Origin of the sequence: Ktedonospora formicarum, from assembly GCF_016587355.1 — a bacterium.
In the GTDB taxonomy this organism is placed as follows: Bacteria; Chloroflexota; Ktedonobacteria; order Ktedonobacterales; family Ktedonobacteraceae; genus Ktedonobacter; species Ktedonobacter formicarum.
This window is the reverse complement of record NZ_BNJF01000001.1, coordinates 1-57,671: the sequence shown is the minus strand read 5'-3', so window position 1 is coordinate 57,671 and position 57,671 is coordinate 1. Positions and strand designations below refer to the sequence as shown.

The window sequence follows — 57,671 nt, the reverse complement described above, 5'->3', positions numbered from 1 at the left end:
TTTAGTCGCACACTGTAAGGGGCGCGTTCGTTACTGGCAAAGTGAGAATGAGCCAACCAACCCCTTGCTCTGGCAAGGTACCGCTGAAGAGTACGCGAGCCATCTGAAAGTGTTTTCTCGCGCTGTCAAGGGTGCTGATCCTGATGCTACTGTGGTTCTGGCAGGGGCAGTCGATACCTTTTATGTGTCCCCAGATGCCCAGTCGGCTGATACCCAGGCTGAACGCGATTTTTTTCTCTATCTATTACAGGAATGTGCCTATGATTTCGATGCCTTTGACATCCATCTCTATGGCGACCTCTATGCCATCCCGGAAAATATCAATGCTATCCGACAGTATATGAGTGCACATGGATACGAGAAACCCATCTTCTGCGGTGAGTACAATGGCCCTAGTTTCTTCAATTTCGCGGAGAATCTTCCCATTCTGCAAGCTATCTTCATGAAGATGATGGAAGCCCCACAGGAAAATTCTCTGTCACTTGCGACGCAACGGGATGCTATCACTGAGTTATATGAAAAGAGGGAGACGCTACCGCCGCAGACCCAAATGTTTATGGATGGGTGTGCTCCCGAACTAGAGCAAAAACGTCATCGCATCAATTGTCGAGAAGTTGTTACGCGTTGTGTGCTTGCGCTTTCAGCAGGTGTTCAGAAAATGCTCTGCTGGAATCTCGCGAATCCTATGGTTGACCGTGCCAACTTAATGCATATGCTCTTTGATAAGTATAAGTTGATCGCCTATGAAGACGGTATGTTTAAGGATCTTTATCCTGCTGCTGAGACATTTCGCCTCTTTATGAATATGCTTGGTGGCTTTGAGCATGTTCGCAAGGTTTATGTTCCTGAACGCCCAACCCTCTACCTCTTTGAAGTCGAGAGGCTGGAGCGAGGCCCCTTGTATATTGTCTGGGAGCGTCGTGATACCTTTTCTGGCGAAGATGAACCCGCCATTGCATGGTCATGGAAGTGGCCCTCATCACAGGCTCATGCTATTGATGTGTTTGGTAATGAAATTCCAATACAGATCTCTCATGGTCATGTCCACCTTTCAGTCTCACTCACGCCAGTATTCCTGGAAGAGAACGCATTGCTGCATGCATAACGCTTGCTCATAAGAGATCGTAATTCCTAATGAGAATTGAGGGGCGCTCGCTTTCCAGCATTACTTAATCTGTTGTCACGGAAGTTCATCCGGGCTTGATACCTTTGGATGAACTTTTCCGTGACATTTTTTCTGCTTTGCCACACATCTGAAATACTCTCCTGCAAAGGCTCTGAGTATATTCCATTCTGCTTGCATATCTGTGTGCTTGCATCTATTATTGTCATCATCACGTTTGGGGATCACAAGTTCATACAGAGTCGTTCCATAGAATGGAAAGCATAAGGAGTACAACGCGTGAGAGTTGGTGGAGTACGTATCCTTGCATTAGGCATTGTCGCTATCATTGTCGGATTATATTTTCTCATAAGCCCAAACACAGTAAGCTATGCGCCTGCGTTTTACATCCTCGGGGGCGGGATTCTTTTTATCATTATTGGATGGCTACTCCGTTAAACCCATGCACTGTATCAATTATTGTAGGTCCAGGGCATGGGTTGCCCTGTTGTTAATTGGCTTTAAAGAGGAGCAGGCATTGCTCTAACTGATAGTGATTATTTAGAGCAATGCCAACGCTTTTTAAAGAATGTTTGTGGAAAGGTAGTGCTGTAGACCTTCAAGCGCTATTTTTCTCATGCTGTACTGACTCTTTTCGGCTAGCGCCATCTCTGCAAACGTTTTTTCAGAGCCTTCTGGCTGAAATACCGCATCCCAACCAAAGCCATCCGTACCCCGTGGCGGGACTATTGTTCCTTTTATAGTTCCTTCGAAGAAATGGACACTTCCATCCACCTCCGCATAGCCAATGAGCGTTTGTGCGGTCGCTGCGGCACTCTTGAATGTTTCAGTCAGGGCATATATGCCCTCAATCCCGATGGATTTGACAAACCACTTGGCTAATGGGCCTGGGAGTCCATTCATGGCATCGATATAGAGTGATGTATCCTCTACAATAATGGCGTCCGCTGGTAGGTGTTTTTGAGCCTCAGTAAGTTTGGCGAGTATGACCGCGTGTGCATCAGTCTCTTGAATTTCTGGAAGATCTATGTCAAATCCTTGAATAGCAGGTATCAGGGTAGTGATTTCACGAAGTTTATATTTATTGCTCGTTATAACGAATATATTGTTCATTGCTTTCCTCTTGCTCATTGAGATGGATAGGGGACAAGATCAGGTTAAGATGATACTACATTGTGCTCAAATGGGGCAACTCCGGGCTCGATTTGGTGGCTTTACCTCTTTGCTCATGCAAGAAGGACATGCTCGAACATTCAAATGCCAGGGTTGTCTTTTGACCTCCATTGATGTCCTTTACTTTTGCAGGCTTTTGTGATATTGTGGACGAAGTAGTCCACAATAAAAAGAGTGCAAATGGGAGGGCCGCCATGGGGCGATCAAGCGATGCAAGAGAACGGCTGATTGAGGCGGCGCGAAATGTTATCTTTGCCCATAGCTATAAAGGGGTGAGTGTGGATGAGTTATGTGCCGCCGCTGGCGTGACGAAGAGTAGCTTCTACCATTTTTTCTCCTCAAAGCAAGAGTTGGTTCTGGTTGCTATTGAGAGCCAGTGGCAATGGTTTGAGCAAGATGTGTTGAAACCAGCCTTTTTCAATAACCTTCCTCCGCATGAGCGGCTGCTACGCTTCTTCGATCTCACATTAGAGCGGCAGCAGGCTCAGAAGCAGGCAGATGGTTTTATGCGCGGGTGTCCGGCTGGCAATTTGACACTAGAGATGAGCACGCAAGATGAGTTAATTCGTGCGCGTGTTGAGGGCTTCTTTCGAGCGTGGCTCACTTATTTTGAACGTATGCTCACAGATGCGAAGGCGCAAGGAGAAGTGCCTGCATTCCTGGATACGGTTACCACCGCACAGGCACTCCTGGCCTATTTCGAGGGTGTAGTCCTTTTATCCAAAGGGCGCAATGATCCTTCGTTGATTTCCACCCTGCGTACGGGTGTGCTTTCTCTCATGCGCTACCAGGAAGTCTCTATCAGGTAGACGCATTTTTTTATCCTTATTGTGGACCAACTAGTACACAATAGTCTGATAAATCTCCCTGTAGGCAAGGCTTACGGGGAGTTTGTGGAAAGGAATGTTAAGCAATGAGACGTGTGGTGATTACTGGTATGGGCTTAATAACAGCTCTGGGGCACACGGTTGAGGAGACCTGGGGAGCACTCCTTGCGGGACGTTCTGGCATTACCCCTATTGAGAGCTTCGATACGAGTGGGTATCTAGTGCGGTTCGGTGGGGAGGTTCGAGATTTTGACCCAAGTCAATACATGGAGCACAAAGAGATACGTCGTAACGATCCTTTCACCCATCTCGCGGTAGGGGCAACTCGACAGGCATTACAACAAGCACAATTGACGATTACCGAGCAGCTTGCCCAGGAGGTGGGTGTCTGTATTGGCAGTGGTGTTGGAGGGCTACAGACCCTGCACAATCAGTTTGCTGTGCTCCATGAGAAGGGACCAACTCGTATCAGCCCTTTCCTCATTCCTATGATGATGATTAATGCGGCTCCTGGTATGGTATCATTACTAACTGGGGCGCAAGGGCCAGTATGGGCAGCGGTCTCTGCCTGTGCTACCAGTGGCAATGCCCTTGGCGAGGCGTGGGAAACGATTCGTCGTGGGACTGCCAAAGTCATGCTCGCTGGGGGCGCAGAAAAAGCAATTACGCCACTGGCTATGGCTGCCTTCGCGAATATGCATGCGCTCTCCCGCCGCAATGAGCACCCACAGGAAGCTAGCCGCCCCTTTGATGCTGAGCGTGATGGCTTTGTTATGGGGGAGGGGCGGGTATGCTTGTTCTGGAAGATCTGGAATTCGCGCTGGAACGTGGCGCGCCCATTCTAGCGGAATTAGTGGGTTATGGATCGACTGCGGACGCTTATCATATTACCGAGCCCGCGCCAGGAGGGAGGGGCCTCGTACTTGCTATGCAGCATGCCCTTCGAAGCGCGAACTTGCGTCCTGAAGAGGTTGACTACATCAACGCTCATGGTACATCCACTCGTTTCAATGACGCGATGGAAACTCAAGCTGTGAAGACCTGTTTTGGAGAACACGCATACAAACTCGCTATAAGTTCGAGCAAATCAATGTTGGGTCATACTTTTGGCGCTGCTGGTGCTGTTGAGGCTGCCATCTCGGTGCTTAGTATTGTTCACGGCGTTATTCCTCCAACGATTAACTTGCAACATCCCGATCCAGAGTGCGACCTTGATTATGTTCCCAATCAGGCGCGAGAGACTGCAGTCAATGTTGCTCTTTCGAACTCTATGGGCTTTGGAGGCCATAATACTAGTCTTCTTTTCAAGAGATATGAAGCATAGTGCACGCCCATATTGGTTCTTGACAAAAGACAAGAGGTCAGGGTATTCAGACCTCTTATCTTTTAGTGTTTATTACCTCTTTATGTTATCGAAATTGTTCCTAATCTTGAACATTACCCAGCCATTGTGTCTTTAATTCAAACGGTGTCGGGTAGCGCTTCGGGCGTATTGTTGCGGCATATCCGAGCTGTAAAAAAGCTACAAGGTGGTCCTCTGATGTCAGATTCAACCAGGCTTTGACATACTCATCATAACAGGCGTTCCCTGGGCGCCAGAGGCTCGCTAACCCTAGTGCTGTGTTCCTTAAATCGTGTAACAAAAGAGACTGCGACGATGTCGAGGCGACATGGGAGGCCGTCCCCAGATCCAGGGCTTGGCACGAGCATTGAGTTGCGCCGTAGCCACGCTCCTGGCTTGGTCGATCTCGGCAGGATTGGCAAAACTCTGTCCAGCCAACGCATCGCGGCGAAAGAGCCTGATCCCAAAGAAAGTTTGAGCGAGGTGGAATTACGGAATGCAGAGCGAAGCCGTACACAAATGAATACATGCGCCAACTCAGCGCGACGCGACGCGCCTATCCACAAAATGATTTGCTCTCTGCCCTGGTTGCTGGGAACGACCCAGATGGTTGCCTGCTTGAGCTGGATCTACTGACCACGATGGGATTACTGCTCAACGCTGGTCACGAGACGACTGTTAATCTGATCACGAACGGTATGCTGGTGCTGCTGCGTAATCCAGAGGTGTTCGATCGACTGCGACACAACTTGTATCTGGCGATCCCAATGGTGGAAGAGATCCAGCGCTATGATCCGCCAGTGCAATTTGTGAAGCGTACGACACTTACCGATGTGCCAATTGCCGGTGTGACCATTCCGCAAGGAGCCTCGGTCATACTATTGCTGGCATCAGGCAGCCCATGACCCCGCTCGCTTCACCGATCCCGATTGTTTTTGGCTTGAGAGGGAAGACAACGAGCATTTGGGCTTTGGTGGTGGGGACCATTACTGCGTTGGTGCGCCGCTTGCTCGGCTTGAGGTGGTGGCGACCTTGAAGGCGTTCGCACGCCGACTCGAGGCCCCGCGACTGGTCTCCGACCCGCCATCTTATCGCAAGAATGCTGCCCTGAGTGGTCCAGAGCACCTGCTGGTTGCTTTTGAGCGTTTGAACGACTGAGATGAGAATAACAGAGACGTTCCATACATACAAGCGCTTGGGAAGCGGGAGGACCGCGTACGATGGAGAGGCCAAAAAGAGGAGAGACCCCGGAAATGGCCGATCCGTCGTATGCCCTTCTTGAATCCTTCTATTGAGGTGGAGAACGCCTTCACAGGCGGCTTGAGCGCAAAGGCATTAACCGCCTACGTCCGTGTTTTTTCGCCAGAATTCGGCACAACTACCGTCAGAACTACCGTCAATAAAAATGGTTCTCAAACCGCCTCATATCAGGGACGAGATGGATACCTATTTTTGGCAAAAGCAATAATGTTATAAGGGAAAGGTGGTGTGGGTTGTAATATTGAAGGTCAATCAAGGCTTTAAATATTTAGTTAAAGCCCTTTTCAGGAGCTCATAGATAGCATTAAATAGTGGTGTGTCTGAAAATAGTGAAGAGAGGCCCGTAGATATGCTAACAAGCTCGAATTCTTCGGGGCATGCTCTAAAACTGGCATCTGTATTGCCATAGCAGGTGAGCCATGTGCTCGTCTATCGTGCATGGAATATCACTGGTATATGAGGTGATACTGCGAGGCCAGTTGCCAGATCTTCCCGTGAACTGGCCCCCAAAGAACAATCCAACGCCTTTTCCGTCTCAGGAGGCTGTATCCTGGGAAGGTGATGAAGAAGGTGGGACGTTGTTTTGTTGTATGAGTGGTGCCACGGGCGCCCGCTCTTGAGAGGAGAACTGGGGCGTCGTATGGTCGAGTGAGAGCGATGCTGGCGATATGCTCCCATTCTTATTGGAAGTGTCCTTTTGTGAAAGGGTTGCTTCTGGTGTTGCCTCTTGGGCAGTAGTTGAGGGTGCTGCTTGGCCCTCTGTGAGCGAGGACTGTGGTGAAGTTTCCTGGGAAGAGGTGGCAGCACTTTGTTGTGATGGAGGGACCATATCATTAGTCCCTCCATCAACGATAGCGCCACTGGCTTTGCAGTGAGCAAGCTGTTCCGGCGTAAGCCCTTTGACCTCACGCAAAATGGTTTTGTTGAATTGCACTGGTTCAAGATACCGGGCATCACTAAGATCCGCACCAACAAATTTGGTATTGCTGAGATCGACCATGTGGAGATCAGCACCACTGAGATCGGTACCGCTAAGATCAGCACCACTGAGAGTGGCCATGCGGAGATCGGCACCGCTGAGACCGGTACTGCGGAGATCGGCACCACCGCGATCAGCACCACTGAGACGGGCCATGCGAAGATCAGCACCTTGGAGACTAGCCACGAAGAAATTGGCCTCGAAGAGATAGGCCAAGAACAGATTGCATTTGTTAAGATCAGCACCACTGAGATCGGCCATGCTGAGGTCAGCACCACTGAGATCGGCCATGTTGAGGTCAGCACCGACGAGAGTGGCGCCTCTGAGATTAAATCCATTAAGATTGGCTTCACTCCATTTCGCATTGCTGAGGTCAGCGTCCTCAAGAACAAGAGTAGGGTTATCATCCTCTGTCAACTGAGCTTCCTTGAGAAACACAAAAATGGTACGGGCCCTTTTCCCATCTAATTGGATTAGAGTGCTGACGGTGCGAGTTCGGGCGACTTTGCGTACTTCATCGTCGCCTTCTGAGTCACGAAGTCCTTTTTCCAGCAACAATTCGGCCATGCGATCCAGGTACGCCTGAAGAAGATCTTCCCGTTGCTTCTCTAAAGCAAGTTCCTGGTCCTGCTTATAGCGTTGATCGGCAATCTTCTGTTCCTGCTCATAGCGCTGTTGTGCAATTTGCCGCTCTGTGTGTGTGTTCAACCAGGTAAAGAACGCTGCGCCAGCGGCCAGGATTGCAGGAACAATCAGGAGTTGAAACCAATCCCACAACGTCTTGGCTTGGGGCAACTCTTGGTCTTGAGAGGCTCCATGAATGATGATTTTGTGGTATCCTCCATTGAAGCCGGTCCAATCCCACCCAAATTGAGAGACGCCCCAGATGAACAGACCCACACAGGCCAGGAGTAAAAATGCCAAGCCGCCGAAAAACCAGGGGCGCCAGGAACGCAGTTTCATGCGTGTTCTCCTTTTATTGAGCTGGCAGTAAAACGTTTTTACTTCTTTACTGTTTAACCGTCAGCTCCGTTTGCGAAATACCCACTCCCACAAGGACCATTCTTTCGGATGAAAAACGGCATACATCACGCACGGGATGGTAGTTAGCATAAAGCCCATAATCAATCCAAATGTTCCCCCAAGCAAAGGTAGTATCAGGCATAACACAGGAGCAGAGATACATGCCATAAACCAATTCTATGCCCTCAATCGATAACAAGAAATGCAAGCCCCTAACCAACTAAGTATTACACATCCGCTCCCAAGTATTCCGAGAACTGCTTCCACAAATTTGCCAAAGGGGCTGAGATCTGACACAGAAATGTTCAACCACATAGCAATAATCAGGATTGTGGCTCCCACGAGCGAAAAGAATAACAGTCCCCCATCGATTCCAGTGTCTTTCTCTCTGGGAAGTGGCGGAGAATCTCTTGGCTCAGAATAATAATCTGCTACTCTCATCCGCTGGGGAGACTTTCTTAGCACAGAATAACGATCTGCTGCTTTACCTTGCCGGGGTCGTGAAAGTAACCTACCCGGCGAACGATATCGACGTACTGACTGCGAAAGCAGCCTACCTGGTGAACGATACCGGCGTATGACTTTAGAAAGCTCTTCTGGCGGCATTCGCAGATCGGCTTCCTGCTCACTTTTAAAAAACGCATAATCTTCGGCGCGGCTTCTCGGGGACTTTCCTCGACGCGGCAGCTTAACGAAGAGACCATTCATCCATTCTTTGGCTACAAAGCCAAGTACAGGCGCTGCATAGAACTTCAAGCACGTTTGCTTGCGAAGTTTCTTACAGGAGAGATTGAGCACTACCCGCCATTTCTCGTGCGATAGAAAGTGGTACTGAGGCAAATGGAGCGTGTAAAATGCTATATCATCTCGTATGACATAAGTAATGACAAGAGGAGAACAAAGATACATAAAGTGCTTTCTGGCTTTGGCAAATGGACCCAGTATTCATTGTTTGAATGCTTTTTGTCTAAAAAGGAGATGGTTTTGCTCAAATCGAAACTCGCCAAACACATTAACGACACTCAGGATAGCATTCGCTTCTACCCGCTCCGTAAAGAGTGCGTCGAACGGACGGAGACAGTTGGTGGTGATTTACCAAAAGAAGAGATACTCTTTGTTGTATAACCCAACAAACCATTCCCGCGAGAGGGTGGTGCGTTACAAATCGTGAGCTGAACCTCTCGCGCTGCCTTACAAGCGATGTTATGCTGAGATAGCATATCAGGGAAGGTAAAAGGACCTCTATAATTGAGGTTAAAAAAATACCTCTCGCAAAACCACCTTTGAGACTGCTTCATCAGCCTGTTCGCGAGAGGGTCTGCGAGAAGGCAGGGAAGTCCGTTTGAGGAATTGCAAAATAGCTGTCTACTCACGTCCACCAATGTCTACTGCGTGCGCATCCCAGGCGGCTTCAGCCCTACCACGTTATCTGGAAATCTTTTGTTGTCCACCGCCTTGGCTGTCAACTTAGCTGTCACCCACAAAAAGCCTCATTTTCTGACAACATCCTCCCAATATTCCCCACAGGAAGCCCGTAGAAATGTACCTTATAGCATAGAAATTCCAAATCACTGATTTCCATGAAACAAAGTTTAAATGGCATTATTTGGTCCACAGCATCTTATACATTCATAATGAAAGAAGGGGCAATATCCCGATGGTCACCATCTTCCCACTCATCTCTTTCAGCTCAACAAGATCAAATAGAAGAGAAAAAGAGGAAGGTATGAGAGAGGAGCAAGTGGAGTTGAATTGCCGATAGAGCGGGGGCAATACAGGTGACGGTCGAGGCATTTGAGCGACAATATAGCATAGCATGCGATATCTATTGCCAAGGTCATATGATGATTGAGAGGGGAAAACTGTGCGATATCCAACAGTGAGTACGTGTTGGATATCTTGGCGACGAACTGAATGAATGTAGGTTTGGGGTTGAAGAAGATGAGGAGGCCCTCGATGGGTTGCAGGAATACATTCTTCGGGCTTGCCAATGAGCAGAAGGGCTTCACCGGCGTTCTCGCGAGCCAGTGCCACACGTGCTTGCTGCTAGAGGGTGAGCATAAGCAAGGCTCTCCTTTGGCCCTTGGTCGGCATTGAGTGCCGCATTGCTGAAGGCATGCTCGGCTGCTTCCAGTTCCTGACGCACGAATGCGATCTTCCCCTCATAGAGGGTGACCCACCCCTCACCATGGCTGCGGCTCAGTGAGCAGAAGCGCTCGTGGGGCAACTCATCGCTCGGCATCTCTGAGTGAGCCACTGTGTGCTTGAGGTCTGCCAGGGTCGCTTGAGCCTCCTGTATCTGCCCTGTCGCAAGCAAGAGATCCAGGCGGCCCTGAGAGCATTGTTGCACAAGCCAGGACAACCCAACCTGTGTGGCAAGGTCGAGGGCTTGACGCAGATCTTGTTCGCTTGCATGGTAGTCGAGACCATATAACCGCGCTCTTGCACGCATGATGAGCAAGAGGCTCCATGCCTCGATGCTCTGGAAGTGCTCGCACCAGTGCTGCATCAACGGGGCTGTTTAGTACTTATCAATTTGACGTAGCATTCAACTACATAATAGAGGAGTAAAATTGGTCTATGTTTCTTTCCCCTCTTACCTAACATCTCTTTATTATGCTACACTATCCTTAGGGAAGAGGCGTTAGGTAAGGATCTTCTACAACAAGGAGGCGAGGACTGATGGCTGGAGGCCCACTCCCTCTGCTTCGCTGGTCGTCACAAGAGCAATGCTATACTATCACGCTTGGTTCACTTATACTTTCACCAGAGATTACTCACGCCAACAGCGCCTGGAAGGAGTGGCTCAATGGGATCACATCATTTGCTTTTGAAAACCAGTCGGGAGTCCATTGTACTATTCGCAAAGAACGGCTCCAGCGCGGAGATACCTATTGGTATGCCTATCGTTCCATTGAGGGACGGACGAAAAAGCGCTACCTTGGCCGAACGGCTGATCTCTCCTTTGAGCGTCTCGAAAAGATCAGTAGCCTCTTCTCGGCAGACCAACGAAAAGCCTCCAGATCAGTTTCCACAACTCTTCAGAGAGCAAATCACGTAACCCCAAACCATGAGATAGCCCTGGTTCCGGCTCCACTGCTCTCAACCAAATTGCATCCTCCCCAGCTTCCAGCCTTGCTGATTGAGCGCTCTCGCTTGCTCACTCGACTGAATAATAGCCTGATGCACAAACTTTCCTTGCTGCAGGCCCCGGCTGGCTTTGGAAAAACCACGCTGGTTAATCAGTGGCTCACCACGGTACCATCACCACCAGCTTTTCCTGTAGCTTCCTGGATTTCCCTCGATGCTGGTGACAACGACCCTTTCCGCTTCTGGCGCTCTGTGATAACGGCCTGTCAGAGGCTTTTGGGGCCAGAGCAGGGGCAGACGGCGCTCTCACTACTTGCCGCGGACACCTCTTTTCTCTTCGATAGGCCGCCGCTGGAGATCGCTCTGACACACCTGCTTAATCTTCTCGCTGAGCCATCCTGTGGAGGGCTGCTTATTCTAGACGATTATCATGTTATCACTGAGCCTTCTCTTCACAAGACGCTGGCTTTTTTCATAGACCACCTGCCGAAAACAGTTCATGTGGTGCTGCTCTCGCGAGCTGAGCCAGACCTCCCTCTTTTGCGATGGCGTGCAAGAGGAGAACTTTATGAGATGCATGGAGCCGATCTGCGTTTCTCCTCTGAAGAGACGGCGGTTTTTCTCCAGCGGGCGCTTCCAATCGCTCTTTCAGAGGCGGCGTTCAAAGAGCTTGACACTTCTCTGCAAGGTTGGGCAGCCGGACTTCGTTTGCTCTGCTTGACGCTCTCCAGATGGCAGACCTCGCAAGCTGTCGAGCAGATGCATCTTTTATCTGGCGACCAGCGTGATGACTTCTCCTCCCTTCATCGCTCTCTATTCGATTACTTTGCGACTGAGATTTTAGAGGCGCAGGAAGACACGGTGCAACGCTTCCTCTTACAGACCAGCGTGCTCAGCTGCCTCTGTGGTCCCCTTTGTGATGCCGTCACTGGATGTGAGGGAAGTAGCACGCAGTTGAAAACCATCGAGCGAGCTGGTCTCTTTCTGGAAACGCTCGAAGGGCCAGGAGAGTGGTATCGCTATCATCCACTCTTTGCGAAGGCAATGCGCCGTGAAGCCAGCCGTCACCTGGGTGAAGAAGCACTGCGAGCCGGTTCGCTGCGAGCTAGCATCTGGTACGAGCAAGAGGCACTCCTCGCAGAGGCCATAGAGGCCGCCTGGCAGGCACGCGATGTCGAGCGAATGGCCAAGCTGATCGAGCAGCTCAACGCGCAGAGAGATTTCAATGAACCCTACACGATGCGGCGGTGGTTAGAGCACCTTCCAGACGTGGTGTTGCAACACCACCCGATGCTTTGCCTCCTTCTTGCTATCGAACTCCGCTATCCGGTAGAGCTCCGCTTTGCTCAGACTGGGAGTACAGTGTCCGAGGCAGCTCTGCTTTCGCTTGTAGAACGCTCGCGTATCCAAACGCTGCTGCAGATGGCCGAGGAAGGTTGGCAAAACCAGGGAATACGCTCCTGGATCGGAGCTATCTGGGCCTTCCGCGTGTTGAGTGACATGTTAGATCAGAAACCATTTTCCTCTCTGGTGACCTCTGCCCAACAGGCACTGGTCTTCCTTCCTCTGAAGAAAGCATTGGATCACCCCCTCCTCATGTGGCGTGCGACCTGTCTGCTCATTGTGGGAATAGAAAAGCTCCACATGGGACAGGTCAGCGAATCTCGACAACTTCTTCTCCAGGCACAGAAAGACAGCGTCTCTCCTGGTAACACCCATCTCACGGTCGCTATCTGTTCGACGCTAGGGAAGATCCATTTGATCCAGGGCCAACTCTCGCAGGCAAAGCAATATCATAGTCAGGTGCTCTCTCATGCCAGAAAGCTTTTTGACGACGTGCAGGCCGCAGATGCGCTGCTTGAGCTGGCCTGGCTGGCCTATGAATGGAACGATCTTACAGGAGCAGAGCAGCAAGCACGCGAAGCATTAGAACTGGCACAGCAGGTCCGTCCACAGAGAACGGAACTCGTTGCCCGGGCAGAGTTGCAGTTTGCGCTCCTTGAGTATGCACGAAACGAGCCTGCCCTTGCCCTCCAACGTGTGACCACCCTTCTGGCTGACCCAGAGATAGGCGGGCAATTTGGCTCCCCCTGCTCAGACTATGAGCTGAAAAGAACATGGACACCTGAAAGCTTCTGGCTACTTTCCCGCCTCCACGATTGGCAAGGGCGGTTGAGGATAGCGACTGGCGATCTGTTGACAGTACAGGAGCGTCTGGATTTCCAGGCTCAAAACAGCGAGTGTTTCTCTTTCACGGAACAGCTGGGAGAACAGGTCCGGTGGGGGCGCCTGTGGCTCGCGCAGGGAAAGGGCAAGGCTGCGTTAGAGCAGTTTGCACGCCTGCTTCCTCTGGCGAAGGCTCATCTGCATCAGTACGCAGCCCTGGAGATTCAGCTCTTACTCGCACAAGCATATGCCGCCTGTAAACAGGAGCAGCAAGCTCGGCAGCAGGTTGTTGAAGTGCTTTCTCAAGCACAGCGTGAGGGTTTTCTCCGTCTCTTCCTCAATGAAGGAAAGCCGCTAGTACGTCTCTTGCGCTCGCTCCTGCCAGCTATCCAGGGTCAGGTATTACGTTTGTATGTTCAAACTATTTTGCGTACTGAGGCTCCGACACATGGACTGGAACATCCATCTCATACTGTTTTCTCCACTTCTGGGCCTGCTTCCTTTGTTGAACCTCTCTCGCTGCAAGAACAGCGCGTGCTGCGACTGCTGGGAGCTGGATTGCGCAATACAGACATCGCACAGGAACTGGTGATCTCAGTCAATACCGTAAAAACCCATGTCCAGAATATCTATCGCAAGCTGGGTGTCCGTAACCGGTTCGAAGCTGGTGAGCTCGCGCGGCGCTTGTCTCTGCCCTCCTCTTCCTGATCCTCTCACCTTCTTTTCCCTTCACCCACGCCCAATCATTCCATTGGATGAGGGCAACTCACCCACCAGCGCAGTATACTCCAAGCGTTCGAGCACGAAGGAGGAAGCGCGCACCAGACGATATCGCATATCCATCAAAGGATACCTGGACTCGTCTTGGCAGGAATAGTTCGAAAATCTTCAGATTGCTCCTGATAGACCCTGAGAAAACGATGCCGTGCGAAGCGCTGGTCGATCAAGCAGCGCTCTACCGGGTTCTGTTCAAGATTCGTAGCCTCGTCCTGCTCTCCCTTGAGGCAGACGAGCTTCCACCGATCCAGGGAGAACAATAAAGGTGTCGCACATCACACGCTTTCGCGCAACACCAAAACAGAAGGAGAACTCCTCAAGAATTGGAATACTCTCAACAGAAAAACAAGGAGATATTGATGTATACCTATGCAGGAAAAACGGCATTGATTACAGGAGCGTCATCGGGCATTGGGGAAGCCTTTGCTCATGCGTTGGCGGCGCGTGGAATGCATGTCATTCTCATAGCACGCACAGAGCCACGTCTGCGTGAGCTTGCACAGAAGCTTGCTGATACTTATAGGGTGCGTGCCGAGGTCATTCCTGCTGATCTGAGCCAGGAATATGCCGCTTCAGCTATTGCACACGAAGTGCAGGCACGTGGGCTCGTGGTCGACATGCTTGTGAACAATGCGGGTTTTGGCTCCTATGGTCACTTTACGGATGTAGACCCGCAGCGGCATCATGCGCAGGTGATGGTCAATGTGACGAGTGTCGTTGACATGACCCGTGCTTTTCTTCCCGGCATGGCTGCACGCGGTGAGGGGGCTATTATCAACCTTGCCTCCATCTCAGCCTTTGCGTCGATCCCCTATATGGCTGTCTATCCGGCCTCCAAATCCTTCGTTCTCTCGTTCTCAGAGACCTTAGCGGCTGAGTACAAGGATGACGGCGTCCGCGTGCTGGCACTTTGTCCTGGCGAGGTCAAGACAAACTTTACCCAGGTCTCGGGCAACCCTTCAGTTCCAGGGCCAACCATGACAACGGACGAAGTGGTCGCGTTCGCCCTCAAGAACCTGGAACGCGGACGCAGTTTTGCGATTCCTGGGGCGTTTAACACCATGATGAGCATCATCTGGCGCGTGCTGCCGCGCCGTGTCTTCGCGAATGCAGTGATGAAATCGCTGAAATCCAATCCCCCTCGTTGAGGACTGGCGTTGGCGGAAAAGATATATCTGCTCTGGGAAAAATGATTACGACGGAGAGCAATATTCGAGAAAAGAGACAGGGAGATGGGAGAAAGCAGTGTATGAGCGCGTGGGAAAGTTTTTTTGTGACAGCGGGAGGAGCCGCTGCGGTTCTGGCCGGACTCATTTTTGTCGGAATCTCGATCAATTTACAAAAAGTGTTAGAGAGAACCATTGTCTCGCGAGGAGCCTGGGTGAGCCTGCTGACACTGGTAGAAGTGCTCCTCATCTCCTTATTCATGCTCATCCCAGGGCAGACGCTTCCAGCGCTGGGGGCTGAAGTTGGGGGAATCGGCTTGATCTGTTGGATGGTGATGGCCATTGTGACCATCCATCAGTTCAAGCATGCACATCGGGATGGGTTTCCTGAAGGTCAGACATGGTATGGCAGACTTGCCATGATTCTGTTGAGTCAATTCATCACGGTACCATGTGTGGTGGGGGGAGTCCTGCTGTTGCTCAACAAAGAGAGCGGGATTGCCTGGACCTTGCCCGGGATCTTGTCTGCATTGCCCTATTCGCTCTATATGGGATGGGTCTTGACTGTTGAGGTCAATCGGTAGGGTGAGGTGTCCGGGGAGGCTAGCACATTCCCTGGCAAACGTTTTTCGAACACATGATTATATTTCACATGACCTAAGGAAGAAACACATGAAACAGGAGAGAAATGCACAACAATGGGATACCGATGTTCTCATCGTGGGATCCGGCCCGGTCGGCGTCACGCTCGCCTGCGCTTTAATGGCACGAGGCGTGCGATGTTGCCTCATCGAGCAGCGAGAGGAGCCGTATACCATTGTGCGGGCTCATGCTCTGCAACCTCGAACGATGGAACTGTTCGATCGTATGGGCATTATTGATCGCGTGTTGAAGCTGGGACGTGAGGTGCCTCCCTGGTATCTCTACGACGGCGACCGGTATATTGGAGAAATGGCCTTTGCCCCCCTCAAGCATGAACCCTACCCGGCTATGTGGTTTATTCAGCAACCTACCGTCGAGCGGCTTCTGAGAGAGCACTTGCAGGAGTTAGGCGGGACAGTCGAGTATCGTCAGCAGCTCGTGCAACTGTGTCAGGAGGAAGATGGGGTCATTGCGACCGTTGCGACTCCTGATACCACAACAGAGGTACGTGCCCATTATGTTGTCGGCTGCGATGGGGGACGGAGTACCACACGCCATCTGCTTGGTCTTCCCTTTGAGGGCAAGACGCTGCCTGGGCTGATGCTGATTGCCGAAGTCGATATGGATTGGGACCGCAGTCGGGATGGAGCGGCACACATCTGGGTGCATGCCGATGGTTTGTTCTCGGCGACCTTCATTGAGGAGGTGGGGAAGTGGCAGTTGGTTGTCGCCGCGCCGAAGATGAGCCAGGAGCAGGAGACAGAACCGTCACTCGCTCTCTTTCAACACTTGTTTGAGCAGCGAACAGGGGAAGCTCACACTCGTATGAGCAATCCCAGTTGGATGTCGATGTTTGTGCTGAACCAACGCCTGGCAACCCACTATCGAGTGGAGCGCGTCTTTCTCGCTGGTGATGCTGCCCATATCCATAGCCCCGCTGGTGGGCTAGGGATGAATACCGGTATTCAAGATGCCTATAACCTGGCCTGGAAGCTGGCGCTGGTGCTAGAGGGCAAGGCTACCCCCTCCCTGCTGGATACCTACGAGCAGGAGCGACGACCCATTGGAGAAGCGCTCTTACGCGATACGGAGGCCAATACTGGCGTGTTGCTGGGAGGGAATGCGGCTCTGCGTTTGCTTCGTGATCGTCTGGTGCTGCCCTTGATGGGTCTTCCTCTGCTGCAGCGCAAGGCCACGCAGCGAGGGGCACAGCTAGATCTCACCTATCGCACCTCTTCGCTCTCCCATTTCGACGACACAGCAGCGCAAGAGACCCTGTTCTCGTCCGAGCACCTCCGGGCACGATGGGACAGGCTCGCGTTTCGCTTCGCGCCACAGGCAGGCGATCGAGCGCCAGATATAGCGTATCTACGGACAGCTGAACAGCATGCGACCAGCCTCTTCCAACAGATGCGAGGAACCCGCTGGCACCTTTTGCTCTTTAGTGGTGGAGTATCTGAGCGTAACAAAAGCCCCATCCTGCCACTTCTCGACGTGGCACAGCACGTCAAGATCCATCTGGGCAGCGTTGGTGAAGAGGTCAAGCCGCTGCTCATTCTCAATACCAGCCTGCCAATACAAGGCCTTGATGAGAGTGTCAAGATCTTACTTGATCCTGAGGGGGAAGCGCATAGGCGCTATGGAGCACGAGGACAGGCACTCTACCTGGTTCGTCCGGATGGCTATATTGGGTTTCGCAGCCTGTCTCCTGGAAAGGCGGCGTTGCTCGATTATCTTGGATCGATCTTTGTGCTTCCACAGACACAGGGAGCCGAATACAAGGGAAACTATGCAACTCACAAGTAGATGGGCAACCTTCGCACAAAGTTGGGCGATCTCGCGGTTCGCAGGCGCGAGAGACGATTCTGGCAGCAACCATCCAATAGCAGCACACAAGAGTTTTGATGCGATGAGCATCGAGGCAGTCGCGGCACGAACCAGAGGGGAAAAGACGACGATCTTACCGTGTTGCTTCAGAGGATACTTCAGGTCGGGGAAACCAGCCACAGATTGGTAATGTGGTGCTGCATATGGAGTAGAAGAACAGCAATCAAAACTCTACGCAAACATGATCAAATGTGCGTTTGTTGCGCACAGAGAGATGCATTGACAGATGACGTTATCCCACTTTCATGGAGAGACGAAATACATGTATACTTGCCATGAAAGTGGGAAACTATGAAAAAACAAAAGGAGCCTTTACAGCCGATTTCAAATGAGAAGCTTTACGCCTGGTGGAAACAAATAAAATGAAGGGTGTTGACTCTGAAAGTGCGGAGCGTGCTTGCCACTGTCAGGCATCTTCCCTTTTGGGAAAGGTGACCGTAAAAGTCGATCCTTTTCCGACATCGCTCTCCACCGTGATGATTCCCCCATGGCTCTTGACGATCTCGGCCACAATGTAGAGTCCCATGCCCAGACCAGGGATCGCTCGCTGTCGGGGACCAACAACCCGATAGAACCGGTCAAAGATTTTGTCGCACTGCTCACGCGGAATACCCAGACCATGATCCTGCACACGGATCGTGACCGCATCTTCGGAGGCCCTCAGATCCATCTCAATGGTCTCCGCGCCGGGGGAATACTTGATGGCATTGCTCAGCAGATTGGTGAAGACCTGTCCCAATCGGTCGCGATCCCCCATCAGGCTGCTATGCAGCGTACCACGCACCACAATTGTATGGCTGGAATGAGTTTGTTGCATGGTCTCGACAACCTCCCGCAACAACACGCCGAGATCTACCATCTCCTGCCGATACTCGAGCTTGCCTGCCTGAATTTTGGAGACATCTAGCAGCTCCTCGACAAGTCGTTCAAGTTGTTTGACGGGCTTCTCCACCATTTCCAGCGCTGTGGCAGCCTCCTGCAGGGACTGTCGTTCAAGACGCCTCCTTGCTAGTTGAGTCTGCATCTTTAAGGCAGTGAGTGGCGTCTTGAGTTCATGGCTCGCCATGCTGATAAAAGCATCCTTGCGTTGTTCCAGCTCCTTGCGCGCCGAGTTATCCAGCACAAAACCGATTGATTGATTAGGGTGGTGTTCTAAGAGGATCGCACCCACAAGCACCGGAAGGTGGCTCCCATCTTTACATATGTACTCTTTCTCATAGGGTGTCATTGACTGCCGAGTGTAAAGTTCCTGATAGGCCTCTACAGTGCGAGCCAGATATTCAGGAGGGGTTATCTGCATCCAGTTGATGCCTCCTTCACGCAGATCTTTGCGGGTGTAGCCCGTCATGCGCAGAAAGGTGTCGTTTACGTCGACAATCTGGCTGTCTTCGCTGACAAAGATCCCGATAATGCTGGAGTTCATTAAGGCATTCACCCGCTCCTGACTCGCTCGTAAGGCAGCCTCCGTCCGCTTTTGCTCCTCAATATCAGTGCTGGTGCCAACCCACTTGACAATCTGGCCTGCTTCGTCACGTACCGGCAGGGCGCGCGTTAAAAACCAGCGATACACCCCTGTCTGAGCATTTATGAGACGCTCTTCGTGCTCAAACATGGCTCCAGTCTCCAGAGCATGCTGCCAGAGTTCTCGAGTACGGTCACGATCTTCAGGATGGATGAACTGGCAGCTTCGTTGCCAGTCACTTGGTGTCTGCTCTAGCTCGAACCCGATGTAGTCGTACAAGCGCTGATTTCTGTACTCATACGCGCCATCGGGTCGTACCATCCATACGAATTGCGGAACCGTTTCGGCGAGCACGCGCAGGCTCTCCCGGCTTTCCTTGAGCTGCTGCTCGGCTCGTTTTTTGTCATGAATATCAGTGCACGTGCCAAACCATTTGAAGATGGTGCCCTGAGTATCCTTGAACGGCGTAGCTCTGACCAGGAACCAGCGGTAGGCTCCGGTCGTGCTCTGGCGCATGCGCTGTTCAGCTTCATACGGCCTACCGTTCTGGACAGCATCCTGCCACAGCGCCAGGATGTGTTGCTGGTCATCGGGATGGATGCACTGTAGCCACCCATTTCCTTGTGCTTGCTCGGTAGCTATGCCAGTATAATCACACCAGCGTTGATTATACGAATCCACATATCCGTCGGGACGCCCAGTCCAGACCAACTGGGGGAGAGCATCGATGAGCGCATGGATTGCTGCTTCGGCGCGCTTGCGCTCGGTGATATCGGTCCCGACATAGACGAGGTACTCGACGGAGTGGTGCCTATCCTTGTGGGGAATGATCACTGCCTCAAGGTAAAGCTCCATTCCTTCCCTGGGATGAACCAGCGTCTCGAAACGCACCGTTTCCCCCCTGCTAGCTCGCGCAATGGCAGCGCGTAATTGATGTTGACTCGTCGGGGAAGAGGACCACCAGGGGGTTTCAGCAAATGGTTTGCCAATCACCTCTTCACGTTGGATCTGCGCATCTGCTAAGGGAACATCATTGATGTCCAACAAGATTCCCTCAGTCGTGAGAAACCCGATTCCCACATACATGCTCTCCAGGATATCAGTGACGTGGTATTGGTCGGGGAAAAACGCCTCCCGACTGGGCAACGGCTCTTCCATCTTGTGGAACTGCACCAGAATTCCCCTGACGGTTGGAGAGAGTTGTACGTGCAGCCAGGTCTGGGTCACGGGGGACACATACTCCACTTCAGTTGGTGCCCGGGTCTGTTTCGTCTTCTGGACAGCCAGATAGAGCGAAGGGCTGACCAGTTGGGGAACGTTGCACCAAAAGCTGTTCCCAACAAGGGTCTCTGGTGAGACCCCTAGCATCGTCTGTGTGCTTGTATTGGCATACACAATCTTCTCAGCCTCATCGAGAAAAAACAAGGCCCCAGGATACGTCTCAAGCAGCGTGAGAGGTGTCTCATGTGAGACGGATGTGAGAGACTTGATTGGCTTGCTATTGGACATAGATGTGGTCAACCTCCCTTACCCATGCACCCATCTCTGGCAGCGAAGATGCGTACCGTCTCTGACCTCAAGAAGACATTTAGAAGAAGGCTATTGAATACTACGCTATTATCAAGCAACAAGCAAGCTGGACGATTGGTTCCTGGTGAATTGCAAGTAACTGTCTACTCATGTCCACCATTGTCTACTGCGTGCGCATTCCAGACTACTTCATCCAACCCATAGTCTGGATGTCTTTTGTTGTCCACCGCCTTGGCTGTCAACTTTAGCTGTCACCCACAAAAAGCCCCATTTGCTGCCAACATCTCTCTATGCTCTCCCCAATTGGCCCTTAAACTACGCTATAAAGCGCAATCACAGTTTTTAAATATTTTTATCTAAATATAGCTTTTTAGCGCAAAACAATTCTACACCAGCTCATACCTTCTTAATGAAAGAAGGGCAAATATCCCGATGGTCACTTTTCTCCCATTTGTTTCTCTTAATTCAGTCAGGACAAATTGATGGTACAGAGGCATCTTCTGGAAGAACCTACTACCAGCTAAAAAGGTCTACCAATTTCACAAAAGCCTACCAATTGGAGAGAGAAAAAGTCTGCCATCTTTCCGAATGCCACTCTCTCAAGCCGCTTGAAGAGCTGATCAAGGTACAAAGGAGTTTGTACCTTGATCAGCTCTTAAGTATCTCAAACTCAAATCATACAGTATTGGAGACTATGGGTTTTATATCCATCCTGAATTGTTGGCACACGCGGAACCTGCCAAATAAATGTAATACATGTTATCGGCTACAGCACGTTCCTCGTTCAGCTCACCTTGTGTGGTTCCTCCGTCAACTTCTTCTCCCAGACTCAATTCTTCAGGGAATTTGGGAGTCTATAGGGACAGCCACCATTCGCATCAGGCAAGCAAATACGGTAAAGTATAAATTACTATCAGCACTTTTGTCCCTATCAGGCGTACCTGCTCTACGCGAAAGGGGCATTCACGCCTTCTCCTTAGTCGGGGTTGCTCTTCTCATAAGTGAGGCATCTCTGTCCTGCTGCGATGCGCGCGGACTTCTCACTTAGGAGTCAAGTAATCACCCTGCCTAAAGGGTTCACGAGACTTCCTTGCAAACATCTCGCGCGAGGAGAGGACTTCTTCCTCAGCAGCAGTGTAGCAACAAAACACATCAGTCAACAACAACGCATCACACCCATCTCGAACAAGAAAAAGGAGGAAACAACAACCAAGAAAGGATATCCTGGAAAAGAGGGGCAGTATCCTTTCCAAGAAAGCGCAGACCAATCGATCGAAGGGCATTCCGGTCATGATTTCCAGCAACTGGACTCCAAAGAGGATTCTCTCCCTCTATCAGTGGGCGTCATTCCTCTCCACGCTTGGCAGTCGCGCACAAGGGTTCGCGGCCAGTATGGAGCTCACCTACGGCGTTGAGCAATTGCCGGTTTCTATCGCCCTGGCCATTTCGTTCTTGCTCAACTATTGGCCGTCCATCATCTTTCCCCTCGTGGGAGCGCTGGTATATTACGACGCTTGCGATCCAGAAGCTGGTCGGTGGGCGTAAGGAGGCGATCAATGCCTATCTCGAAACGCATGAGGAGGAGATCAAGGCGCATCATGCGCGCCTGGAGATCAAGCCCTCCTTCAACCGCAAGCCTGAACCCATCACGGAGATGATCCACATTGCTGAGGAGCCGACCGCTTTCCCCTGGGGCCATGCGGAAACGCAGGAAGCAGAAGCGTGAAGATGCGCCCGATCTGTTTTCGTTGCCAAGCTGTACCTGCTGGCAAAATGCCTCAATGGACTGGACCTGAGCAGTCAACGTGTTATAGTGTCCCACATGTGCTTCAAGTTAGAGAACCTTGCTCAGTGTTGCTCTAGCTCCCGATATCTCGCTGAGGTACTCTTCTCAGGGGAGCACATTAGCGAGATATACATTGGTAAATCGCTCCCGCTGGTGTTCCAAGCGCGCCCGCGCTTTGCGCAGATGCTCGCGCCGAACTTGTAATTGCTGTGGAATCAAGCATCTTGCTTGAGCATATTGGAGTGCCTGAGCAATACTCTCAGAATGGGTAAGAACCTCACGCAGATCCTGCACACCTGCTCATCCAATTGAGAAGCAGGAATGAAATGGAAAGGACTTTTCTCGTCACGGTAGATGTAGCTTGCGTTGCCTGGATGGTAACTCTGCATTAGATATGCTCTCCTGAAACGTCATCCGAAGTGGTTTGTGGCAAGAAACACAACTCCTTGCTCTTAGGTGTAGGATGAAAGTGTAATATTCCGGCTCTACTCATTGTTTCTCTGTAGCTATGAAGCAAGCGATTGGTAGGTCGTCAGGGGTATGATACTCATGAGGAACATAAGCTTACATTTTCACCACCACAATGCGACTCCTTCTCTGCCGAGGTGGCGCTTACCTATTTGTGGGTATCTCCTCGGTTTTCTCCTCACGTGTTTCGCAGTGTATTTTGCCCTTCTTATCCCAAGTGTTCATTTTATGTGGGTCCCTCTATGCTTGGCATCTGTCATAGTGGGTTTTGTGTGGGGCGTGAGCCCTGCGCTCGTCACTTCTCTTGTTGGCTTACTTGCTTTTATCCTCATTGTCTTCCCTCAATTGGGCATACTGCGGATGAATTTTGTAACTGCAGTGAGGACACTTGGACCGTTCGTGGGCGCCCAAGTCATATTAGCAATCCTTGCAGGCCAGAACGTGGTGAAATATTGGCGTATGTATTCAGCAGAGCAAAAAGTGAGTACCTATGCTCAGGAACTCGCAACAGCTAACCGACATCTTGAGCAAATCAACCAGGAACTGGAGCGAGCGAATCATCTCAAGGATTATTTTATGATGCGTGCGGCTCATGAGTTACGTACTCCTCTCACCACCATACTAGGAGAAGCTCAATTGGCTTTGCGTCGCCTGCGCAAAACGAAATATAGAGAGGAAGAAGTTTTTCTCTCTATTCGGCATTTTGAGAAAGTTGAAGCGCGCGCACGAGTTTTACAGGCACTGATTGAAGATTTAATTGAGATTAGTCGTTTCCATACTGACGAGCAACGTTTGCAGTTCTCTCGCTGCGATTTTGGGAATCTTTGCCGTGAGGTTGTTGAGAACCAACGAATAGGCTCAAATCGCCAGATTGAGTTGCAGCTTCCTTGTGATCCTGTTGTTATTCAAGCCGATGACAAACGGCTTGCCCTGGTTGTGGTGAATCTGGTGGGCAATGCCGTTCATTATGCATTAGTAGACACGACGATCCATGTCTGCGTGGATATGACCCCTCATTATATGCTTTTCCAAGTGCATAATGAAGGTCCTGCTCTTTCCCAAGAGCAACAAGCCCATATTTTCGACCCGTTTTATCGGGCTTCTTGCGCTGAAGCCCAGTTTAGAGAAGGTTGGGGCTTGGGGCTCACAGTGAGTAAAGCAATTGTTGAGCGACATGGTGGACGAATATGGGTAAAATCCCTGGAGGGAGAAGGCACCACATTTTTTGTGCACATTCCTTTGCAAGCAGAGCCATAACCTCAGAACTTGTCCATGCGTCAGATACCACATGCATAAATGCCTGTTCTCACCCACCTCTAGAGATAGAGGTGAAGTGCAAGATGCCGCTCTCTTGAAATGTTTGCAAGGCGGGGGATGAGCATCCAATCGACAATTGTGAAGAGTGGTGAATAGCATGGTGAAACAGGCGTGAACGCGCGTGAGATGTGCGGTGAATGGATATTGTAGTGAGCGTTCGAGGAGGAGTCATGTGATGGAAGCAGGAACAATTTCAGAGGTACTGCAACAAGTGAACCAGGTGCATGAGGAAGGGGGAAGCCTGACGGAAGAGGTGAGGTGTGTCTTGTAAGAGGAGCCGCGTGGGATCGACGAGGGGAATCTTTGCTTGGATCTGGTAGCCTCCTGGTTTGGGAAAGCGTTGGTAGGGGCGCAGCGCCACTTTCTGTCAGAATTGAGAATGTGGAGACTTAAAGCTCCTCAACCATAATCTGCTGGTTATGATGCTGTTCTCATGAGCAGTTTCCGGATCGCAAGTCTTTCACAAAATACCGGTCGTTGTTCTGTGAGTGACATTGCCTTCCCGACGATGTAACGAGGGCGCAGATGGTCGCGTAATTCATCGAAGGCAGAGTAGAAGCGTGATGCTGATGTGAAGCTTCCAAACCTACACATTGAATAATATTGCTGTTTGATCCCACGATGATCTTGCTCCAAGCGATTATTGAGATATTTGTTGGTCCGATGGAGCACCTGGTTGCCCAGCGTTTCACGCACTGCTCGCGGGTAGGAGGCGTACCCATCCGTTGCCACTTGTTCTGGTGTATGGCCAACAACGGCGAGAGCCTGCTTGAAAAACTGTTGAGCTGCCTCCATATCCCGTTTCTCGTTCAGGCGCGAATTAACCAGATTGCCATCGGTATCAATGGCTCGATAGAGGTAGCACCATTTTCCTTTGACTTTCACATACGTTTCATCCACGTACCACGACCACTCTGCTTGCCCACGTAGTTTGGTTCGCAACTGCTCTGCAAGAAGTGGAGCAAACCGCGTTTCCCACTCCCGAACCGCCTCGTGAGTGAATTCCCAGTTGCTCTCCAGAAACATTTTGGCCAGATACCGCAGGCTCAACTTATACCGAAGCCGCCACAGGACAACCAGGAGAACAACATCAGTGGATATTCCAGAAAGTTGAACAGCGTTCCTGTGCGTTCGTTGAAGAGGCGCTTGTATGCAAGGCAACGGAGCATGTGATAGCCGAGCATGGTCTTCTGGGTTTGTTCGTTGGTGCTGGCTGAGGTGCAATGTGGGCAGTTCATGGATCACTTCTTCTCAGATGAGTTGTTGTTCTCAACATACCTTGTCAACAATTGCTAGGACAAGCCTTTCTCTGAATTCTGACAGAACCCGTGCATTGATCTGGTTGCAACTGAGAATAAATGCTTGACATATACGATACGTATCGGATATATTTAATCCATTATAATTATTAATACGATACGTATCGTATCGATGTTAAAAGCGAGATGAAGAAGCAATTCATCTGCTTGTTCAGAGAAAGGAATCTATCTCTATGGTGACAATGACTCAGGCACAGCGAAAAGCGGTTCTAATTACTGGTGCCGCCGGGGGGATTGGGACGGCGACGGCGCGTCAGCTTGATAATTTAGGCTTTCAGATCTTTGCAGGGGTAAGGAAATTTTCTGATGGTGAGAGGCTTCAACGAGAAATTTCTGCCCAAATCACTCCTGTGGAACTCGACATTACTGACGAAGCTTCCATTATTCAAGCCGTAGAAACTATCTCCGAGGCTGTTGGGGAGAAAGGACTATATGGACTGGTGAATAATGCTGGGATGATTGTTGAAGGACCCATTGAATTGGTTCCAATTAAGGAGGTGCGCAAACAATTCGACGTGAATGTGATTGGACATATTGCGGTTACACAAGTGTTTTTGCCTCTGTTACGCAAAGCTCAAGGGCATATCGTCAATATTAGTGCTCCAACAGGGCAAGTGGCTTTTCCCTACCTAGGGGTGCTTTCTGCCTCTAAAGCCGCGTTAGAGTTTATGACTGATGCGCTGCGTAGCGAACTTCGTCCTTTTAAGATATCGGTCTCTATTGTTGAACCAGGGGCGATGCGAACAGAGATCTTTAAGAAGTCCGCTGTTAGCGCACAACAGTTTAGGCAGGGATTGCCTGGAGAACTTCTCAAGCTGTATGCGCCAGCACTAGACGCAGTAGCGAAAGCTTCCGCGAATCAATACATGGATTCTCCTGATGTGGTAGGAACGAGCATTGCTCACGCGTTGATTTCTCGCCATCCGAAGACGCGCTACCTTGCTGGGCGTGGTACTGGAATGATAAGTTTGCTGCGTTTGTTGCCGGACCGTATGCGTGATGGGCTATTGCTGAGAGCATTGGGCGTAGCAACCAATTAGTTCTCGCTCAGTTGCAAGAGCGCGAACCAGCAGACTCTCATACTACGATATACCTATTGCTGAAAAGAGAATCAACTATGAAACCTCCCACACAACAAATAATCCTGATTACCGGATCAACAGATGGCCTTGGGAAACAGACAGCTATTGCGCTGGCTAGACAAGGCGCAACCTTGTTGTTGCATGGCAGAGATCCGCAACGGCTTGAGAGGACAAGAAGAGAAATACAAAATCTCACAGGAAATACATCGTTAGAACCCTATCTGGCCGATCTGGCTGATTTGGTTGAGATTCGTCAATTAGCTGAGCAAGTATAAGTGCGGCATCGACAGTTAGATATGCTCATTAACAATGCTGGAGTGGGAGGGGGGAAATTTATTGGTGGGAAGAGAGAACTCAGCCGAGATGGATATGAGCTTCGGTTCGCGGTCAACTATCTTGCTCCCTTCTTACTTACACACCTGCTTTTGCCTGCACTGCGTATGAGTCAGCCTTCGCGTATCATTCACATTGGATCAGTTGGGCAGAGCGCGCTGGATTTTGACGACCTTATGCTTGAGCGCCGCTATAATGGTCTCGATGCCTATCGACGTAGTAAACTCGCTCTGATGATGTTTACCCTTGATCTGGCTGATCTGTTGAAAGGTGAGCATATTACTGTCAATTGCGTACATCCGGCCTCGCTTATGAACACCAAAATGGTTCGTGAGTCGATACCTTTTACTCAAAGTACAGTTGAAGAAGGGCTTCGCTCTGTTATGCACTTGGCAACTTCGCCAACATTAGACACGGTTACTGGCCAATACTTCGATCAGTTACAGCAAGCGCGAGCACATCCCCAAGCTTATGATCCGACTGCACGCCGCAGTCTCCGCCAGATCAGCGAACAATTGACTGGATTGGGAAGTACATTCGCTTCGCAGGGTGACTGAATCCTTTCCCTGTCTGAAGTGTACCATGCTGAGCAGTTCTTACGTTTTACGGGGAGCTAGCTCTCTCACTATGTATTCACCATTTTCTTAATATCCATGTCAGCGCTTCCCGCTTAAGAGATATGCGAGATGAGAATACAATACTCTAAGGGGATACAGAGAGGCACTCCACTTTGTGGCGAGTACCTCTCTGTATTGCTGACTTCTCGATGTGGTCCCGTTACATAAGCTGTCAGCTTGTCAGCTTAGGGTGCCCCACAACTTTTTGTATTAAGAAGTCCAATTACGTTATAATGGAGTACATCTTGTGAATCCCAACATTCAGAGATTCATAAAAGAGGGTTGCCTCCTCATGTATGGCCTGGATGTGCTCATGCAGCGGGAGCACCACAGATTCACTGGTTCTCATTCCACACATTCTTTTATTTTCATATCAAGATGCATGCATTCTATCGAGGAATGCCCAGATGCCATCTGTCATTAGCGGATGAGATTTTTCTTATCGGCAAAGTACCACTAAACATTCACGGCAAGAAGAAAGAGTATCCCGCAAGCAAGGCTCACACCGCCAAGTATCACAAGAGCAAAGAGGACAATCCTCTCCCAAAGGGGAGAAGCGCTGCTCTCTCCGTTCCTTCGGCTTTTGCGAGATTGTATACCTCGGAGCCTTCCTCGTTTCTGCCACGATCTGATACAGACTATAATGCCTCCGATAATGCCCACAAAATAGGCGGCATTGTGTGCCCATAAATCGGCTAAGAAGGTGTTATGTTTTGCCTCTGGTACTAATGTGGCCAGTAACCCAACGAGGTAGACCGCACCATTTTGAGCCAGAGCGTACCCTGTCACACCTGCCACGAATGCAATAATTCCCGTGATCGCGAGCAGCACGAGCACCGGCCATAGCAGATTACGAGCCGTGAGCGGAGGTCTACTACGACCAACTTGTGCGCTTATCATCAACGCCATACCCAGGAAGAGCCCAACCCACCACGTTGCGATCACCCCCCATTCAAAGGCGAGCAGCGTCGGATCTTGTAGACCCCAATAATCGTAGTGACCAATCGTAAAATATTCAACACAGATATGGGCGGTCATCTGATCCTGAAGAACGCCATAGATCACGGTTCCACCAATCGCCAGTAATACAATCTGCACGCGTGAATTAATGGAGCGTACAGGTCGATCAACGTTCGCTACTGGCTGTTGCTCTGAGGGGGGCATACTCACATCTCCTCACAGGTCAATCCTGCCTGCTTGCATAAAATGTAATATTTTCTGTTTTTCTAGCCCATTACTCTAAATGCAATTCTCTCTGCCAATGGGAAAATAGAATCAAAATACCCTAATTTGCAAACAACCCTATGGCTCAATCTTTGTGAGCACTGCTCTATTGCTCGTTTGTTGACTTGGGGATTTGCTTCTCATCCCAAGTAGATATCTTGAACAATTTGAGCTCAGATTACTACTATTTGATGAGTATCGAATGAAAAAAATCTTGCTAACAAACTACCGCTTTTGTCATTATTTGATAATAGTTGTAATTAATTGTCTAATATTGCAGTTAAGACCTCAAAAGGTAATAAATCAAGTATAGAAGGAATGGGATGCTTTGACTAGGACAGAAACCGGTCACCTCCCGGTCAGTTTGCATAAAAGAGGCGATTTTCCCATTTTCCCATTTTCGTTAGATGATCAGGGAATGGTGACATCCGCAGAGATGCGTGGGTCAAGGAAGGTGCAGAGCTCATCGATATGGGCGATATGAGACGCTATTGTGTGAGTTGGCGCTTGACGCGGGTCTGGAGCCGTCGCGTTGATGGGTTTGGTGAGATCTGTGTGGTGGTGGGAAAATTTTTGCAAAAGTTGTGAGCCTGGTACGTAAAAAGCGATGTGTGGGAGGATCATCTACAGCTTCTCCAGGCGTGTGTGTGTCACTGGCAGGAGAGGGCAGGGGGAGTAGAACAGGAGGAGGAGGCATGTTCTGTGCGTTTCTCGTGCGTTTTGAAATGCACAAGAAACGCCTGGTCTTGCCGTGTGGTGCCAGGTGGCCGGGGTGTGAATCCTGCAATGCCTCTTGCTCGGTTCTGCCTGGATGATGGGACGCCCTGCATGGCAGTGATAAGGAGTGTTGCCACCTGCTTGTGAGAAAAAAATTTTGTGAAATGTTGTGAGCCAGGTGCGTAAGAGGCTGGGCAGCGCGTGAGTTGTGGCTGCCCAGCCTGGTGCGTGTGATGTTTCGGTAGGAGTTGGAGCAACCCGGGGAAGATCTGCGTCAAGGAGCGCCGGCGTGTTCGTTCTCTGATCCTCTCGTATGCTCGCAGCCGCGTTAGAAGCCCTGAGGGGTGAAGGGGAAGGGGGGAGAGTCGTTGAGGAGGCCGAGGCTGATGGTGTATGTATGAGCGTCTTCGCACCAGCGAGAGCGCACATAGGGTCCCAACTGCACGATATGGAAGATCATCTTGTGATACTGGCGCGGGAGGTCGGTAGGTGAGACGCCCTGCAGGAGCAGGGAGACGGAGGGCCTGGGCCAGGGCTTTGAGAAAAGCATGGAGTTCGGGCGTGACGCGTACATTTTGCTACGAAGTCACCGACGTCGTCGCATATGCTTCACGGATGCTGATGGTCAACGAAGCTGGTAGGCATCATTGGTGTTTCAAGAAACACTGAGAGAGTGCGCTCTCTGTGAGGGTGTTACTCGTTAGACGAGACGAGCGTGAGAAGAAGAGTGGATGCTCAAGAGGCCTGTTTGGAACTCGTGAATGTGAGCGATTGGTGCAGCATGTGAGTGGGGAGAAGCGAGGGCGTCGCAGCTTGAGGGATCAGTGCGTTCTTTCGACCTGGAGCCAGAACGTTACTCATCACCCTTGTGGCTGCTGTATCTGTTCGCTGGTAGAGAGTGTGTAGAAGGGTAAAGAGGAAGGAGAAAGATGGAACAGAGCAGCTTGTGTGTTTCTGCAACCCTGCCTCCATTAGCGAGAGGATGCCTATCAGCATGGAGGGAGGGGGGGCGTCAGAAGAAAACGTTCATCAGAACTACTTCTGCCACCAGGAAATACGCATCTATCCTCCTTATTAGTAGTATTCTCTGGGCGCTCTTCTTCGTGAGCACCTGTACAGTAGTGTTTGCCGCTTCGAGTCCAGCACCAGGAAACAAGGAGGCTCCTATGAAACTCATCAGTCCTGCCTTTCAACATGGTCAACTGATTCCAGTTCAGTATACCTGTGATGGAGCGAATCACCGCCCTCCTCTTACTATTTCCGATGTGCCAAAGGAAGCACGAAGCCTGACTCTGGTGGTTGAAGATCCAGATGCACCGTCAAAAGTGTTTACACATTGGCTCCTGTATGATCTTCCCCCTTCAACGCAGCACATCCTGGAACAGGAGGCCCTTCTCGATGGTGTTGAGGGCGTCAACGATTTTGGTACCCGTGGCTATAAAGGACCATGCCCGCCTTCTGGCACGCATCGCTATGTCTTTCGGCTCTTTGCCCTCGATACACAGTTAGCATTACCACAAGGTGCTAGAAAAGAGGATGTATTGGCGAAATTGAAGGATCACGTGCTTGCAACAGCTGAATTAGTGGGAACATATGCGAGAAAGCATACAACGTGAAGAGATTTTCTTCATCTCTCCTGCTGCTGTTTCTAGCTTCTGCAGAGCGCTTCTTGAAGGCCTCAGAATTGAGCAACACATCCTCTTCTCTGCCCATGCATTCCAAAACTACACCACATCTTCTCCAGTGAAAAGCACAGTCAACAGCTTGTTCTGAAAAGTAGTTGCCAACACCGCCTGTATGGCGGCTAGCTTCGCCGCTACATGGTTCCGCTTCAGGCTGAGTTTGTGTTGCGCGACGTCTGCGTATCTCAGGCGGCTGCACTCAGGCAAATGAATGGCATGATGGTGAATACGAGTGTGAGGTTGAGAGAGGACCATCATATGGGCGATGGTATGGTAATGCACCTTGACTGGTGTTTTTGGAGCAGAAAGCATGGGATACGAGGCATGAGAGTGCTTAAGTGCTTGGGTATGCAGGTTGATGTTGGCATCTATAACTCTGTATGCTGACGCTTCGTAGAGAGAGGGGAAAGAAGAAGAGTAAATCATCGAGGAAGTATGCGAAAGGAAAGGGTGAGCCAGCTAAAGGACCAGATAACAAAGATTACACCGGTGGAGTGGCCGTTATTGGCACTTTCGTATAGCCGCCATTTTGCATGCTATTTTTGCTGACGTTACTTCTCACAATCCAGCAGGATCTTCTGGTTCAGTGGGGCAAGATAGAGCGTGAAAGCAAAATAACCATTCATTAACTGACGTGGTCAACTGCCATTGTTGATCTTCCATCCTCTCAAGTATTGGCGATGAAGGTGGAAGTTGCGTATGCTAACTATTTCCGTCCCTACCGGATCGCGTTTAACACGCCACCAGAGCAATTTCAGGCCAATGAAAGAACTATGGAGGCGATCCTCCAAACCTTCCGAGAGCAGCAGTCGTAGGGAAGTCGGGAACGACAAGAAATCTTTCCTAAGGCTGCCATTTCTGCCTGATAACTTAATGGAGTTCCCGAATGCCGAAAGATTTCACCGTTCTCATGAATCCATGGTTCGCGCTCCTGGAGGGATGCCAATGGTTGCACTGACACCACATTTATCCGGACAAATGACCAACATTTTCTTGCTATGGGTCATTTGCCCCACACAGTCTTCACCTTGATGAAGTATATTTTCCCTATCCATGAGATTCCTATTCCTCAAAAAACGCTAAAACCTGGAGAAAAAGTATGTTTCAACGCATTCCCAAATTGTCCTGGTTCGTCACGTTTCTGATTGCTGTCATGCTGGGATCTGGTTTGGTGTCTGGCTCGCTCAGGGCAACTGGGTCTTTTTCGGTGTTCTTTTTGGCTGGATGGCCTTTTCGTGGGGGCTGTACCTGTTTATTACCGGAGGAGGCTTCTCCAACAGTGATCTAAATAATTGGTCCCAATGGCTAGGAACGCTTGGTTATATCCGATGGTGATGCTGGGATACAGCGCCTGCGCTTATTGGTTCGCACGCCAAACAAGATATATGCGCGATGGTTTGGTTATAGTGGTAATAGCGGCATTTGTCAGTGCGCTGGTGACCATTCCAGTGACCGTAATTGCCACGAGCATCATCGATCATATGAGTATGGGGTTCTTTCATCTCTTCCTTGGTTATTTGCCAGTCTTGTAGATGCATGTAGTTATTCTGATCCACTTGCTTATCGCGGCTGCGCTGGGATCACGGACTATGAAGTGGTTCATGAATGCGCCAGAAGGAGGGAATCTTCCAGGAAGCTTGTATTCGGGTGAGATCTCGGCGTTTTCAGGATGGGTGGTGACGAAAGAGTAGATCTATGACTGTTGGTTTGATTGGTATGAAGGAGGGTATACGCTGGGACATGAAGATGGCTTTTGGGAAGAGACCTCGTTAGAAGCACTCAGAAATCATGAGGGTCTCTGCAAAGCGATTGAGGAAGCGCAAGCCCGATTGGGACAAGGACAAGAGAAGGGGATGATCATGGTGAGTGAGAAAACAGCGGAGATGATCGTGGGGAAGTAAAAGGATGTACGTTTTGCCCTTTCTGAAAAAGGAGAGTGAAAGTTATCTTATTGATTTAGCAATACGCATGTATGATAAGAATTGGACAAATGCAAGGAGTGCGCAAAGGAGACGGCTTAGGGCAAGCGACATTTATTGCAGAATTATTCGGAGTGACCATTTAAAACACAGCAGCACAATGGTGAAGCCCCGAAGCCCCATCCTTTGTGTTCCCCTCTCCATTTTTGCAACACAGCCCTCATCTGCGTCTCTGTCCCAACCCTCCAGCTCACGACAGTTGCGATGGGGCGCCAACATTTCACCGCAAATGGCGCCATCTATCAAGACCTCACTCAAAAAGAGTATAATAAGCGTTTAGGTGTCCAGATTTGTTTGTCCAGGAAGGGCTGTCTGGGCACGGACAATCTCTTGAGAGGTTTTCTTATGATCATGCGTGTGGGTCAGGACATTGGTAATTATCGTCTCCTGGCCGAGATTTCACATGGCGAGTCTGCTATTATCTATCAGGCTGTTCACCGTATTTTAACCACCCGTCTCGTTGCACTTAAAGTCCTCTATACAGCCCATTTCTCTGTTGAAAGCGATCAGGAGGATTTCTTTCGCGAAGCCTATGTACTAGCGAAGTTAGAGCATCCCCATATTCTTCCGCTGATTGATGCGAATATCTATGCGGGACTTCCATACATCATTACGGAATTTGCTGCACATGGCTCCCTTCGGAGCAAACTCAATCGCCGGCCAGCTTCTTCATGGTCGATGGACGAAACACTTGTCGTGCTCAGGCAAGTTGGTGAGGCATTGCACTTTGCGCATCAACAGAATATTGTGCATAGTGATATCAAACCTGAAAACATCCTCTTCCGGACAGAGAAGCAAACGGTTCTGGCCGATTTTGATATTGCCAGAGTGTTAAGCAGAGGAAATGCGGCAGTACAAAGCCTGGGAGGAACCTTTGCCTATATGGCTCCAGAACAATTTCACGGAAAAGTACGCAAGGAAAGCGATCAGTACGCGCTGGGTTGTCTCACCTATGAGTTGCTTACAGGAAGACGCCCCTATCGCGGAGAGGATCAGAGTACATGGATGCACGCCCATCTGTATGAGCGACCTCTTGCTCCCACGCAGGTTCATGCGAGCCTATCCCCTCAGGTGGATGAAATCATTTTCAAAGCGATCGCGAAAAAATACTCTGACCGCTATAAGGATATCCCCAGCTTTTTGGAAGCACTCACCACTGCATTACAGTCCAGGAGACCCTCCCTGCAGGCGCCTTTTATCTTGAAAGATCCAATGAGTAGAGGAGAGAGAGATTCTGCAATTTATAATGAAAAGACCGAGATTGTGACGCCAGAAGATGAAGGGCCAATTCCAGCAGCCTCCCGCAAACGTCGAACAACGAAGGCGACGACTACAGAGAAGGCAGGTTCTTCCAAAGCAGTCAGAACAGCATCTGTAAAAGCGAAAGTTATTCGGGAAGTGGAGAGGAAGAAGGCTGATCCAACAGAAGAGAAAAAGCCTACCAGGAAATCGGCAAGCCTGGCAAAGACAACTCAGAAAAATTCAGATACAGTTAAGGCAGAAATGCTTCCGCCAGAGAAAAAAGCAATAAGAAAAAAAGATCCGGCATCGAAGTCCAGGAAAACCTCTGTGGGAGAGAAGCAAACAAAGGCTACCGCTGGCAGGGTGAGTGCCACGAAGAAGCCTGGCAGCACACGCGCGAAGTCTCAAGCGGAAAGAATGGGAAAAAAACGTAAAAACCTCGCGCAACGCGAAACACTACAGAAGCCATAAAATTTGTCAAGTCTTTACGAGAAAATGTCTTGAACAGACTGATCAAGAAAAGGTCTGGAAGTTCTCACGAAGACAGCATAGCTTTGCTGACCTCTGGACAGGGTCCAGAGGTGATCTGCCCCCCACATCAATTGGGGTGGGGAGGCCAGCAGTGAGCTAGCCGCGCGGCTAGCTCACTGCTGGCCTGGCGACTTTGCTCGCATCATAGTCCTCTTGCGTTTGAATGAGATGGGCAGCAACGATCAACAACTTGCGCATCAGCGCCACCACGGCCATGCCCTTTTTCATGCCACGGTCCACCAAACGACGATAGTAGACGCCAAAGGGAGAGGTGGGCAAGCGAATACTGCGCAAAGCCGCCAAATACAAGATACGGCGAAGATGACCGCTGCCCCGCTTGGACAATTTGGTCTGGCCTTTCCATTTCCCACTTTGCCTGACCTGCAGATCCATGCCCGCATAGGCCACGACTTGATCCATCCGAGCAAATCGATCCAAGTCGCCCAACTCTGCTCGCAAAACAGCCACTGTCATTGGCCCCAGTTCAGGGATTGAAAGCACCCCTTTGGCTTTCGGATCGTGGTCAAGCAAGCGTTCAATCTCCTGCTGTAAGAGCTTGAGGTACAAGAGCGCATCCAGGCTCATGTGGACCGTCAGCGCGCCCATCGGCTGGGCATCCACGCCAGGGCATTCCCCTCCATCCTCATGCTTGCCCTGAGCATCTACCTGCTGATCGCGACTCCCATGCTCCCCTTCCCCGGCTGTGGAACGCTCACCGCGTCATGGTTGGATGATGACACCCCAGAAGGAACTCGTGAAAGTTGTCTTGCCCAAGACCTTCGAGCATCTGCCGCGCCACTAGGTAGTCGAACGGACTTGCGCTTGGCTCACCTTTTGCCGCCAATGGGTGAAGGATGACGAATTCTTCTCAGAAAGTAGCGCATGTTGGATCTCTGTTTCCCAGATTCGCATGTTTCTGCGTCGCCTTGCACGAGCCCCTTCATGATTACTTCCGCATGTGGCGACGGGCCGGAATGCGCGGACCAAGTGCTCGTGACACTGCGGATGCAGGTGAGGGTGAAGCAAGGGCGTGATCCACAGCCAAGTGCCGCAGTGATCGATAGCCAATCGATCAAAACCAGTGCGGTTCGTGGGTCTGAGAAGGGCTTTGATATGGGAAAAAAACATATGGCCGCAAGCGTCATGCACTTGTAGATAGTCAGGGGCATCTGCTCGCCGTGAAAGTCACCGCTGCGAGCCGCTCTGACCAAGAGGGTGGCAAAGCCTTGCTCTTGCCTTTGAGAGAGCAATTCCCAAGAATGAAGCTCCTGTGGGGCGATAGTCATTATGGAGGAACGTTTGTGCGCTGGCTCAACTACGGCATTGGGTGGACGATGCAGACGGTGAAGGCGCTCACGGTGGCCAAACGCGGTTTACTTGTGCCTGAAGGCGAAGACATTGATTGGGACAAGCTCTTTCCCTCCGGCTTCCACCCACTTCCCAGACGATGGGTCATTGAGCGCAGTTTTTCGTGGATGGTGCGTTGGCAGCGTCTCTGCCGTGACCACGAGGGCTTACCAGAGACGAGCGAGGCGTTCATCAAGCTCTCGGCCAGCTATCGCATGTTGACCAAGCTCGCTCCCAGGTTCCCATCATGATGGGAGTAAGACACTATCTGACAGAGCCTCTCGCAAATATGCTAGGTTATAGGCTCCCTAAGCTATTTCATCCTGGTTGCCGTTGAAGAGGGAAGAATCGCGGTCGAGCGATTGTAACCTGATGGCAAATATCAAGCAACTTTTCGACTAGGAGGTTGCTAAAGGAAGAATCGCGGTCGAGCGATTGAAATCGGGTGCGACACGCAATCAGTTTCCAGGTAGGAAGGACCTCCTATGGACCTACGATATGCCAAACAAATTGCATAGGCTAGTTCACGGTGAGTAGGACTGGAGCGCCACTCACATCAAGAAATGCGATTTGTGTCTCGCGCTCTCCTAGGTAGAGGAAGGTGCATAGTACATATTATAGGCGCTATGAGAGTCTCTTGTGTGAGTTGGCGCTTGATGCGAGTCTGGAGTCGTCGCGTTGATGCGTGTGAGACCTGTGTGGTTGTGAGCCTGGTGCATAAAAGGAGAGGGAGCGGGTGAGAGGCGACTAATTCTCCTGGCGCGTCTGATTCTCCTGCTCCAGGTGGTGTAACCTGGAGAGGATCTGCTGGAAGGATCGCGTCATCGAGGGATGATTTGCTTGGCTGGCGCGCTCGTCCAGGCACATAGACGTACCGATCAGCGCTCTGAACATCTATGTGCCTGAAGTATCTTAGTGTTCTTCTAGCATTTCTTGGAGACAGAGTTCGCCCTGGAGGGGGCGGACCCAGAGGAGGCGTGGATCCTCTGGCATTTCTGTGCCATCGCCCAGCCCAAGCAGGTCCAGCCGATCATCAAGCTGACTCACGGTGACCCAGTCTGGGAAGAGACGCGTGGTGGTCTCCTCCAGGAGGACCTGCCCCGGATCTCGATAGTCGCGATGATCTCACATTGTTCAGTGAAGTGTGCTGCCGCCTCGCGTAGATACACGCTGCATGCCACGCAGCGGTAATCTTGTCACCCTAATAAGCAAAAAACCGATGATGCAAGACCAGAATCCAAGCCCACTTCCATTGATCAAGATGCTACGCCACCACCCTAAGCTGCTAGCATAATTAAGCCATAAAAGGATGAAAATGATTCCCATCCAAAGAAGGCCTATTTGGCCGATATTGTTGTGCAATCGATGAGGAGAAATCCTTTGACGACGCCACAATGTCCAAATTTCTCCTCCTACCTCAAAAATAATAAGAGCAGCAAGGAGCCAAAAAGGAAGAGTCACAAGGAATGCTCCGAGTTTAGGGCTGGGTTGAGTGACGAAGGGATAGGTCATGAGTTTCCACGCAGAGGGGCCTTCTAAAAGATTCCCGTGAGTATGAAAAGGAAGAATGTACAAGGGGAAAAAGAAAAAGCCAATCAGAAGGAGAAGGTTGCCGAGAAAAAGGAGGGCAATGTTTGTTCTCTTGTTCATGATATCTCCTCAGTGGTGCATCTGCCAAGCTATGGTACAAGAGAAACATACCAGATGGAGAGCGCTTTTCCCAGGGACAAATGTACAAGCGATCACTCTTCGCGCTGATCATCCTGGAGGTGTGTCTCTGTTCTTCTAGGCATCTGTATCAGCACTTCCCCGGTTGCTTTTCTTTTAGGGATGCTGGGTGAGCCAAGGGAGCCAGACGTGTTCTGTATCCTCACGTCGAGAGCGGTTGTGCCCAGAGCGGATGTCGACCTGAGACTGTGTTTGGGAATTGCGGTAAGGGTTATAATCAGATAAACGAGAAAGTATGAGTACAACATATCTGAGAAACCTCTTGGATGTATGGTGAGAGCGCTTGCAACAGTTTCTCCCTAAGCTTGCATGAGGCAGGCTATGGATGTATCATCCACCAACCTTATTGACGTGATTTTTTCTATCTTGCGCATGGGTTGGAAGGAAACCATTTGAGATAGATCATCTGTTACACGCAATTCACCAGATACTCTTTTTCTCATTCCACAAATGGCAAAAGAATAGAGCACTCTTTGGTAGAAAAAGGATTATTAGGCTATTACGTTTTTACGATAGAATTAAAGCATAAACTGTTGCCGCTCTATCTCTCGCTCGATACGAACTAACAGGCTTTGTTCCAATTCATACAGGGTATGTCGTAGGGATTGCCTTGTGTCGGCATCACTCTCAACCAACTGGTCGACCAGACCGATAATCGAATCGTCCTTATTGGGGTGAGACCAGAGGAAGAGCGCCTCATACACGCTTTGAGCACTGACAGGGGAAACTGGAAGAAACTTGAGAGGAAGAACATTATCATCAAGAAAGCAGCTAAGCATTGCTTCTACAAGAGAGAACCCATGCCGTATTTGTTTTTGTGGAGAGCCGTGCTGAATATGTGTCTGTAGTTCAGCATACAGATCAAGTAAGGAAATGCCCAGATATCGGCATCCAAGATAGGTATAAAGCCTGGTACCAGTCGCAGACGCATGAGCTTCCCAATCAGGGTTCCACAGAAGCCTCTTAAAATAGGCAGAACCTTTTTCTCCATAGAGGGCAATCCCTAACACCAACCCTGCATTACAGTCGGTTGAGGCTGTGGTCACCCCCCATTGATACAATTCCTCAAGCAGAGAGGAATTACCGGTCTTGCTAGCTAATGCTGGCAGCAGTTCTGCATTCCACCAGTTTTTGCTATAATGAGAGGTGATGGCTGTGGCAATGGCTTCTTTCAATTCAACACAAGGAAGATGGAGTAACCCCAGACAAGCAGCTCTCATGTAATGATATCCATGATTGTCGTGATCGCCCTCTTGCGATACATACTTCCATAAAAGTGGTTCAACCGGTACATATCCCATATATCCCAGGCAGAGGAGTATATCTTCGGGCATCTCATCACGAAGTCTGCCATGATGCACACATTGCAGAAACAGCTCATGAGCAAGCTCATCATTGCCGAGAACTCTGATAGGAGTAAGCATATATGCTCGTTTGGCAGGATTTACTAAAAATGCTGCCAAAAGTAGCCGTGCATCTTCTATTGACCCAAAACGAGCAATCGTTGCGACATAAGCATCGGCAAGAGACCAGTGAAGGGAATCATATCGAGTGAAATCAATGAGCGCCTTGGTTGCTGGTAATAGCGTCATCTAGGTATCCTCTACTAAAAAGCATCACAATAACGTGGAGCTATTCTATCTACCCAGGCTCTCTCTTGCAAGCATCCGGACCAAAACGAGTGAGTGAAAAACGTATCTGGAAGGAGTCGCGAATAAGAGGAGAGGAAGGGAGAGGGAAATACCCATTTGATCCAGGGTGAGCACTGCGCTGCTGGATATCAGAGTAATAGACGAACAATGCTCAGAACGTGCTTGGAAACTGGTCAATTATTCCGTCCAAGGCGAGCGACGAGCAATCGAATCATTGCGATCTGGATGAGCGTTTCGCTGGTCTGGACCTTGCGCTCGTAATCCTTACTCATTCGTCTATTGCGAGAAACCCAACTGAAGGTGCGCTCGACGACCCACCTTTTGGGCACAACGCTGAAGCCACGAACGCCCACCGGGCGTTCCACCACTTCCAGCTCCCAGTCGCCTGTGGTTTGGCACCATTCAGCCAATTCCTGCCCACGGTAGGCCGCATCAGCCCAGATCTTCTTCAAACGCGGGACGAAATACTTCAACCCAGCCAGCAGGCAGCGGGCGCCTCGGGTGTCATGCATGTCAGCTTCGGTCACGTAGATCGAGAGCGGAAGCCCCAAGGTATCGACGAGAATGTGGCGTTTGCGCCCCTTGACACGCTTATATGCATCAAAGCCGCTGATCCCGGCAGACTCCTCCACCGTTTTCACGCTCTGGGCATCCATGATGGCAGCGCTAGAGTGCGGGTTCCTGCCTTGTCGTTGGCGCTCGACCAGGTACAAAGCCTGTAACAGGAGCGTCCATGTGCCTTTGAAGCGCAAGCGCCGAAAATGGTAAAAGATGGTCTGCCAGGGTGGGAAGTTTGCGGGCAGGTACCGCCAAGGACAACCTGTGCGTAGGACGTAGAAAATGGCATCGAAGATGGTTCGCAACGGGTGAGTTGGTGGTCTCCCTCGTCTGGACAAGGGCGGTACATGGCGTTGCAAACACTCCCACTCTGCATCAGAAAGATTGCCTGGAGAACTCTTATTCATCCTTCCAGTCTATCATGTAAAGTCATCCCCGCGATTAACAAAACAGGCTCTCAAACGCTGTCTGTGCCTCGTGATTGACCAGGGCGTGGCACACCAGTTCGTGTTTCCATCCCTGTCTCTTCACCTGCAAGGAACAGGCATCACGCAGTTCCTTGCCATCGTCCCCAGGTGTTGGCAAGGTGACCTCGATGATCAGCACATCCTCTGGATCGAAAAACGCTTCGATATGGACCCGATGTTTGGCCATTGCCCAGATGTCGGTCGTTCGTTTGGCAGAGGCGGCTGGTGATGCCCTATGAATGCTTCATGTGCACGCAAAGTGGCAGGCAACCCATATATCGAGGTGGACCTGCGTCTCAAACGTTGTTTCGGAGAGTTCCGTAAGAATCTCCACGAGACGTGTGCTGTTTGACGCTTGACTCATAACGACCTCCCGAAGGATCTGTATTTATTGCATCATAGGGGAGAAAAGCACATTCGACAAGAGCGTGGTCACATCCTGCGTCGCGCGTGTGGGAGGCGCATCTCCCGCCACGTCATATAGTCGTTGTTCTCTCTCGTTGGAAGGGCTGTTCGCCCATGCTCTTGTTGAGGATTGAAGAAGGTGGGGGGAAGGAGGTTGGTCGGTGAGGGAGAGACCAGGAGGAGGAGGCGTTTCGTGTGCATTTCAAAACGCACGAGAAACGCATGAGAAACGCCTGGTGTTGCCGTGTGGTGCCAGGTGGTTGGGGTGTGAATCCTGGCATGCCTTGTGGTCTGCTCGGCCCAGATCCTGGAATGCTCTTGCTAGCAGTGAGAAGGCGTGTTGCCACCTGCGTGTGAGAAACACGCTGAAACATGGCGAGCCAGGGGCGTAAGAGGATGGGCAGCGTGTGGGTTGCGGCTGCTCCGCCTGGCGCGTGTGTGATGTTTCGGCGGGAGCTGGGGCGACCTTGGGAAGACCTGCGTCAAGAGGTGTGTAGGTGAGGGATGCGTGTTGGCAGTGGCATGGTGCCGGCGTGTTTGTTCTCGCATGCTCACAGACGCATGAGAAGCCCTGGGGCGTGAAAGGGAAGGGAGGAGAGTCGTTGAGGAGGCCGAGGCTGATGGTAGACGTGTGAGCGTCTTCGCGCCAGCGAGAGCGGACGTAGGGTCCCAACTTGACAGTATGGAAGATAACGTTGTGATACTGGCGCGGGAGGTTGGTGGGTGAGACGCCCTGCAGGAGGAGGGAGACGACCTCGGCAGGAAGAGCCAGGGCCAGTGCCTCAGGGATGGGCTGTCTTCGCTCACGCGGGCGAGCCAGGGCTTGCGCTCGCAGAAGACGAAATCACCTGTGAGATCCAGGCCCGTAAAATGATACGGGCCATTGACCTTCCCTCGCTGCAGTATTCTTGTTGCTCTGCTGCGCTTGGGTCTATGCCTGTGTTGCACTGACACAGATTCTCTTATGAGCACTCCTTGCAGAGCGCGGCGAGCCATCTGGCGAAGCTGTCCATCAGATGCTTCATCCAGTGATCGCGCTCCACTTCAGCGCAGTCAAAGGTCGCGCACCATTCCACAAAGGCCCGATTGCCGTCTATAATCGGTGTCACACGCAGGGTTGCCTGATAATTTTTAACGGGAATGGGCGGCGTGCCGACGAATCCGTACGTGAAGAAACGCTCCGTTTCCGAATATGCCTGCAGGTCAGATCGAGCGGTTTTACCAGAAAACTCATGAACCCGGATTGTGCCAACCGTCGACCCAGATTTGCCGTTCTCGCTTGCGCTCTTGGCCACCTCTCCGGACCAGCGGTCATCATTGAAGTCGCGGATACGAGCCCAAACCTGATCTGCTGGCTGCTCGAACACGGTACTATAGTAGGATCTTGCCATTTTTCTCTTCTCCTTGTTTTTCTACTTTTTCCAACGGGTTGTACGCCCAAGTTATCCTCAGAGGACACATTCAACGTGAGAAAGCGGCGAGGGGGTGAGCTACACATTTTCTCCTGCGCATGTTGAGTAGATCCATACGATGTTGGTTGTTGTTATGGTTGCTTATCTTTCAAGTTGGGCGCGTAACGATCCTAACCATTTTGGAAACCCTTCATTTGCGAAATACGACGTCCAGTGATCCACTTCAGTAGGTTCGCAGTCGAAGGTTGCCCACCATTCGACAAAGGCTTGGTTTCCATCGATAATTGGCGTGACACGCAGGGTTGCTTGATAGTTGCTCACCTGGATGGAACCCTGGTCGCAGAATTCAAACGTGTAGGACCGATCGAGGTCCGAGTGGGCAAGTAGCCGTTGGCGCTCGCGCAGATTCCCCACGCGGAAGTTGCGGATAGCCCCAACGGCATCACCAGCTTTTTCGTTCTCTATATACGCCTTGCTGACTCCACTCGCCCACTCATAGCGACCGAAGTCGCGAATGGTTGCCCAAACGTGATCTGCCGTCTGCTCAAAGACCGTGCTATAGTATGATTTTGCCATCTTTTTCTCCGTATCTCTCTTTAGAGGGGTAGCGCTACTTGGAGGAGGTGCCCATCTTTTGTGCAAGACTCATCATTTACATTCAATATACAAATGATCCTTATCTCTAGAGGAGTATAGTTGCTATGCGATGCGATTGCTGGCGGATTTCAGCCATAAGCTTGCAATCAAGCCACATAGCAATACCCTCTGCTCTCGAGAAAGAGAAGAGGGCTGAAGAAGGAAATCTCTTTGTTTCTTGTACGCAAATGTTGTGGGGAGACACCGCGAGAAATGTTCACTGTGAGGTGCTGAAATCTCTTCTCCAAGAAACCAGCCTATCTGTACAATTTCAACAAAGCACCTCTTGTTATGTGGTACGTCGTCTCTTTTCGTAGGATCGCACTGGCAGGCTTATTGGACTGACTATCCATCATATGGTGTGGTGTGCTGCGACTGGCCAGCCAGGCGCGTGGTTGTATCCTCTAAGAGGACCTGACCCTCAGTCGCATGAAGGATGGGAATCCTGAAGGAAGATAGTGGGTGGCCTATCGCTACCTCCACGGTCGCCGCTCCGCTTTCTCTCTTGGTCCAACTCAACAGCTCTCCATTGCCCACCTCGAACACATGGCTGCTTTGTTGGAAGCGTCTGCGTCTCGCTGTCTCTCCGAGTCCGGTTCTGCTTCCCATGCGCCTCAACAAATGCAACTGTCGTGTAATGCAGAGATTGGCACCGTTGAGGTTGGCATGGCTGAGTTTAGTATCGGTGAGATTTGGTTGGATCTCGGGATGGTCTCGTCTCCAGCGATTCCAGTGACCTACGCCTTATTTGAGGTGAGCCAGATGCTCTTCCTTCGCCATTGGTGCACTCCTTATCCATGTCTCTTTATGAATATAGACGCAAGAGCATCGCTCTTTTAGAAAAGCAGAAGTGTGATTGAGAGGCGGATCTGCGGGCCTGCCGAGAAGGGAAGGAAGGCCGCGACCGCCGCATCTATCCAACCAGACAGGTGTTATTTTGTCTTGGTTTGCATGAAGGGTGGGCCTGAGAGTGGTTTGGTGAGATGGGAGATGATGCGGGCTATCTCCTGCCAATAGCTCTCCTTATCGTCTAGGCATCTCGCCCAATCAGCGATATGGTGGGTGTCACGTAGAGCTTGCGCCCATGGCATATCGGTTGTCATGATGGCATCATCTAGGCGGAGTGGGAAGAGAATCTCGCGATCTTGTTGGTGCTTGTGGCCGAGGACGGTCATGTCCTCGGCGATATTCCCATGTGAAAGCTGTGGAATAGCGTCGTCAGAGCGATGTCACAGCGGTGTCTCAGTGGCATGAGAGCGGTGTGTAGCACCGTGTGCTACTGGCATGGGTGTTCTCCATCAGCTTTATATTCTAAAGATGCACTCCGCCATTTTCTCTTCTGTCTATAGAGACGTAGCAATGTCCATCCTCAATGCTACGTTAACGTCATGTTTCTAGGAGAGAATTTGTGCCAAGTGTTGTCACGTTCTTGTGCATTCGCCCAGCCGGCCCATCGCTGGATGGCGAATAGGGGTATGTTGTGCGATGTACTCTTCTAAGGCCTCGCGCAAAATGATTGGTATATCATACGTTGGTTTGAGATGCCATGCTGAATCAACATAGCCTCTGCTGGCGTCAAGTTCCCAGTCTGATGCGGCCACTCTATACGTGCGTTCTGGATTGACCAGTTCATTCCCGATAGAGAGTTGTTGAGCATGCATGCTTGCACCACTAAGGTGAAGGGGACCCTGGGCGTATCCACGCATGGGGTGAGGGCGTTTGGCAATCATAGCAGCGTCGAGGCCACGTTGAATAACCATGAGCAGTTGCGCACCAGTCATCTCTACAACACCGGGATTAGCGGGTGAGGGACAAGCCTCCCAGAGTTTGCCACGCAGAAGAGGACCCGCTGGCAGCCCTTCAATAAAGCTGACTCCTGCAGCGATTATCCCGACCTCGGCTTGCATACGTTCACGCAACATATCGGCCATGAGATTGACGGCACCACACTCGTATCCTTCTGAAAATTCCAGCGGCTCCGTGAGTTCACCAATAACTTCACTGAGCATGTGAGCACTCTTCTCTTCGATTCGTCTCATCTCAGCCTCAATCGCTGGATCTGGAAGAATATCTGGAGTGATAGGCTCAACATGTGCACGCTCAATAGTAAGAGATGTACCATCCCATAGAAGATCAAGATAGCCAAGGTGTTGCGCATTGTAGCCTGCTTGGGCAATCAGTACGTTTCCAATGCGTTCGCCTTTAGGAAGCAGATCATGGCTATGGGCGCCAATAATCAGGGGAATGACGTTCTGAAGTTCATCCGCCAGTTTGCGGTCGTTCTTCAAGCCCATATGTGAGAGAAGGATAACGGTATCTGCGCCCTGTGCTCGGAGCTGCTCTACAAGCTGGCGCACAAGTGGTACCGCTGGTAGCTCAAGTAGAGCATAGCGCGTTACATATAAGTTCTCTATATTGTCAGAAAGGCCAATGATACCCAGGCGCAGTGCTCCTGCTTGCAGGATGATAGCCGCTTCGACTCCTGGGGGAACAGAACCATCAGGTAAGCGTATATTCGCCAGAAGTTGAGGGAACTTTGATGCTTCGCTATATTCCACAAGAATCTGATAGCTATAGCGCAACAGGCCGCCATTGCCAATGGTTGCGGCATTGCAGTTCGCGATCCGCAGCAGGTGATGCATGCCCACACCGCGAGTGATATTGCTCAAACGCACCGAGGATTCTTCTATATCGCCGCCATCGAGGTAGAGGATAGGGAGTTGCGGATGAGCTTCCCGTTCTCGCTTGACGAGTGTAGTAATACGTGCCAAACCTTTTATGTTGCCGTGAATGTCATTACTATGCAGAATACGTAATCGTTGGGTGATTGTTGTCATAGACTATTCTTTCCAAATGAGAGAGCTCCATTGAGTATTGTAAGTGTAGTATATAGGCATTTCTTTTGTAAAGGGGCATGCCGAGACGCTTCTTTGACGGAAGGTAGCGACAGAATGTGGCGAGATAATAGGTTAGTAGCTCAGCGTAATTCCCTGTTGCCACGTGAGCCAAGCGAGGGGAATGAACCAGATCCCCATATCTACTGGATGACGGTGGGGGCTGTCTCTGAGCAGGCACGCAAGGCGCTGAGAGAGGCTGATGGGCAGGTTATCGAACTGCATGCGTCTCCACCAGTGGTTCTGGTGGGTTTGCCCTATGATAGCAATTATTCCTTTCGGCATCGATATGATGATCTCGCGATCTGGAGGACAGAGGGCATCCAGGTACGCTCCAAAGGGTTGCGTTTTGAGTAGAGTGATCTGTGGAATGAGCCTGATGAACGTGGGTTTGATCCAAGGTGGAGAGGATGTGTGCGTGACACGCTCATGCTGTCTGAGGAATATATCCTACCAGTCGTGAGGAGTCTTCCCAACGACGATGAGGTGTTTCCCTTCTTCTAGCTGTGAGTTTTGTCCGGAGGGAAAAGGGTGCTGATATGGCAACGCTCCTGTCCCACTGTGCGGAAATGAGAAGAGTGATCAGCTTGGTTCTGCCTGGATGATGGGATGCTCTGCATGGCAGTGAGACAGGAGCGTTGCCGCCTGTTTGCGAGAAAAGTATGAAAAGTGGTGGGCCATGTGGGTAAGAGGTTGGGCAGCGAGAGAGTGATCAGTGTGGGAAGAGCATCCGGGGTGTTGCCCATCTGACAAGGAGTTGAGAAAGAGATACCTTCTCCATGAGTGTTTGTGTGATAGTATAGACAGAGACTTCATGTGCTCATGGTATGGCTTTTGTGAGAAACGGTTTTTACGAGTGTGCCAGCGCATGTGAAGGCAGGAGCATCTGTTATGAGACTGTATGTTGGGGGACTTCCCTATCAAACGAAGGAACAAGACCTGATCGCCCTCTTTGAAGCCATTGGAACGGTTGCTTCGGCGAGCGTGATTACGGATAGAGAGACTGGAAGAAGCAAGGGCTTCGGGTTTGTCGATATGAGCACACCTGAAGAAGGACAGCGTGCTATTGAGCAACTGAATAGGACCCTCGTTGGTGAGAGAACCATTACGGTGAACGAAGCGCGTGAGCGACAGAGTGGTGGAGGTTCTCAGAGACGTTCCTATGATCGGCGCGAGCGGTACTAACGCCAGCAACAAAGAGCCCCTTCTCTTGAAGGGATGAGATGAGAGAAAGAACCCTCCTGAGAGAAGCGACAAAGAAGCCTGCGAGCGCTCTCACCAGGAGGTTTTTTGTCTGTGCCCAAAGTCGTGCTTCCCCTTATGGTTGAGTAGGTGGTGGCATAGATGTGAGTGTGCCCTGAATGCGAGGAGCATGATACCTCATCTGTCATGCTCCTCGCATTCAGGGCACACTCCTCGTTTTTGGAGAAGCCTTTGTAGTGACTGTGAGCGTTGACGCCAGGCTTAGAGCTTCTCGTGGAGAGAGTGAGAGAGGTAGTGTTGTTCTGGGATGGGCAAGGAGTGGATGGGACGACCCTAATGGAGATCAAACCAGAGGCGATTTTCGACCCAGAAGCGATAAAGGAACTCCTCAAAGGAATGGACGCAGATGAAGATACTGTCGCTGGCCTCTTCGGGGGTTAAAACAAGTTTCTTGAAGAGCAGACAAATAGCTCTTTCCGTTGACATCTATTGCTCTTGCGTTCGTACCTCGTTTCTGCTATAGTTACTCCTCGTACGGTGAGTGACACCGGAATGCACGCCTGTGGAGATCCTGTAAGACCCGGTAGATCCAGGCACGTTGTTCGTTGAAGCAGGAACCGAACGCGAAATATGGCTTGTCCATCTTTGGGTAAGTTTCGGATAACGGATGTTACATGTGCCAGAGTTTGGATTGCTGATGGTCGCGGTCCTGCGTGCGGAATGAGGAGACTTGACACGCTTCACGCGCATCGATCAGGTAGTCGCCTACGTTGGTCTAGATCTCTTGGTCAAGCAGAGTGGCAAATGGCGTGGGCAAACCAGGTTGTCCACGCGCGGCAGTGGAAGAGTTCGTCGTATCCTCTACCTCGCGGCCTTACGCAGCATTGCCCTGCACACGTCTCCTTTCGGAGCGTACTATCATCGTTTGGTGGCTCGTGGCATGAAGAAGGGCCTCCAGGTGCTTCTAGAGGCCAGGGAAGCTTTGTCTTCGTGAAAGGCTGGGCGTCTTTTCTCTGGTTGTCTGTCTGGTAGAGGTCTTGCAATTAAGGGCTTGACAATTTCTATGGCTTCTGTATAGGGAGGTAAGCCCGGGATCTCGCTTCCGATAGAATTTTCCACGTATCCTGGGCTTACCTCCCTATCAATTTACTAAGCGGCGGTCTTAAACGTTAAGCTGGAGCTAGCATGGACCAAACCAGGTGCGCAGCACAGACTCGACGTCGGGACTGGCGTTTTCTGCGGTCCAGCAGATGTAGCCGTCGGGACGAACCAGGACGGCACTGGCAGCAAAATCAGCAGGCGTGCTGGCCTGTATGTAGTCTACTTGCGCTGACCACTTAGCTGTGACGGCAGCAAGATCGTCGTGGTTACTCAGGTCGAGAAGCAGGCCGCGACCGGCATGTAAGAGTTGGCTGACGCGAGTCTGACCGGTTGGGGAGGACAGATCCAGATCGAGCATACGACGACCAATCAGCGCAGAAGCGTCTGCGCCTGGAATAGCATACTGCACATCGAGACCAGAGATCATGCCCGCAAGGTAGCGGTTCGTCTCCGGGAGGCGCATCAGGTCCCTGAACAGCCCGCGCAGGGCAGACCCATCCTCGTCGCTCTGCAGCAGCATTAACAGGCCCTGTGCGCGGGTGTTCTGAAGCACACGTGCGCCTACGGGATGACGCTCTGTATGATAGCTCTCCAGGAGTCCTGCGGGCGCCTGGCCTTGCACCTGCGCGGCCAGCTTCCAGCCCAGATTGAATGCGTCCTGCAGGCCCAGGTTGAGACCCTGGCCACCGGTGGGAAGGTGAATATGAGCCGCGTCGCCTGCGAAGAAGACGCGCCCTACCTGATAGTGTTCAACCTGGCGCGAGGCGTCGCTGAAGCGAGATGCCCACAGGATTTCCTGCAACTCGACATCGGAACCATAGGAGGCACGCAAAGCGGCGCGCACCTCGGTTTCAGTGATTGGCGCGTCGCGTGCAAGCACCTGCTGCTCTGGCCCACCAAACAACAGGCGGCTAACGCCATCGCTCAGCGGAGAAAGGATGCTTATGACGTTTCCATTGCGCTGAATATGTTCACTGAAATGCCTGCTGCGCATGGGGACTTTTCCTGATCCCCTGGCGAGCCTTATATCGGCCACAACCATGGATAACTTGCCATCTCGACCAGGAAAATTGACGCCGACAAGCTTACGCACCGCGCTATGACCACCATCACAGCCAACCAGATAGCGTGCCCGCAGGTGCGTCTCACCAGTTGGGCCGCTGACGAGAGCCATCACACCCGACTCGTCTTGCTCCAGGCCGATGATTGCCTGTCCCCACCAGAGGGGAATAGCATACTGGGCCAGTTTTTCTTCGAGAAATGCTTCTATTCGTCCCTGAGGAATTGACAGCGGGTAAGGATAACGTGTATTCCAGGGATGATACTCTAGCGGGATCGGCAATCCGGCAAAGTGACCGCCAACCGCCTCGCGGGGTAGCGCCTGCTCCTGTAGTTCTGAAAGCAGACCGCGCAGAGCCAGAACTTCCGCTGTGCGTGGTTGTACCCCGGTTGCTTTCGATTGCCCGCTGCGTGTGGGCAGTTTTTCCACGACCACTACACGCACGCCAGCTAGACCCAGTTCATTCGCGAGGAACAGGCCGACAGGACCCGCCCCCACAATGATGACATCTGTATCCATTGCCTGCCCAGGATCGCTTCTATCGGATGAAGTCATAAAGAGAGCTTCCTTTCATTTCATAACTTTTCTCAAAAAATGGAAAGAGAAGCGCAAGCCGTTTCAATGGCCTACTGAGATGCTTGCTCTGCTTCATGAGGAGTGTAGCGCATAGCGCAGGATAGGCACATCGCTCAACTGCATGAGATGGTGGATGATTTTTGGCAGGTTATATGAGGTGAAGCAGGCGTGCAAGCTCGCTTGCCTGGAGGCGATTATGCACATTGAGCTTTCTATAAATGCTCTGGACCTGAGTCCGAACGGTGTGAACAGAGACAACGAGCTCATGGGCGATGGCAGGATTGGAGTATCCAGCAACCAGGAGGTGTAAGACCTGGCGTTCCCTGGAGGTGAGAGGTTCATCAGGCAGGATGTTTTCCTGAAAATGAGAGGCCGCCGACGGTTCCCGGGCGAATGCGCTCAGCAGGGTCTGAAGATAGGCCTGGAGAAACTTTTCGCGGATCTGGGTGAAGGCCACACGAAGCAGGCGTGCCATTACTTCACCTTCATCCAGGAATGGACGGATGTATTTTCCTGCGTGCGCCAGTTCCAAAGCCTCCCGCAGGGCATGCTGTGCCTCGTGCATCTGTTGCGCGCGAGCGTGAGCGCAGGCCAGGACGATTTGAAGCTCCATGATGCTCTGTGAGCGCTTTGTTGCTCGGGCATCCCGAAGTCGCGGCTCCAGGAGAGCCAATGCTTCAGCCTGCCTGTCACTGACCAGTAGGAAGCGAGCCAGCAACAATGCTTCCCGCTCGTGCAAGGCGAGCAATGGCCTTGCCAGACGTTGTGACCGAAGATCGTTCCAACGTTGAACAGCGGAGAAATCACCGTCCAGGAAACAAAGGGAGGCCTGCCAGAAAACGAGTTCCCGATAAAGTTGAGGTGTTTCATGTTCCCGAAGCTGTTGTACAAGATCTGCCCCTTGTTGCGCGGTGTTGTGCCTGCCTTGTGCGTGTTGGATAAGTATCAACAGGAATTGTGTGCCGATACGTCGTGAGAGTAGAAACAGCTGCTCGCCAATACGGAGCGCCTCCCGCGCGTGTTGTTCTGCCTCTGGCAGTTCATTCCAGAGGTAAGAGAGCCATGCCAGCCCAAGGTGTGCCTGGCACATATCGTCCAGATCCTTTTGCTGGCTAGCCTCAGCCAGCATCTGATGCATAAAGGTTCCGGCCTGATACAGATCGCCTTGCTCGGCGCAGATCATGCTCAACCGTCCCATCATCGCGCGTTTGAGGACCTGATTGCCGCTGGCTGCACAACGCGCCAGCACAGTGAGGAAGCACTGACGCGCGGCGTCCAGGTGCCCGGTCTGGAATTCGATTTGTCCAATCACATTCGAGCTGATGCTATGCCAGTCATCACCTTCTTCCAGGTAGATCAGCGCCCGCTCGGAAAATGCCTGTGCCTCCCTGCAATACTGCTGGCGCCAGGCTACCAGGCCCCGCATGGCAAAGAGTCGCCCCTGTTCGCTCCCCTCGCCCGTCGCGCCCAGGCCCTTTTCTGCCAGTAGGAGTACGCGTTCAATCTGAACCAGCAGAGATGGCGATAAGGGCGCGCCGTTCTGGGAGTACAACAGGGCAGTGGCATAATAGAGGCAGAGGCGTGGGCGTTGCTGGAACGTGGTGGCTGGCAATTGCTCAAACCAATGCGCCAGGAGAGACACGTCGCCGGTGGGTGGCACAGAGGAGCGTTCACAGATCCGTTCAAGCAGTTGCGCCGCTCGCGCGCTATCCTGTGCCTGCAACGCTTTTTCGACGGCCTCCGACCATAGCCCCTGTTGTTCATACCACAGACTGGCCCGACGTAGCACGGACCTCGCCTCCTCTTCTTTCAGACGTTGACGCGCCTCACATTGAAGAGCTTCAGCGAAGAGAGGATGATACCGGTACCAACGTTCGCTCCCACCAGACGGTTCAAGAAAAAGGTTCGCCTGTTCCAAAGTATGCAGCACGCGCTCACTATCGCTTCTACCTGTCACGGTATTGCAGAGAGAGGCTGTCAACTGGTTGAGCCCGCTTGTCAGGAGCAGAAATTGCTGAAGAGCGGGGGGCTGTGCCTCAAAGACCTCTGCCAGAAAATAGTCCAGCACTGGTCGATGGCTCCCTGTGAGCGCCGCCAGAAACTGCCCTATCTCCTGTCCAGAAGGATATTTTTGCAGGGTAAGGGCGACCAGGCGCAGGCCAGCAGCCCATCCCTGCAAGCGGGTATTAAGATAGAGCAGGTGTTCTGTGGAAAGGTGCGGCGCGCGGGTCTGGCGCAGGAATGCTTGTGTCTCTTGCAGGGAGAAGCGCAGATCTATTGCGCGGATCTCACTCAATTCATTGCGTGCGCGCAGTCTGGGTAAAGGCAGCGCTGGCTCGCTGCGTGTGCTGATGACCAGGTGGAGGGTGGCTGGCTGATGATCGAGTAAAAACCTGAGCGTTTCGTGAATCCTGGTCGCGGTAATCAGATGATAATCTTCCAGAATCAGGATATGTTGCTGACTGCTGTTAGCCAGCTCATTGAGAAAAGCTGTCACGACGCCCTCAAGGGAGGCTGGCTCAACGGATGGTTGCCAGCGTTTTTGCAGTTGAGTCAGCGCGGCTTGGCCGAAATCTGCCCGAGCGATCTGATAGGCCGCGATAAGATAGCTCCAGAAACGCGTGGGATCGTTATCGCTTGCGTCCAGGGTGAGCCAGGCCACAGACCCTGCCGCGTCAGTGTCGATAGAGGTATCGCGGGCGGCGAGCCACTGGCTCAGCAGGGTGGTCTTACCAGAGCCAGCGGGGGCACAGAGCAGCGTGAGCTGTCGCGCAAGACCTTCGTCCAGGCGCGCCAGTAAGTGCTCGCGAGAGATATGAGCACCGTGCAGGCGTGGCGCCTGGATTTTTGGGGTGAGGAAGGAATTGCCTGACTGTACGGACTCAGCGATCTGTCCACCTGCTTGAGGGAGGGAGGAGACGCCATTCCCCAGAGCAGAGGCGAGCGTTTCTAAACGCGCGAACGTTAGGTGCTCTGAGCGCCCAGCGTATTTTTTCGTAGTGTGTCTCTGCCTGGTACGATAGGCATACCAGTAGCCCTCCCCGTAGCGCCGCCGCTCCTTGAGGAGGGTGATATGACCAGATCGACCCTGAAAAGCGAAGGAAGGGCACTGCTTTAGCCAGGAGAACCAGTGCTCGTCCTCGCGTGTCCATATCTGATGATCTCCTGGAGCGTGTAGTTCATAGAGATCTTCCTCCGCAGACCAGACAATAGTATATGCTATTTCCTTTGGCATAGACTCCTGTTTAATGGTGTGTAATTCCCCAACATGGCATATTGGGGAGTATAGCAGAGAAGCCAGCGCTGCTCAAGCTCTGTGCATATGTTGTTGATAAATGAATCACAGGGTTCTCACAGGCCGGTTAAAAAAGGGGATCAACAGGCCTCAGCGTTATTTTTCGTTCTATTCATACGAAAAGCGGCCTATTAAGGCTTTTTGGGGTAACGGACCGTTGCGATGCTTCCCCAAGATGTGCTCGTGAAGAAGAGGATCGGAGAAAGTGTGCGCATAGGGGCTGTTGGTTTTCTCCGCGCGTTGTCGCCCGTTTCATGGAAGATGACGTCAGTCTCAGAGAAGGTGTCATGATGGAGTGCGAGAGGATGGCGCTCTCGTGCAAACCCGGAGCGCCCGAGAGCGCCGGGAATTGGTAGGAGGGCATGGGGTGGTGGGTCTGATGGATGTGGGTTGTGTGGGCAAGAGAGTGAGGTTGCTGGCATGGACCAGCAGGGTGAGATGTTCGCGCCGGCTTGCCCTTCTACGCATCAGGCAGAAAAGAGGGCAGATGACATGCTCTCTTTTCTGCAGTTGGTCGATCAGCAGGCAGGCAAAAAGTATGCCCAGCGATGGATCCCTATGACCGTTTTTGTGTCGAAGCTGACGTCGACCTGTCCATCTTTTCGGCAGCAATTCCATAAGAAGTTACGTCTACCAACGTTTCTCAAGCAACGATCAGATCTCTTTGAGCGAAGGGGCAAAGGAAAGGAACCTGAAATTCGGTTAAGGAAATCTTTTTCAGATAAAAAGTGCTTATGGAGAATGCTGTTCAGATGATTAGTAGAATCGAAGAAGCAGGCTGCCCGGGCCTTGCGCTACTTCTCGAGAGGAGACATAGGGGGGCATGTTTTTTATCATAGAAAAAAACATGCCTATAATTGGCGTGGGCATGGACCATATGTGTATTATCGGTGACGAGAGCAAGGGTGGAGGAAGGTGCAGCGCGCCTCGATATGGGCGCTCTGAGAATCTCTTGTGTGAGTTGGCGCTTGATGCGGGTCTGGAGCCGTCGCGTTGATGAGTGTGAGACCTATGTGGTGGTGGGAACATGTTTGTGAAAAGTTGTGAGCCAGGTGCGTAAGAGGCTGGGCAGCGCGTGTGATGTTTCGGCAGGAGCTGGGGCGACCAGGGAAGATCTGCGTCAAAGTGCGTGTTGGCGAAGGATGCGTGTGCTCGTCTCTGGCGCGCCAGTTCTCGCACAGGTGTTAGAAGCCCTGTGGGGTAAAGGGGTAAGGAGGATAGTCGTGGAGCAATCCAAGGCTGATGGTGGAGATGTGAGCATCTTTGCGCCAGCGAGAGCGTACATAGGGGCCCAGCTTGAGGGTCTGGAAGATCACGTCATGGTACGGGCGCGGGAGAGCGGTGGGCGCGACGCCTTGCAAGAGGAGGGAGACGACCTCGGCAGGGAGGGCCTGGGCCACAGACTCAGGGATGGGCTGCTGCTGCTCGTCTTGGCGTGTCATGGCCTTGAGGAAGGCATGCATGGGGGCGTGAAGGTCCGTTTGGGGACAAAGAAGACCTCACACCAGCCTGCGGCATAGCTGAGGTGTGCATGGAGTTCAAGGAGGTGGACTTCAAAGTGCGCCAGGGCATGCTGCGAGGCGTCCGTTGATCCGTTGCGAGCGCGGGCACCCTCGTCCCACGATATGAATTTCCTGGCCCGGCAGATTCTGTATGCCAGTCTCTGTCACCGTCGCCGTTCCTCAACGCATTCGCCTCATCCTTTGCTCCCTTCATTTTCTGATGAGATGGCTATTCACCGCTCAGATCCTGACCAGTGATTTCCTCACCCTCACTCCACGACTTGATGATTTGAGCTAACGCTGCTCGGGTCACAGGCTCGGGCAGATCTTGTCCCATCGCATCAAATACCAATCGGAGTTCTCTCGTGAGTTGTTGAAATGCGTTCTCATCCCATGAACGAAAATCATCCTCTACAAAACCAATGTCTGTTAATTGGCCCCAGATATCTTCATACCGCAGATGAGACCAACCATCGCCCATTCCTTCCCACACCCCGATTAAACCCAGCAAACGAAGGGGGTCCATAGCAATAAAGACTCGCCCGTCCTTCATCGCCCAGAAATCCCCGAAGCATTGAGGGCGTTCATCTGGCACAAAGTAGAGATGGTAACCTTTGTTTTTCAGGACGGTCAGCGCTGGATTGTAGGTATTCATTGCGTCTGTGAGCCGTAAGCGCCCCTGAATCTCCTCGTCGTTCATTCAATACTTGCTCTTTCTTGTCTCTCGCCATGGGGAAGCAGCGCTTCTTTCTTGCTGTAGTGTGCTTTGTTATTGTATCTCACAGGTCTTTCTATGCCACACAGACAAGCACCTGTCAGTGCTGCGTGGCGTCATTGGATGCGGGATGATGTACGAAGTCTTGGGCAGAGGTTGAGGGAGCAGCCTGGTCTGACGATGGCCCACCCGGCTGGAAAACCGTGTGGAAGGGCTGGCTCCAGTTGCAAACCCTGCTTGAGGGCGTTCATCTTGCTTCTCACCTCCATTTGTAAATTGTGGGTAAAAGACAGCAGTTGGAAGCAAGGGGTCCTCTGACGCCGATTTTATGATAGATTTCCTGGCTACCTACTGGTTTGCTTGCTCCAGAAAGCGCTCTACAATCAGCCTTATAGTGGGAATCAAATCCAGGTCAAGCACTCTTTCGAGCGGCGTAAAAACCATAGCCTGCCCTTCACCCAGGACAATATCTTCCTGGCGGGCCTGGGTCTCGGCAGAGTAGACATGCCATTGACGATAAACTCCTGGCAGTGGGCTAGCAGGAAGGATGCTCTCCCAGAACAGCTTGAGGTTGCCATTTACCTTGAGGCCTGTCTCCTCTTCCAGCTCCCTGCGGGCCGCTTCTTCCGGGGTTTCGCCCGGCTCAATCCCGCCTCCCGGCAGGCCCCATTTGTGCGGCCACGCATATGCAGCGCCATCGCGGTGCTGCATCAACAGCTGGTTCTGCTGATCTATTACAAGCATCACGGCAATATGGTGATCCCGAATCTTTTGCTCCATTTTGTATGCTCTTTCTGTCTATATCTTAGATGAGGGTGCTTCGTGAAGAAGTGTATTCCTATTATATCTTTTACATTGGGGAGAGTTGGACCCTTTTTGATGGTTTTTGACGTGGCTTTGATAGGAGGCTTACAGCCTTTTTGAGCTTGAGGACATGTTAATTTTGTCTATTCTTGTCTCACTGTTTCGATGGGCGTTGAGCGGTTTTGCTCTCACTTTTCTCAATGACCATGCTATCTTTATGTATCGATTATCGTATAATGTCTCCCTGAGTGTGCCTGTTTTATGACCTGCCTCTATAGAGTGATATCTGAATTATGTTGTAACGTACCTGGTAAAATGGTTCTCCCGCAGAAATGGTGCTCAGCAAGAGCAGGATGTGCAACCTCAATTCGTAGAAAGAAGTAGAGCATATATTCACTGACAAGGATGTTTTTCATTGGTTGCACTTCCTTTTTCTTTGCTTGGTTTTCAGATCACTGATATTACCGCGTATGATGATCGTGCGCTCATTGCAGCCCAATCACAATCGAGCACTGCCATCTGTCCTTCCTGTCATCAAGCATCGTCTCGCATGCATAGTTGGTACACACGCTCGCCACAAGATCTGCCTCTCACGGGTCTGTTGGTACAACTCAAATTGCAAGTTCGACGCTTTCGCTGTCTCAATCCATCGTGCCAGAAAGCCACCTTTGCCGAGCGCTTGCCCCAGGTGGTCGCTTTTGCCTCTCGGCAAACAGTACGCTTGATGATCGTCGCGGATGTCTTTGCACTCCTGGTTGGAGGTGAGCTGGGCTCCCGATTGCTTACCCATCTGGGAACGCAGTTGAGCCCAGATACGCTGTTGCGTCGGGTGAGACGGGCCAGTCCTCCACCTTTTGAGACTCCTACCATTCTTGGAGTGGACGATTTCGCCTTTCGGAAAGGACGTCGCTATGGCACCTTGCTCATTGATTGGCAACGTCATCAACCCATTGATCTGCTCCCTGATCGGACGGCTGAGACGTTTGCCAACTGGCTACGTGCCCATCCTGGAGTGGAATGGATCAGTCGAGATCGTTCTGGAGAATATGCGCGTGGCGCCTCAGAAGGGGCTCCTTCCGCTCGCCAGGTCATTGATCGCTGGCATCTGTTAAAGAATTGGCGCGAGATGCTCGAACGAGCGCTCTCTCGTGTGTATGCGCGACTCAAAGAACGTGTGCTTCCCGATACCTCAACGCCTTACCCTCGCTTGCCTCGAGAGCAAAGTGCCAATGAACGTCAGGCAAGACAACAGGCAAGGGATCGTCGCAAAGCCAAGTATGACGAGGTCAATGAGCTGTTCCGGCAAGGCCTTCCCATTCTCCACATTGCGCGCCAACTTCATCTCGCTCGTATGACAGTGTACAAGTACGTGGCGGCAGAGGCATTTCCCGAACGTGCCCCTCGCACTTCTTTGGGATCGACGCAAAGTATTCTTTCTCCCTACATGAGTCACCTTCGACAACGGATCGAGCAAGGGTGTCTGAATGGGCAGCAGTTGTACCGCGAAATCTGTGATCAGGGCTATAGTGGCAGCTACAAAACCGTGATGCGCTGGCTCCAAACGCAGGGGCT

The 57,671-nt window shown here is 51.4% G+C and carries 44 protein-coding genes and 5 pseudogenes (1 of these 49 running past the window's edge); 28 read left to right on the top strand and 21 right to left on the bottom strand.

From position 1 onward, the window contains the following. Nucleotides 1–1,105, top strand: partial view of a glycoside hydrolase family protein gene (locus K3T82_RS00240; protein WP_220191505.1) — the 3' portion only. It extends 359 nt beyond the left edge of the window; only the last 1,105 of its 1,464 coding nucleotides appear in the window; its start codon lies off the left edge, out of view; it ends in the stop codon at nt 1,103–1,105. A 579-nt stretch (nt 1,106–1,684) separates the two neighbouring features. On the opposite strand, the gene K3T82_RS00235 is transcribed toward K3T82_RS00240, so the two are convergent. Beyond that, a complete protein-coding gene (locus tag K3T82_RS00235) occupies nt 1,685–2,236 on the bottom strand; it encodes a non-canonical purine NTP pyrophosphatase (RefSeq protein ID WP_220191504.1) in 552 nt (183 codons plus the stop codon). Between the two features lie 254 nt (nt 2,237–2,490). Here K3T82_RS00235 and K3T82_RS00230 point away from each other — a divergent pair, with 254 nt between their 5' ends. From K3T82_RS00230 to K3T82_RS48890, 4 genes and pseudogenes are all read left to right on the top strand, one after another. After that, a complete protein-coding gene (locus tag K3T82_RS00230; RefSeq protein WP_220191503.1) occupies nt 2,491–3,105 on the top strand; it encodes a TetR/AcrR family transcriptional regulator in 615 nt (204 codons plus the stop codon). 104 nt (nt 3,106–3,209) lie between these two features. Continuing rightward, nucleotides 3,210–4,447 (top strand): annotated as a pseudogene (fabF, locus tag K3T82_RS49745) (beta-ketoacyl-ACP synthase II). A gap of 506 nt (nt 4,448–4,953) precedes the next feature. Further along, the gene (locus K3T82_RS48895) at nt 4,954–5,370 is read left to right on the top strand and encodes a cytochrome P450 (RefSeq protein WP_268886643.1); all 417 of its coding nucleotides are present in this window, start codon (nt 4,954–4,956) and stop codon (nt 5,368–5,370) included. 55 nt (nt 5,371–5,425) lie between these two features. Continuing rightward, a pseudogene (locus K3T82_RS48890) lies at nt 5,426–5,623 on the top strand (cytochrome P450); the annotation flags it as partial. Nucleotides 5,624–6,260: 637 nt separating this feature from the next. Here the strand turns inward: K3T82_RS48890 and K3T82_RS00210 are convergent. Beyond that, nucleotides 6,261–7,667: a pentapeptide repeat-containing protein gene (locus K3T82_RS00210; protein ID WP_220191501.1), complete on the bottom strand. Its 1,407-nt coding sequence runs from the start codon at nt 7,665–7,667 to the stop codon at nt 6,261–6,263. Nucleotides 7,668–8,137: 470 nt separating this feature from the next. Between K3T82_RS00210 and K3T82_RS00205 the strand changes: the two genes are divergently transcribed. Together K3T82_RS00205 and cas2 are read left to right on the top strand one after the other, a co-directional pair. Beyond that, nucleotides 8,138–8,308: a hypothetical protein gene (locus K3T82_RS00205; protein WP_220191500.1), complete on the top strand. Its 171-nt coding sequence runs from the start codon at nt 8,138–8,140 to the stop codon at nt 8,306–8,308. Nucleotides 8,309–8,567: 259 nt separating this feature from the next. Next, complete coding sequence (gene cas2 / locus K3T82_RS00200) at nt 8,568–8,852, top strand: CRISPR-associated endonuclease Cas2 (RefSeq protein ID WP_220191499.1); 285 nt, start codon at nt 8,568–8,570, stop codon at nt 8,850–8,852. 880 nt (nt 8,853–9,732) lie between these two features. On the opposite strand, the gene K3T82_RS00195 is transcribed toward cas2, so the two are convergent. Further along, entirely contained in the window at nt 9,733–10,236 is a 504-nt protein-coding gene (locus tag K3T82_RS00195) for a hypothetical protein (RefSeq protein ID WP_220191498.1), read from the bottom strand. 173 nt (nt 10,237–10,409) lie between these two features. Here K3T82_RS00195 and K3T82_RS00190 point away from each other — a divergent pair, with 173 nt between their 5' ends. The 4 genes from K3T82_RS00190 to K3T82_RS00175 all read left to right on the top strand — a co-directional run bounded on the left by K3T82_RS00190 (nt 10,410) and on the right by K3T82_RS00175 (nt 17,374). Next, nucleotides 10,410–13,691: a winged helix-turn-helix domain-containing protein gene (locus K3T82_RS00190; RefSeq protein ID WP_220191497.1), complete on the top strand. Its 3,282-nt coding sequence runs from the start codon at nt 10,410–10,412 to the stop codon at nt 13,689–13,691. A gap of 428 nt (nt 13,692–14,119) precedes the next feature. After that, nucleotides 14,120–14,908 carry an SDR family NAD(P)-dependent oxidoreductase gene (locus K3T82_RS00185; protein WP_236030888.1) on the top strand — a complete coding sequence of 263 codons (789 nt, stop codon included), beginning with the start codon at nt 14,120–14,122 and terminating at the stop codon, nt 14,906–14,908. Nucleotides 14,909–15,009: 101 nt separating this feature from the next. Beyond that, nucleotides 15,010–15,510: a hypothetical protein gene (locus K3T82_RS00180; RefSeq protein ID WP_220191496.1), complete on the top strand. Its 501-nt coding sequence runs from the start codon at nt 15,010–15,012 to the stop codon at nt 15,508–15,510. An 88-nt stretch (nt 15,511–15,598) separates the two neighbouring features. Continuing rightward, on the top strand, nt 15,599–17,374 hold the full coding sequence (locus K3T82_RS00175) for an FAD-dependent monooxygenase (RefSeq protein ID WP_220191495.1): 1,776 nt from the start codon (nt 15,599–15,601) through the stop codon (nt 17,372–17,374). A 487-nt stretch (nt 17,375–17,861) separates the two neighbouring features. Here the strand turns inward: K3T82_RS00175 and K3T82_RS00170 are convergent, their stop codons facing one another. Further along, entirely contained in the window at nt 17,862–20,426 is a 2,565-nt protein-coding gene (locus K3T82_RS00170) for a PAS domain-containing sensor histidine kinase (protein ID WP_220191494.1), read from the bottom strand. 1,432 nt (nt 20,427–21,858) lie between these two features. Between K3T82_RS00170 and K3T82_RS00165 the strand changes: the two genes are divergently transcribed. Further along, nucleotides 21,859–22,173 (top strand): hypothetical protein, encoded by a 315-nt coding sequence (locus tag K3T82_RS00165; protein WP_220191493.1) that lies wholly within the window; start codon nt 21,859–21,861, stop codon nt 22,171–22,173. A gap of 720 nt (nt 22,174–22,893) precedes the next feature. Continuing rightward, a complete protein-coding gene (locus K3T82_RS00160; RefSeq protein WP_220191492.1) occupies nt 22,894–23,958 on the top strand; it encodes a sensor histidine kinase in 1,065 nt (354 codons plus the stop codon). Nucleotides 23,959–24,435: 477 nt separating this feature from the next. On the opposite strand, the pseudogene K3T82_RS00155 reads toward K3T82_RS00160, so the two are convergent. After that, a pseudogene (locus tag K3T82_RS00155) lies at nt 24,436–25,256 on the bottom strand (IS6 family transposase). Nucleotides 25,257–25,510: 254 nt separating this feature from the next. Here K3T82_RS00155 and K3T82_RS00150 point away from each other — a divergent pair. After that, nucleotides 25,511–26,377 (top strand): SDR family oxidoreductase, encoded by an 867-nt coding sequence (locus K3T82_RS00150; protein WP_220191491.1) that lies wholly within the window; start codon nt 25,511–25,513, stop codon nt 26,375–26,377. 77 nt (nt 26,378–26,454) lie between these two features. Beyond that, nucleotides 26,455–27,309: pseudogene (locus tag K3T82_RS00140) on the top strand (SDR family NAD(P)-dependent oxidoreductase). Between the two features lie 516 nt (nt 27,310–27,825). Here K3T82_RS00140 and K3T82_RS00135 read toward each other — a convergent pair. Then, the gene (locus K3T82_RS00135; RefSeq protein ID WP_220191488.1) at nt 27,826–28,533 is read right to left on the bottom strand and encodes a hypothetical protein; all 708 of its coding nucleotides are present in this window, start codon (nt 28,531–28,533) and stop codon (nt 27,826–27,828) included. A gap of 1,943 nt (nt 28,534–30,476) precedes the next feature. Between K3T82_RS00135 and K3T82_RS00130 the strand changes: the two genes are divergently transcribed. From K3T82_RS00130 to K3T82_RS00125, 3 genes are all read left to right on the top strand, one after another. Continuing rightward, nucleotides 30,477–30,926, top strand: coding sequence for a YbhB/YbcL family Raf kinase inhibitor-like protein (locus K3T82_RS00130; protein WP_236030886.1), 450 nt, complete (start codon nt 30,477–30,479; stop codon nt 30,924–30,926). Between the two features lie 746 nt (nt 30,927–31,672). Further along, on the top strand, nt 31,673–31,807 hold the full coding sequence (locus K3T82_RS48885) for a hypothetical protein (RefSeq protein ID WP_268886602.1): 135 nt from the start codon (nt 31,673–31,675) through the stop codon (nt 31,805–31,807). 1,368 nt (nt 31,808–33,175) lie between these two features. Further along, nucleotides 33,176–34,684: a serine/threonine protein kinase gene (locus K3T82_RS00125; protein WP_307810674.1), complete on the top strand. Its 1,509-nt coding sequence runs from the start codon at nt 33,176–33,178 to the stop codon at nt 34,682–34,684. Nucleotides 34,685–34,852: 168 nt separating this feature from the next. On the opposite strand, the gene K3T82_RS00120 is transcribed toward K3T82_RS00125, so the two are convergent. After that, nucleotides 34,853–35,365: a transposase gene (locus K3T82_RS00120; protein WP_220191485.1), complete on the bottom strand. Its 513-nt coding sequence runs from the start codon at nt 35,363–35,365 to the stop codon at nt 34,853–34,855. 24 nt (nt 35,366–35,389) lie between these two features. Between K3T82_RS00120 and K3T82_RS00115 the strand changes: the two genes are divergently transcribed. The 3 genes from K3T82_RS00115 (at nt 35,390) to K3T82_RS00105 (ending at nt 36,342) form a co-directional block, all read left to right on the top strand. Continuing rightward, nucleotides 35,390–35,602, top strand: a complete 213-nt coding sequence (locus K3T82_RS00115) for a hypothetical protein (RefSeq protein WP_220191484.1) — start codon at nt 35,390–35,392, stop codon at nt 35,600–35,602. Nucleotides 35,603–35,686: 84 nt separating this feature from the next. Then, nucleotides 35,687–35,899, top strand: a complete 213-nt coding sequence (locus tag K3T82_RS00110; protein WP_220191483.1) for a hypothetical protein — start codon at nt 35,687–35,689, stop codon at nt 35,897–35,899. Between the two features lie 14 nt (nt 35,900–35,913). Then, the gene (locus K3T82_RS00105) at nt 35,914–36,342 is read left to right on the top strand and encodes a transposase (RefSeq protein WP_236031205.1); all 429 of its coding nucleotides are present in this window, start codon (nt 35,914–35,916) and stop codon (nt 36,340–36,342) included. A 661-nt stretch (nt 36,343–37,003) separates the two neighbouring features. Here the strand turns inward: K3T82_RS00105 and K3T82_RS48880 are convergent. The 5 genes and pseudogenes from K3T82_RS48880 to K3T82_RS00085 form a co-directional block, all read right to left on the bottom strand. After that, a complete protein-coding gene (locus K3T82_RS48880) occupies nt 37,004–37,138 on the bottom strand; it encodes a hypothetical protein (RefSeq protein ID WP_268886601.1) in 135 nt (44 codons plus the stop codon). 87 nt (nt 37,139–37,225) lie between these two features. Next, a complete protein-coding gene (locus K3T82_RS00100; RefSeq protein ID WP_220191482.1) occupies nt 37,226–37,741 on the bottom strand; it encodes a hypothetical protein in 516 nt (171 codons plus the stop codon). A gap of 596 nt (nt 37,742–38,337) precedes the next feature. Next, nucleotides 38,338–39,411, bottom strand: a complete 1,074-nt coding sequence (locus K3T82_RS00095; RefSeq protein ID WP_220191481.1) for a hypothetical protein — start codon at nt 39,409–39,411, stop codon at nt 38,338–38,340. Nucleotides 39,412–39,622: 211 nt separating this feature from the next. Then, nucleotides 39,623–40,436 (bottom strand): annotated as a pseudogene (locus K3T82_RS00090) (IS5 family transposase). Nucleotides 40,437–40,470: 34 nt separating this feature from the next. Further along, nucleotides 40,471–40,683: a hypothetical protein gene (locus K3T82_RS00085; RefSeq protein ID WP_220191479.1), complete on the bottom strand. Its 213-nt coding sequence runs from the start codon at nt 40,681–40,683 to the stop codon at nt 40,471–40,473. 413 nt (nt 40,684–41,096) lie between these two features. On the opposite strand from K3T82_RS00085, the gene K3T82_RS00080 reads away from it, so the two are divergent. Next, on the top strand, nt 41,097–41,258 hold the full coding sequence (locus tag K3T82_RS00080) for a hypothetical protein (RefSeq protein WP_220191478.1): 162 nt from the start codon (nt 41,097–41,099) through the stop codon (nt 41,256–41,258). Nucleotides 41,259–41,863: 605 nt separating this feature from the next. Here the strand turns inward: K3T82_RS00080 and K3T82_RS00075 are convergent. Together K3T82_RS00075 and K3T82_RS00070 are read right to left on the bottom strand one after the other, a co-directional pair. Then, nucleotides 41,864–42,292 carry an SRPBCC family protein gene (locus K3T82_RS00075; protein ID WP_220191477.1) on the bottom strand — a complete coding sequence of 143 codons (429 nt, stop codon included), beginning with the start codon at nt 42,290–42,292 and terminating at the stop codon, nt 41,864–41,866. A 162-nt stretch (nt 42,293–42,454) separates the two neighbouring features. Further along, nucleotides 42,455–42,889: an SRPBCC family protein gene (locus tag K3T82_RS00070; RefSeq protein WP_220191476.1), complete on the bottom strand. Its 435-nt coding sequence runs from the start codon at nt 42,887–42,889 to the stop codon at nt 42,455–42,457. Between the two features lie 522 nt (nt 42,890–43,411). Between K3T82_RS00070 and K3T82_RS00065 the strand changes: the two genes are divergently transcribed. Further along, a complete protein-coding gene (locus tag K3T82_RS00065; RefSeq protein ID WP_220191475.1) occupies nt 43,412–43,789 on the top strand; it encodes a hypothetical protein in 378 nt (125 codons plus the stop codon). 92 nt (nt 43,790–43,881) lie between these two features. Here the strand turns inward: K3T82_RS00065 and K3T82_RS00060 are convergent, their stop codons facing one another. Further along, on the bottom strand, nt 43,882–44,124 hold the full coding sequence (locus tag K3T82_RS00060; RefSeq protein WP_220191474.1) for a hypothetical protein: 243 nt from the start codon (nt 44,122–44,124) through the stop codon (nt 43,882–43,884). A gap of 246 nt (nt 44,125–44,370) precedes the next feature. Further along, nucleotides 44,371–45,786, bottom strand: a complete 1,416-nt coding sequence (locus K3T82_RS00055; protein WP_220191473.1) for a bifunctional metallophosphatase/5'-nucleotidase — start codon at nt 45,784–45,786, stop codon at nt 44,371–44,373. 114 nt (nt 45,787–45,900) lie between these two features. Here K3T82_RS00055 and K3T82_RS00050 point away from each other — a divergent pair, with 114 nt between their 5' ends. Further along, a complete protein-coding gene (locus tag K3T82_RS00050) occupies nt 45,901–46,200 on the top strand; it encodes a hypothetical protein (RefSeq protein ID WP_220191472.1) in 300 nt (99 codons plus the stop codon). A gap of 534 nt (nt 46,201–46,734) precedes the next feature. Further along, nucleotides 46,735–47,028, top strand: a complete 294-nt coding sequence (locus tag K3T82_RS00045) for an RNA recognition motif domain-containing protein (RefSeq protein ID WP_220191471.1) — start codon at nt 46,735–46,737, stop codon at nt 47,026–47,028. Nucleotides 47,029–47,379: 351 nt separating this feature from the next. Here the strand turns inward: K3T82_RS00045 and K3T82_RS00040 are convergent, their stop codons facing one another. Beyond that, nucleotides 47,380–47,532 carry a hypothetical protein gene (locus tag K3T82_RS00040; protein ID WP_220191470.1) on the bottom strand — a complete coding sequence of 51 codons (153 nt, stop codon included), beginning with the start codon at nt 47,530–47,532 and terminating at the stop codon, nt 47,380–47,382. Nucleotides 47,533–47,776: 244 nt separating this feature from the next. On the opposite strand from K3T82_RS00040, the gene K3T82_RS00035 reads away from it, so the two are divergent. Continuing rightward, on the top strand, nt 47,777–48,040 hold the full coding sequence (locus tag K3T82_RS00035) for a transposase (RefSeq protein WP_236030884.1): 264 nt from the start codon (nt 47,777–47,779) through the stop codon (nt 48,038–48,040). Nucleotides 48,041–48,226: 186 nt separating this feature from the next. Here K3T82_RS00035 and K3T82_RS00030 read toward each other — a convergent pair whose 3' ends face one another. After that, nucleotides 48,227–49,762 carry an FAD-dependent monooxygenase gene (locus K3T82_RS00030; RefSeq protein ID WP_220191469.1) on the bottom strand — a complete coding sequence of 512 codons (1,536 nt, stop codon included), beginning with the start codon at nt 49,760–49,762 and terminating at the stop codon, nt 48,227–48,229. 169 nt (nt 49,763–49,931) lie between these two features. Then, nucleotides 49,932–53,018, bottom strand: coding sequence for a winged helix-turn-helix domain-containing protein (locus K3T82_RS00025; protein ID WP_220191468.1), 3,087 nt, complete (start codon nt 53,016–53,018; stop codon nt 49,932–49,934). Nucleotides 53,019–54,301: 1,283 nt separating this feature from the next. Between K3T82_RS00025 and K3T82_RS00020 the strand changes: the two genes are divergently transcribed. Next, nucleotides 54,302–54,598 (top strand): hypothetical protein, encoded by a 297-nt coding sequence (locus K3T82_RS00020; protein WP_220191467.1) that lies wholly within the window; start codon nt 54,302–54,304, stop codon nt 54,596–54,598. A gap of 211 nt (nt 54,599–54,809) precedes the next feature. Here K3T82_RS00020 and K3T82_RS00015 read toward each other — a convergent pair whose 3' ends face one another. Both K3T82_RS00015 and K3T82_RS00010 read right to left on the bottom strand, forming a co-directional pair. Beyond that, on the bottom strand, nt 54,810–55,280 hold the full coding sequence (locus tag K3T82_RS00015) for a hypothetical protein (protein WP_220191466.1): 471 nt from the start codon (nt 55,278–55,280) through the stop codon (nt 54,810–54,812). Nucleotides 55,281–55,643: 363 nt separating this feature from the next. Next, nucleotides 55,644–56,075 carry an NUDIX domain-containing protein gene (locus tag K3T82_RS00010; protein ID WP_220191465.1) on the bottom strand — a complete coding sequence of 144 codons (432 nt, stop codon included), beginning with the start codon at nt 56,073–56,075 and terminating at the stop codon, nt 55,644–55,646. A gap of 439 nt (nt 56,076–56,514) precedes the next feature. On the opposite strand from K3T82_RS00010, the gene K3T82_RS00005 reads away from it, so the two are divergent. Next, nucleotides 56,515–57,671: ISL3 family transposase (locus tag K3T82_RS00005; RefSeq protein WP_220191464.1), on the top strand; the 1,157-nt coding region annotated here is incomplete at its 3' end.

Excerpts from the sequence above, each read along its gene's own strand:
- K3T82_RS00235 (WP_220191504.1), bottom strand. The coding sequence starts at position 2,236 with ATGAACAATATATTCGTTATAACGAGCAATAAATATAAACTTCGTGAA.
- K3T82_RS00230 (WP_220191503.1), top strand. The coding sequence starts at position 2,491 with ATGGGGCGATCAAGCGATGCAAGAGAACGGCTGATTGAGGCGGCGCGA.
- K3T82_RS00210 (WP_220191501.1), bottom strand. The coding sequence starts at position 7,667 with ATGAAACTGCGTTCCTGGCGCCCCTGGTTTTTCGGCGGCTTGGCATTT.
- cas2 (WP_220191499.1), top strand. The coding sequence starts at position 8,568 with ATGGAGCGTGTAAAATGCTATATCATCTCGTATGACATAAGTAATGAC.
- K3T82_RS00195 (WP_220191498.1), bottom strand. The coding sequence starts at position 10,236 with ATGCAGCACTGGTGCGAGCACTTCCAGAGCATCGAGGCATGGAGCCTC.
- K3T82_RS00190 (WP_220191497.1), top strand. The coding sequence starts at position 10,410 with ATGGCTGGAGGCCCACTCCCTCTGCTTCGCTGGTCGTCACAAGAGCAA.
- K3T82_RS00185 (WP_236030888.1), top strand. The coding sequence starts at position 14,120 with ATGTATACCTATGCAGGAAAAACGGCATTGATTACAGGAGCGTCATCG.
- K3T82_RS00180 (WP_220191496.1), top strand. The coding sequence starts at position 15,010 with ATGAGCGCGTGGGAAAGTTTTTTTGTGACAGCGGGAGGAGCCGCTGCG.
- K3T82_RS00175 (WP_220191495.1), top strand. The coding sequence starts at position 15,599 with ATGAAACAGGAGAGAAATGCACAACAATGGGATACCGATGTTCTCATC.
- K3T82_RS00170 (WP_220191494.1), bottom strand. The coding sequence starts at position 20,426 with ATGTCCAATAGCAAGCCAATCAAGTCTCTCACATCCGTCTCACATGAG.
- K3T82_RS00150 (WP_220191491.1), top strand. The coding sequence starts at position 25,511 with ATGGTGACAATGACTCAGGCACAGCGAAAAGCGGTTCTAATTACTGGT.
- K3T82_RS00135 (WP_220191488.1), bottom strand. The coding sequence starts at position 28,533 with ATGCCCCCCTCAGAGCAACAGCCAGTAGCGAACGTTGATCGACCTGTA.
- K3T82_RS00130 (WP_236030886.1), top strand. The coding sequence starts at position 30,477 with ATGAAACTCATCAGTCCTGCCTTTCAACATGGTCAACTGATTCCAGTT.
- K3T82_RS48885 (WP_268886602.1), top strand. The coding sequence starts at position 31,673 with ATGAAGGTGGAAGTTGCGTATGCTAACTATTTCCGTCCCTACCGGATC.
- K3T82_RS00125 (WP_307810674.1), top strand. The coding sequence starts at position 33,176 with ATGGGGCGCCAACATTTCACCGCAAATGGCGCCATCTATCAAGACCTC.
- K3T82_RS00115 (WP_220191484.1), top strand. The coding sequence starts at position 35,390 with ATGCTTGCCCTGAGCATCTACCTGCTGATCGCGACTCCCATGCTCCCC.
- K3T82_RS00110 (WP_220191483.1), top strand. The coding sequence starts at position 35,687 with ATGATTACTTCCGCATGTGGCGACGGGCCGGAATGCGCGGACCAAGTG.
- K3T82_RS00100 (WP_220191482.1), bottom strand. The coding sequence starts at position 37,741 with ATGAACAAGAGAACAAACATTGCCCTCCTTTTTCTCGGCAACCTTCTC.
- K3T82_RS00095 (WP_220191481.1), bottom strand. The coding sequence starts at position 39,411 with ATGACGCTATTACCAGCAACCAAGGCGCTCATTGATTTCACTCGATAT.
- K3T82_RS00085 (WP_220191479.1), bottom strand. The coding sequence starts at position 40,683 with ATGGCCAAACATCGGGTCCATATCGAAGCGTTTTTCGATCCAGAGGAT.
- K3T82_RS00075 (WP_220191477.1), bottom strand. The coding sequence starts at position 42,292 with ATGGCAAGATCCTACTATAGTACCGTGTTCGAGCAGCCAGCAGATCAG.
- K3T82_RS00070 (WP_220191476.1), bottom strand. The coding sequence starts at position 42,889 with ATGGCAAAATCATACTATAGCACGGTCTTTGAGCAGACGGCAGATCAC.
- K3T82_RS00060 (WP_220191474.1), bottom strand. The coding sequence starts at position 44,124 with ATGACCGTCCTCGGCCACAAGCACCAACAAGATCGCGAGATTCTCTTC.
- K3T82_RS00055 (WP_220191473.1), bottom strand. The coding sequence starts at position 45,786 with ATGACAACAATCACCCAACGATTACGTATTCTGCATAGTAATGACATT.
- K3T82_RS00050 (WP_220191472.1), top strand. The coding sequence starts at position 45,901 with ATGTGGCGAGATAATAGGTTAGTAGCTCAGCGTAATTCCCTGTTGCCA.
- K3T82_RS00045 (WP_220191471.1), top strand. The coding sequence starts at position 46,735 with ATGAGACTGTATGTTGGGGGACTTCCCTATCAAACGAAGGAACAAGAC.
- K3T82_RS00040 (WP_220191470.1), bottom strand. The coding sequence starts at position 47,532 with ATGTCAACGGAAAGAGCTATTTGTCTGCTCTTCAAGAAACTTGTTTTA.
- K3T82_RS00030 (WP_220191469.1), bottom strand. The coding sequence starts at position 49,762 with ATGACTTCATCCGATAGAAGCGATCCTGGGCAGGCAATGGATACAGAT.
- K3T82_RS00025 (WP_220191468.1), bottom strand. The coding sequence starts at position 53,018 with ATGCCAAAGGAAATAGCATATACTATTGTCTGGTCTGCGGAGGAAGAT.
- K3T82_RS00015 (WP_220191466.1), bottom strand. The coding sequence starts at position 55,280 with ATGAACGACGAGGAGATTCAGGGGCGCTTACGGCTCACAGACGCAATG.
- K3T82_RS00010 (WP_220191465.1), bottom strand. The coding sequence starts at position 56,075 with ATGGAGCAAAAGATTCGGGATCACCATATTGCCGTGATGCTTGTAATA.